The following is a 57,671-nucleotide window of genomic DNA, read 5'->3' as shown; positions in this document are numbered from 1 at the left end:
CTCATGGTAAGGACGTCGCCGCCAAGCTCGACGAGCTGAAAGTGACCAAGAAATAGCAGCCAGGCGATAGTCGGTAGTACAGGGGCAAGCCTGCAGGGGGGAATAGCGATGGCGAAGCGTGTTACCAAACATTCGCGCCAGGCGGGGGCGATGGACCGTCGCCGCTTTCTGGGCACGGCCGCCATGGCCGGCGCCGCGACCTTTGCCGCGCCGGCCTTCCTGCGGGGCAGGAACCTGAACGACAAGCTCAACATCGCGGTGATCGGCTGCGGCGGGCGCGGCGCCAGCAATATGCAGTCGGTGGCGACGGAGAACATCGTCGCCTTGTGCGATGTGAATGCCGACAATCTGGGGCAGGGCGCCGCAGCGCATCCCCAGGCACGCCGGTATGCCGACTTTCGCGAGTTGTACGAACATGCCGGCAATTTTGACGCCGTGGTGGTTAGCACCTGCGAGCACACGCACGCGTTTGCCACTTTGCCTGCGTTGCAATTGGGCAAGCATGTTTATTGCGAGAAGCCGCTGACGCACAACGTGGCCGAGGCGCGCGTTATTCGCCAAGCGGCCGCGCGAACGAGCGTCGCTACGCAGATGGGGACGCAGATTCACGCGGGGGACAACTATCGCCGCGTGGTCGAGCTGGTTCAAACCGGCGCGATCGGTCCGGTACGTGAAGTTCATGTTTGGGTGGGCCGCGCCTGGGGGTGGCAGCCCCATGAAGCCGACGCCAAGCAGGCCGGCGACATTGTCTACAGCAACAGCCGTCCGACCGCGACGGATCCGATCCCGGCAGGACTGAGTTGGGACCTATGGCTCGGGCCAGCGCCCGAGCGGGCTTTCAACAACGTCTACTTTCCCGGGCCGAAGTGGTATCGCTGGTGGGCCTTTGGCAATGGCACCATGAGCGATCTAGGCAGCCATTGGATCGACCTGCCGTTCTGGGCGCTCGACTTGCAGGCTCCGCTATCGATCGAAGCGCAGGGGCCGGCACCGCATGCGGAAATCGCGCCGGCCTCGATGCAGGTCACGTACCAATATGGCCCGCGTGACAAGGCGCCGGCGCTCGAACTGACCTGGTATCAGGGAAGTCATAAACCGAAGATGTGGCACGACGGCGCCATTCCGCAATGGGACAGCGGCGTGTTGTTCGTCGGCGATCAAGGGATGCTGCTGTCTAATTACGACAAGCATCAACTCTTGCCGGAAGAGAAATTCGTGGGCTTCACGCCCCCCGTGCCGTTCATTCCCAAGTCGCTTGGGCATCACGCCGAATGGTTGCACGCCTGCAAGACCGGCGATGCGACGACGTGCAACTTCGAATACGCCGGCCGTCTGACCGAAGCCAATCATTTGGGCAACGTGGCCTATCGCGCGGGACAGCGGATCGAATGGGACGCGGCCAACCTGCGGATCCCGAACTGTGCGAATGCCGAGCAGTTCCTGCACCGCGACTATCGCCCCGGCTGGAAACTGGCCTAAGCGTGCTGTGGCACTCGTTTGCCTTACAGCAACGCCGCCTTGATTAGGGCTTCTGCGGATTCAAGTCGCGCAGTTGTTTCCACGACACGATCTCGACGCCCGATTTCTTGACCGCGTCGATCACTTCCGGATCGGTAAAGACGCGGCGATCATTGTCGCGCAGCTGCGAGCTGGAGGTAATCGCCTGCAGTTCTTCATTGTTGTAGCCGCAGTGGATGATCAGGTAGCGGACGCCGGGCTCGGTGCTGCGGATAGCGTCGAGGTACATTTTTTTCTTCGTTTCGTAGTCCTCGCCGGTGTAGTACTGCGTCATGGTGTCGAGCACCGGCAGGCGATTGTCGTCGAGCATTTTGACCAGTTCCATGCCGCGGGCCCGGACGGCGGGATTCGTGGCGGCGATGCCGACGTTCAGGGCGCGAATGAAGAACACCGGCACCTTGAATTCGATGCCCAGCTTGACGTAAACCTCGATCAGATCGGGGCGGCTGACGACGGCCCCCATGTGCGTGTCGAGATGCGTGACCGGCACGCCGAAATCGAGGGCCCGTTGGACCTGGGCCCGCAGCTCGGTCTCGACCTCGGCGGCTTTTGCCGTGCGCGCCACGTCTTCGACACCGCCCCACAGGTATCCTTCGCTGTCGATCAGGCTCGGCACGCTCTCGCGCGGGGCGACCGGTCCCCAGCGATAGTTCTTCCATTCGCTATTCAGCGTCAGGTGAATGCCGAAGTCACGTTCGGGGTGCGCCTTGGCATAGGTCGCGATTTCTTTGAACCAGGGGCAGGGGACCATGATGCTGGCCGAGGAGACGATGCCTTTTTCCATGCCGTCGATCGTGGCCACATTGACCGAGTGCGACATGCCGGCGTCGTCAGCATGGATGATCACGTAGCGCTTGCCGGCCGGCTCAGCGCCTTGAGCGCGCGCAGTCAGCGAGAGCAAAGCCAGACAGAGGACCAGGGGCGTAAGAACTTTCGCAATCATGGTGTGAGATCTCTGCAGATGAAGTGAGGTTGGCTTATCGCCCGATCAGCTTGTTGAATTCCGCCTCGGTCAGGACTTTGACGCCCAGCTTTTCGGCTTTTTCGAGTTTACTTCCCGCCTTGGTGCCGGCTACGACGTAGTCAGTCTTTTTCGAGACGCTGCCCGAGGCGCGGCCGCCGAGTTGCACGATCAGCTCCTCGATTTCTTCGCGATGGTAGTTTTCGAGCGTCCCGGTAACGACCAAGGTCTTGCCGGCCAGCGGACCTGTGGCGGCTGCCGCGGCGACCTTGGACTTGGGCGAGGTCATCTTCAGGCCCAGCTTGTCCAGCTCTTTGATCACGCTTTGGCCGGCCGCGCTGTGCAGGAATTCATGCACGCTGTGGGCGATGACCGGGCCGATCTCGTTGACCTCGGACAGTTCTTCCTCCTCGGCCGCCAGGATCTCGGTCATCGAGCCGTAATGATCGGCCAGCACGGCCGCCACGCGTGCGCCAACGTGGCGAATCGCCAGCGCATTCAGCAGCCGCGCCAGGCCGCGCGATTTGCTGGCCTCGATGCCGGCCAGCAAGTTTTCGGATGATTTCTTGCCCATCCGTTCCAGATCGTTCAGCTGGTCGAGAGAGAGCCGGTACAGATCTCCGTAGCCTTTGACCAGGCCATCGTTGACCAATTGGTCCACCAGCTTGTCCCCTAGACCTTCGATATCCATCGCGTTGCGGCTGGCGAAATAACGCAGGCGCTCTTTGACCTGGGCGGGGCAACTGGGATTCGGGCAGCGAATGTAAACACCCCCTTCGTCCTTGACGACGGGCGTGTCACACTCGGGGCATTTCTCGGGGAAGTGAAATTTCCGTAGCTGCTTTTCGCGCAGATGCTTTTCGACGCGCACGATGTGCGGAATGATCTTGCCCGCCTTTTCGACGACCACGACATCGCCGACGCGGACGTCCTTGCGTTCGACTTCTTCGGCGTTGTGCAGGCTGGCGCGGCTGACCGTGGTGCCAGCCAGCTCGATTGGTTCCAGATCGGCGACAGGGGTAATTGCGCCGGTTTTGCCCACCTGGACGCGGATATGGTTGACCTTGGTCGTGCCCTCGTATTTTTCGAACTTGTAGGCGATCAGCCAGCGTGGACTTTTGGACGTGCTGCCGAGCTTTTCGCGCTGGTCGAAGCGATTCACCTTCAAGACCAGGCCATCGATTTCGAATTCCAGCTCGTGCAGTCGTTCAATCAGCGTCTCGCAATGCGCGATGGCTCCGTCGAACGTGTCGAAGCATTCCACCAAGGGCGTGGCGGGCAGCCCATAGCCGCGGATTTCGCGAAGAAACTCCATGTGCGTCTTGGCACGCAATCCTTCGACCTCGCCGACGCCGTGGCAGAAGAGACGCAGCCGGCGCTGGGCACAGATCCTGGGGTCGAGCATGCGCACGGTGCCGGCGGCGACGTTGCGGCTGTTGGCGAACAGCTTGTCCCCTTTTTCGGCCTGTTGCTGGTTCAACCGGACCAGGTCGGCGTTGGTCATATAAACCTCGCCGCGCACTTCCAAAACAGGTGGGACGTGGGAGCCATGCAGCTTGAGGGGTACGCCCAGCACGGTGCGGATGTTGTGCGTGATATCGTCGCCGACAACGCCGTTACCGCGCGTGGCGCCGTATTTCAGGTGGCCCTTTTCATACATCAGCGAGACGGCCACGCCGTCGATCTTCAGTTCGACGACCCACTCGACCGTTTCATCCGGCAGGAGCTTGGCGACGCGGGCGCCGTATTCGCGCAGCTCGTCGACACTGTAGGTGTTATCGATCGAGAGCATAGGCCGGGGATGCTCGATCGAATTCAGCGAATCGACCGGCTGCTCGCCAACGCGTTGCGTGGGGCTATCGGACGTGATCAGTGCCGGGTGGTCGGATTCGAGCTTCTTCAGCCGGTCGATCAGCCGGTCATATTCCGTGTCCGAGATTTCAGGCTCGGCCTCGACGTAATACTTCCGATCGTGGTAGCGAATCTGCTCGCGCAGACGTTCGATCTCGGGCTTAACGTCTTTCGACATGTCGCGGGCGCTCGCGCGGGTGCAGGGAGACTTTCGGGAAACGCGTTGGCTGGCGAGGGACAGTCTGTGGTGCGTTGCCCCCCCTCACCCTACCCTCTTCCTCACGGGCGAGAGGAGTTTATTGGTATCTAGTTGGACAATGCGCCTGTCGCGTCGACGAGAATCGCGTTGTTCTCCGGGGCTTCCGTTAGGCGCCCCTCGCCCATTGGCTGCCTAGGACTCAATAGTAAGACATTCGGCCGCTAACAGATTACGCAGAGGGGATGCCTGCAGACGCAACGCATTTTCGAATCTGCGAAAATCTGCGCCATCTGCGGCTCAAACTCTTTGCTGTCTCTTTGAACAACCAAAATTTACCGCTCGCCGCATTCGGGGGCTTGGTGGATGGGGGCGTTTTTCGACGAGTTCGGCACCAGGCATAAGAATTTCAGCGGCGTTGCGCCGGTGTTGCGGAACTGGTGAATGTCGTCCGGCGCGACGAAGATCACGTCCCCTGCGCGAAAGCGATGTTCGATGTCCCCTTCCAGGATCGTGCCGGACCCTTCGAGGATGAATACCTCGTGCTCGTAGGGGTGGCTGTGCTTCGGCGTGTGCCCGCCGGGCTCGACCTCGAATTGCCGCATCGCGAAATTCGGGGCGCCTTCGCGCTCGCCGATCAACCAGCGAACGCTGCAACCATTCGAGCCGGCCATGTCGACCGGGGCGCTCGCGACGTCATTCAGGTGATGAACCTTCATGGGAATTATCCTTTCGCAGTGCGAAATTTGACGAATTATGCCGAGCGATCGTCGGTCGACGATTCGGGACGCGGAGTGGCCGTCCACCAGTGATCGGTGCCGATCGCGCCCCAGGTAGCCAGGGCTAATAGCCCCAGTTCCCCGGCCATCAATTTTACGCCGTATTGATCGAGGAAGACGAGCAAACCCTGCGGCGGCTCGGCCTGCGCATAACCGACCCCGGCGGTACGACTCTCATTGCCGCGCAGCGCCATCACGAAATAGGCGACAGCCGTGATCGAGAAGGCGATGCCCACCACGATCAGCATGGCGTAAAACGGGTTGGTGCGCTTGCGAACGCGTGCCACGGAAAAAGTCCTGCGGGGATCGGCGGGCTGAAGTCCCGGCCAATGTCCAAGGCATTATATCCAAGCCGCGAGAAGCAGGCAGGTGCCTTCGGCGCAGGCCCCGCGGGGCGAGAAACTCTCGCGCGAACGAGCATTGCCACGGCAAGGAAGCGACGATGACCGAGGAAATGAAGGTGGCCGATCAGCAGAGCCGAGGCCGGCCAAAGAACCACAGCCGGCGATGAGGCGAGGGCGGCCAATCATTACAGCCGGCGCAAAAAAAACCCCGAGGTAACGACTCCCAGCGCCGTTTGATCTTCCCACAAGGAAGCTCTCACAGCCGTCGGACCTCGAGGCGATGCCGTGACTAGAGCAGCGCTCTGGGCACGACATAACCGCACTGTAGCCAATTGATTTCGCTGACGCAAGAGTTTATTAGCGCCACAGTGATGTTAGGCGCTCTTTCAACGAGCGCGATTCATGTCGAGGCGTGGGTGCGCTGGTGCGCGAGCGCGACGACTAGCGCCCTTCGAAGTTGTGTGTCGCGCCGGCGCGCGGCGCCTGTGAAGCATCGAGCGCGCGAACCAGCGAGCGAAAGTGTTCGCCACGCGCGCGATAGTCCGCAAACTGATCGTAACTGGCGCAACCAGGCGACAGGATGATGGCGTGGTCCGGCTGTGAGCGCTGCCAACACCACGCGAACGCGTCGGCCATCGTTTGCCCGAGATAAAGGCGATCCGACGGCAATTTCGCGCCGCAGAGCGCGTGCAATCGATGGCCAATCGCCCCATACAGCGCTACGCCGCAGGCATGTTCGGCGGCCGCCGTGACCAGTGGTGCCATGTCGATCTGCTTGTCATAGCCGCCGGCCATTAGCAATGCGCGGCCCGCGAATGTTACAAGGGCCGCGGCGGTCGATTCAGGCGTGGTAGCCATCGAATCGTTATAGAAATCTCGCCCCGCGAGCGAACCGACGGGCTCCAGTCGATGCTCGAGACCCGCAAATTCGCGCAGCCCCCGGTCGATGGCCGCGCGCGAGCAACCGATTGCTTCGGCCACGGCCGCCGCGCACCCGGCGTTCTGTCGGTTGTGCTTGCCCAACACGCGCAGCGGTGGGATCCGTTGGTCGGCAACCGGTTTTATGACCTGGGCGGTGAAATCGGCCGCGGCGCCAGTGCTGGTGATCGCCGCTTGTGACTCTTCGCTGCAAACGACGGTCTTCGCGGCACGCGGGCCGCTAAAAAGTCGTTGCTTCGCTGCGGCATAGTCGGCCAGCGTGCCATGCCAATCGAGATGGTTGGGGGTGAAGCTGGTCAGTACTGCCATTTCTGGCAGCGGGCATTCCGCGCTGAGCCAAGCGAGTTGAAAGCTGCTGATTTCGAGCACGGACCAGCTTTCGGCGGACATCTTGCTTAGATCGGCGAGCAGGCTGCGGCCGATATTGCCCCCCAGGAAAACCTGCCGGCCATCGGCCTGCAAGATCGCAGCGGTCATGGCCGCGGTGGTTGATTTGCCGTTGGCGCCCGTGATACCGATCATCGGTCCTGGGCAGCGCTCGAGAAATAATTCCAGCTCGCTGGTGATCGCGACACTGTGGTCTCGAGCGCGCTCGACCAGCGGATGCCCCGGCCTGACTGCCGGATTGACGACCAGCATATCGGCGCTTTCGACGTTGATACTGTGATGCCCACCCACGTGCCAGGCGGCAATCTCGACATCGGCCAGCGCCGCGATCGAATCGGCCAGCTTTTCGGGGGACGCCGTATCGGTCACGGTGACGATCGCGCCTTGATCGGCCAACGAGCGGGCGACCGCCACGCCGCCACCGTGCCGGCCCAGGCCCATCACTGTTGCTCGCCGGCCGCGCACTTCCATGTCGGGCACTCCGTGGCCGATCGAGCGGCACGAATTTCAAAGGCACGCGATTGCGAGGCGCAAAGTCTTATATCTTCCAGCCGAGCTCTTTCGTAACCGTGGCGAAGCTGTCGACCAGCCGGTGAAAGTCGGCGGGGAAGACATGCCCGATCGTGCCGACGCGGAACGTATCGGCATTGCTGACCTTGCCCGGATAAATGACAAAGCCGCGCCGCTTGAGAGCCTCGTACATCGCGTCGAACGAGAACTTCGCGTCGCGGGGGTAGAGAAACGACGTAATGATCGGCGAACGGTGCTCGGGGGGCAAAAGCGGGCGAAATCCGAGTTGCGACAGCCCTTCGACCAGGACGCGATGGTTTTCTGAATAGCGGGCAAACCGAGCGGGCACGCCCCCTTCGGCGTCGAGTTCATCGAGCGCCTGGTGCAGGGCCAGCAGCACGTGCGTCGGCGAGGTGTATCGCCACTTGCCCCCTTTGCTCTCCATTTCGCGCCATTGGCCGAACAGGTCCAGGCTGAGCGAGCGGGCCCGTCCTTCGCAACGTTCAAGATCCGCGCGGCGAGCGATTGCGAAGCCGAAGCCAGGCACCCCCTGCACGCATTTATTGGCCGAGGAAATCAGGTAGTCGGCGCCGACTTCGGCCATGTCGAGCGGCATGCCGGCGAACGAGCTCATGGCGTCGAGAATGAAGACCCGGCCATGGCGCTTCACAATCTGGCCGATCGCGGCGGCCGGATTGACCATGCCGGTCGTGGTTTCGCAATGCACGAGCGCCACGTGCGTGATGCGCGGATCGGCTGCCAGATGGCGTTCGATCTGCGACGGGTCGGCCGGTTCGATCTCGGGCTGGGTGATTGTGACCAGATCGATGCCCAATCGCGAGGCGATCTCGGCGATCCGCTGCCCGTAGGCGCCGTTGTTGACGACCAGCAGACGGCCATCACGCGGAATGATCGAGCCGATCGTGGCCTCGACGGCGAACGTGCCGCTCCCTTGCATCAGGACGGACGTGTAGTCGGTCGCAGCGGCATTGGCAGACGGTGTCGCCAGCCGGACCAGGCGAGCGCGGACGTCCTGGACGATGTCGTTGTAATCGCGGTCCCAGGTCGAGACGTCGCGCAACATCGCCTGCTTGACCGTGCGCGTGGTAGTGAGCGGGCCGGGCGTCAGCAGCAGGTAGGGGACGTCGTCATCCATGATTTCAGATTTGCGCTGTATTTACTGTGGCCGACCTCTGCGAGGCCGGGATCGAAGTGTGGTGGTTGTTGCCTTTCGCAAGGCAAACCGGGGTCGCAGACCCCGGCTACAGAATGCGTGTTTAGTTTAAGTATTTCGTTTAGGGGCGTTCGCCTCCGGCTATCCATCCCTCGATCGTGGCGATCAACGTGGGGACTTCCTTGATCGATGGGATCACGAGATGCGCGCCGGCTTGAACTAATCGCGTTTGTGCCCGATCGATGCGCGTCTCGCGTTCGGCCGGCGCGAGTGCGGCTAATTGCTTGGCCGTCAGCCCAACGTCGCTGCCGGTGTGCGTGACGCCGACGCTCCAGCAGCCGGCGGCCAGTCCCTCTTCGATGTCAGGCACGGTGTCGCCGATCTTCAGCACAGCCGAGGGGGGATAGACGCCGAGCGCTTCCATGTTGCGATAAATCATCCACGGCGCGGGGCGGCCGGCCGCGACGTCGCCGGGGGTGACATTATGGTCGGGCGTGTAGCCTTGCTCGGCGGCCGCGGCGTAGGTCAGCCGCGCGGCCTCGGCAAAGTAACCGGTCGATGTGCCGATCTTGATCCCACGATCGCGCAGCCAGGCCACGACATCGAGCAAGCCGGGAATCAATTCGCAGTGATCGCGCACCGAGGCGAGCTGCCGCGGGATGAATTGCTCGTTGTAGATCTGGTCGAGGTCTTTTTCGGTCCAGGCCCGACCGTGCTTCGACTGCCATAACTGGCCGATCCGTGGCGTATTGAGCAGCGACTTGATATGGTCGCGCTTGCCGAGGCCCATCGGCTCGCGGGCTTCATCGAGCGTGATCGTGACGCCAAAGTGGGCCAGCGAGTCGACGAACGGGATGACCGGCGCGAAGCAGCCATGATCGACCGTCGTGCCGGCCCAATCGAAAACAACGAGACGGATCGAAGTATTACGGCCGAACCTGGTCATAGATGTTAGTCGTTGCCTGGCAGCGAGGTTTATGGATCAACTGTCGCCGCCGCATTTTGGCCTGTGCGGGGCATTTAATCAAACCGTCGGCCGCCCGCGGCGCACGTCGTGCAGATACCAATAGAGCACCGCGGCCGCGAGCGTGACGGCCGCCACGGTGCCCAGCGTGTGAAACGCCCCGGACCAGCCGTGCTGCTCGGCGATCGCGCCAACGCCGTAGCCCGAGATGATCGCGCCCAGGTACCCGGCGGTATCCGCCAGCCCGGCGGCTGTCGAACTGCCGCGCTTGCCGCCGAAGTCGAGCGACAGGACGCCGGTCAAAAACGAATATGGCCCCAACAGTGCGAACGACACGACGCTCGTTAACAACAACGGCACCACGGCGCCGCTATCGGGTTTGAGCGTGGCCAGTGCGTAGAGCGTAGCCACGAGCAGCGCCAGAAACGGCAGCATCACAGCGCCGCGCCGCCCGCGCGCGATGCGATCGGTCAACCAGCCGGCCGCCAAGGTCGAAAGTCCGCCGACCAGTGGAAACAGGGCGCTCGCGGTCGCGGCGCCGGCGTCGCTGAGGCCGACCGCCTCTTTGAGATAGATTGGGTTCCAGACGTTGAACGTCTCGCGAACCAGTGTCAGGCCGAAGCTGATGATGCACACCAGCCAGAACGAAAAGTTGCTCGCGAGCGGCCAGAGTAGATCGAACAGATCGGCCGGCCGCGGGGCGTTCCCTTTTTGTCCGTAAACGTTATCGGGATTAGCGTCCGGCTCGGCGGCTCCGACGTCGGCCGGACTGGAACGGAGCGCGAAAGTGCTGGCCACGGCGATTACGGTCAATACGCCGGCCGCGGCGAAGAACAGCCCACGCCAACCCAGCCCGAAGTGCAGAAGCGCCCCCAGCCCGAGCCGCGCGATGGCGTCGCCGAAGAGGTAACTGAGTGTGAGCATGCCGAAGATCGTGCCGTGCCGGGCGGCGGGGAACCAGCGCGACGCGACTTTCACCAGCGCGCTCCAGCCCATCGATTGGACGAGGCGGTTGGCGCTCCATAACGCGAGCAGGGCGGCAAACCCGGTGGCCAGACCGAATAACACCGTGCAGGCGACCGAAGCGAACATGCCGAACAAGAACATCCGCCGGCCGCCGACGAAATCACAGACCATGCCGCTGGTGAACTTGCCCAGCGCGTAGAAAAGAATGCTGACGCTGGCGATCAGGCCGAAGCGGCGCTTGCCGGTCGATTCTTCGCGTGGTGGCTTGGCGGGCGCGGCCGGGTCTTCGTCCGATTCTTCACTGGCCAGACCAACCAGCGATGCCGCGCGCGACAGCCCTCGTTCGATGGTGCCGGTGAACGCCTCGCGGGCGCTGCGCAGCCAATCCTCGGCGGCGCTGGTGGGCTGGTCGGCCAATTCGGCCTGCAGCAGCGGTCCGGCCACCGACAGATTCGACCGGCAGACGTAATAGCCCGCGTATCCCACCCACAGGGTGACGAAGGTGATGACCTGCCAGCGAAATAGGTGCGAGTCGCGATTCATGCCGGCGAATCATAGCGGCGCAGGCGGAGCGACGCCAACCGCCGCTGGCGGCTTGACAGTTGCTAACATGGCAAACGACGATTGAGGCCATTGGAAAGCGAATGTGAGGGAGGCGGTTAGGAGCATACTTATTCGCTTGCAGCGAAAAAGCATGGCATCGCACAGGGCACTCGTGGATATCGGGCCATTTGAATCATTCTTTGAGGGATCATGACTTTGAACCGCCGCACGAGTGACGATCTTTCGGCTGAGAAATCGGAAGGGGACAGCAATCTCTCCCGGTTGCGCGACCAGTGGCAGGCCCAGGCGTTGGACGAGCCGACGCGGGCCCTGCTGGCCGAGGATGCCGAGTATTTTCTGCGTCAGTCGCTGTCGACCCCGTGCCTGAACGCGCTGCAATCGTGCGACGGCGTATGGATTGAAGATACGGCTGGCCGGCGCTACATGGATTTTCATGGCAACAACGTCCACCAAGTGGGCTTTGCCAATCCCGCGGTGATCGAGGCCATCAAAGCGCAGCTCGACGACTTGGCGTTTTGCACGCGCCGCTACACGAATCGCGTGGCGGTTGATCTGGCGAAAAAGCTGGCCGAGATCGCGCCGGGGGACCTGTCGAAAGTGCTGTTCTGCCCGGGTGGCACCGGGGCGATCGGCATGGCGCTGAAGCTGGCGCGCGTGGCGACGGGCCGGCACAAGGTGATCTCGATGTGGGACGCCTTTCACGGCGCTTCGCTCGATTGCGTCAGCGTCGGCGGCGAGGCCGTGTTTCGCGCCGGAGTCGGTCCGCTGCTGCCTGGCTGCGAGCATGTGCCGCCTGCGGATGCTTACCGGTGTTTGTGGGATTGCTCGGCGCGTGGCGGCTGCGATCTGAAGTGCGAGGCGTACCTGGAATACGTGCTGGAGCACGAGCGGGATGTGGCCGCTGTGATTGCCGAGCCGGTGCGCAGCACGCCGTACATTCCGCCCCCCGCGTATTGGCAGGCGGTGCGCCGGGCATGCGATCGGCATGGCACGCTGTTGATCTTCGACGAGATCTGTCACGGTCTGGGGCGCACGGGCCGGATGTTCACCTGCGAGCATTTCGACGTGGTGCCAGACATTCTGGTCATCGGAAAGGGGCTGGGCGGCGGCGTGATGCCATTGGCGGCGATGATCGCGCGGCCGGGGCTGGATGTGGCGGCCGATCGGGCGCTAGGGCATTACACGCACGAAAAAAGCCCCGTGGCGTGCGCCGCGGCGCTGGCCACGATTCGCTACATCGAAGAGCACAAGCTGGTCGAGCACGCCCGAGCCCTGGGCGAGCGCACGCTGGCGGCGCTGCGCGGATTGATACCGCGACACAAACTGATCGGCGATGTGCGCGGACTGGGGCTGTTGATGGGGGTAGAGCTGGTGAAAGATCGCCAGACGCGCGAGCGCGCGAGCGACGAAGCCGAAGCCGTGATGTATCGAGCGCTGTCGAAGGGGCTCAGCTTCAAGCTGACGATGGGTAATATTCTGACGCTGACGCCACCGCTGACGATTACGAACGAGGAAATGGATCAGGCGGTCGCGATTCTGGATGAGTGCCTGAGCGAGGTCGAGCGGGCAGGGGAGTGAATTTGAGCGACGCATCCACGGATCAAGCGGTGTGGTGCGTTTACCCCCTAACCATGCCCTTTCCCCCCGCGGGGGAGAGGGGTTTAGTTTGCCACCCTCTACTTCGGTAGGCCTTGCAGGCCCTTGAGGGCGTCGAAGTCGATGGGGTTGTTGCCTTCGCCGGCGGGCTTGGCGGGGTCGGTCTTTTTCTTGACCAATTGTTCGCGGCTGATGTGGATCTTCTTGTACGTTCCGTCCGAGATGACGTAGTACCAGTCGGCGAACCGCTCGTTGAGTTCCTTGACGCGTTTTTCGCCGTCGGCGATTTTCTTGTTGTACTCGTCTTCCTTGCGCTTGTTGTCTTCCTTGATGCGCTTGATCTCGGCCCGCTTGGCGGCCTGCGCCTTTTCCTCGGCTTCGGCGGCGGCGTCGGGATCGACCGGCGCTGCCGGCTTCTTCTCAGCGGCGTCGGCTTCGGCCGGTTGTTCGGCCGGGGCGGCATTCGCGTTGGCCGGTTCGTCCTGCTTGGGCGGCTCTTCCGTGACTTGCGCCAACTGAGTTAATGCGGCATCATCGGCCAGAGCTAACAAGTTCTCATCGCCAGGCGCGAAGCGCGACGATTCGTTCTTCGGCGCCTCGGCCGGTGCTTCTTTCGCGGGCTCGGCGGCCGGAGTTTCGGCCTTGGGCTGTTCGTCGGCCGGCTTGGCCTCGGTTCCTTCAGTCGGCTTCGCCTCGGCGGCGGAATCGGCCGGCTTTTCTGCTGCCGGTTTCTCGGCCGCAGGCTCGTCTTCGGCTCCTTCGGGCAGTGGCTGGAGTTCGGGCTTGGGGATCAGGTCTGGGCGGAATTGCGCCGTGACCATGATGTAGCGATCGACTCCCTTTTCTTTTTCCTTTTCGTCCTTGGGCTTGTCCCCTTCCTTCTCGGCGTCGGCTTCGCCCTCTTTTTTCTCGGCGGGCTTGTCGGCTTCGTCCTCGTCTTCCGAGCCTTGTCCGGCGATCTCGCCGAAGCGCAGGATGTATTCCACGCCGTCATTTAAGCCGCAACGGACTTCCCCTTCGTTCGAAAACAGGGCGAAGCCTCCCTGCACCGGCGCCAGGTAAAACCCGCGCTGCTGCAGAGCCTGCCGCGTGGCGCGGTCGGCCACCAGCTCTTCTCCCACCTTCAGATCTTTGCTTAAACCGGCCGGCTTGTGCCGCACGTCGACGATCTTCAGGTCATCGAGCGCCGTTTTCAACTCGTTTAGCTTCTGCGCGTCCAGTTCCTCGTCATCCTTGAGCGTGAATTCTTCCCATTTGCCGCTGGCGGGGTCCATGCCCTCCATCTTTTCCAGCGTCCACTTCGAATCCTTGTTGTCAAAGTCGACGATCGTCAGTCCGCGCTGTACCAGCGGCTGCTCGCGATTCAACTCGTCGACGCTGTGGTCATCCATCACGACCTGCTTGACGTCGAAGGCGTTCAACTTCAGCAGGTCTTCCTCGATCCAGTTCTGGAACTTCGTCGATAGCTTGTCGGTCTTTACCTTGGCGCGATAGATGCGGTCCTGCCCTGGCACACGCACATAGTGCAGGTCGGGCTGGTCGGGATCTTTCTTGCCAATGATGATCTGCGCGAGCTTGTTGCCCCCTTTGTCCTCCAGCGTGACACGCTTGCCGACGCCCGAGTCACCGGGCTGTAGCTTGGCCGCGTCAGGATCGACGACGCCATAGGTGGATTGATCGCCCGGCGCTTCGGAGACCATCGACAGCTTCTTGAGACCAATCACGGACACGGCCGCTTGTTCGAGCTGGTTCTTGGCGTCGGCCGGATAGCCTTCGTGCGAAGGAATCGACCACACGCCGTTGATCTGCGCCACCTTGAAAGGGCGCAAGCCGCCGGTCGGTTCGTCGTATTCCACGACTTCCATGCTCGTCGCGGTGAGCGGATCCTTGAACTCCGGGAAGAATTCCTGGCCGATATCCCCTTGCCGCTCGCTCGTGCCGGTCGAAGGACGCAGCATAAAGGCCGTCAACAGCAACACGGCCGCGGCCCCGACGAACGACAATGTTTTATTGGTCTCGCTCATGATTCTTATCAGTGGTCAGTTGCTGGTAGTTGGTAGTCGGTATTTGGTATTTAGTAGGCAGAGTGACTGTCGTGTTGGGGCAACCGCCCGAGTTATGTCCGCAGGCGGCTGCGGGCGACGCCTTCGCGTTCTTTCGCGCGGCGGTTGAAGAACACCGCCAGTCCGACCAACAGCGGCGGAATCGGCGGCAGCACCACGGCCCAGAACTTGTACCAGTTCTGCACCGAGCTTACTTGCCGGGCCAATTGCTTGTCGATCGAGGCGATCTCCTTATCCCGCGTCTTTTTCAACTCGGTGGTGTCGCGCTCCAGCTTCGCTTGACCGGCGGCTTGCGCCATGGCCACTTGCTGCAGCATCGACTTGGTGTCGCCGCCGGCCTTCTTCAACTCTTCGACCTTGTCGTTCAGGGCCGACTGCGCCTTGGCGATCGCCTGGTCGTAATCGTCGTTGAACTTCTTCCGCTCTTGAATGCTGGCGTCGCGGGCCGTGTCCATCCGATCTTCGATCCGGGTCAGGACGCGATGTTGCGGACGACGCTTGCGAATGTCGATGAATCGGTCGTCGCCCGCCAGATTGTCGAGCGTATTCAACACGAACGTCACGTCATCGGCGTTCAGATTCAATCCATCGCGATCGGGATCGTTGCCCTGTGCTCGCAGCTCGAAAAAGTCGCGGAACAAGGGATCGATATCGGCGACTAGCACGACGTTGATCGCGGGCGCCTTGGCGGCTGCCGGATCGGCGCTATCGGCCTGCGGCGCCACGTTTGGCTTCCCATGAATCCAGGCAGCGATTGTGTATTCCTGTCCGGTGTTCACCGGACGACGATTCGGATTCAAGCCTCCGCCCGACCCGAAGAATGCCGGCATCATGATCTGGTCGTAAGCCATCGTGCCGGTATGGGTGCCGGTCTTCACCAGCTCTTCGAATTCCAGCGGCGAGGCGTTCAGCTTCTGCACGTAGCCGGGGAAGGCGAACAGCACCATCTGCAAACCTGAGGTGATCGAATTCTTCTGATCGAAGACCCGGTCAGCGCCCAAACCGGTGTCGACGAAGACGAATTCCTTGGGGAACTCGAGAAACTTCTTGAAGGGGTTGTAGTCCTGCCAGACGACTTGCGCCGCCGAGAAATCGACCCCCAGCAAATCCCATAGCGGTTGGATATTTCCCTTGGGCTGCGGACGTTGCTGCCCCATGCCCATCATGCCGCCAGGGGGCTGCTTCTCGGCACTGGTGGCCGGCACGCCGTGGGCCAACAGCGGAAACGGATCTTCAAAAATCGCGGTCGCCTGGCCGCGCCGCACCACGTCGATGAAATTGTTCATCTGATCGGGCCCGAGCGACGACGGTTGCACGGCCAACAGGGCGTCGTAAGTCTCGTTGATCGGGGCGTCGGCGCTGACCTGGACCACTTCGTATTGCTTCTTTAGTTCCTCAATGAGCGGTTCTTCGGGCGTGGGGCGGAACGACTGCTGGTCGAAGCCGCCAAAGAACTTCGCGTCGGTCGTCAGCACGCCGATCCGTTTGCGCTTCTGCTGGCTAACGGTGCAGATCGAGCGGGCCAACTCGTACTCGGCCGGGATACCGCGGTTCATGAACGGGATCACGACCTTGTTCAAGCCCGACGTGCAGGCCAGGCCGAGATAAATCTCTTCCTCGGTGATCGCGCCGCGAGCCTTGGACAGCACGCGTCGACCGCCGATGCCGAATTCCTGCTCGGCCCGATCCGCGTTCTCGCTCAACGGCTCGGTGTCGTGGATGTTGACGATGACCTTGCTGCGATCCATTGCCTCGAACTCACGCAAGGCTGACAGCAAGTTCAAACGCGTTTCAACATACGACTCGGGGACCGTCGGGCTGATGTATGCGTCGATCTGCACCGGGTGCTTGGGATCGAGGTCTTTGATCAATTCGCGGGTCTTCGGCGACAGGCTGCTCAATTGCTCGCTGCTGATATCTACGCGGCGATCAAAACGCTGGCCAATCAATACCAGACCGGCGGCGGCGAGGATCAACGACACGGCCCGCACGAAGTAATGCCCACCGAGGGACGAACCGTCTTTTCCTCCCTGCCAATGCCGGCGGCCGATCAGCAGGATGCTGAGGTACAGCATCGCCACGACGATCAGCAGGAAAAAGGCGATGCTCGACAGGCTGATGACACCCCGGCCGAAGTCGCGGAACTGGCTCGACAGGCTCCAGCTCTTTACCGCCAATGCCGCATCAGGCGGGAAGATCACTTCGGCCGACGAGGCGAATGCCAGGGGAGCGTTGAACAACGCGCCCAGCACGAACCCCACCGTCAGGTTGCCGGTCAAGAAGCTGGCCACCATGCCGATCGACAGCATCGCCAGGCCGACGAACCAGTAGCCGACGTAAGTCGCCACGAATAGGCCCAAGTCCGGCGAACCGAGCCGGGCCAGAACGACGAAATTGCAGAACAGCGAAAACACAAGCGCCACGGTAAAGATGGCGACCGCGGCCAGATACTTGCCCAACACCACGTCCAGATCGTTCGCCGGAATGGTCAGCAGCAGCTCGTCGGTCCCTTGCCGCCGCTCTTCGGCCCAGATGCTCATCGTGATGGCGGGGATAAACACCAGCAGGATGAACGGCAAGTACTTGTTCAACTGGTCCAGATTCGCGAGGTTCGAGTTGAAGAACTCGTTCGGCCAGAAGGCCGCGAACGAGCTCAACAGCACGTACACGCAAATAAAGACGTAACCCGTCGGGTTGGCGAAGTAGCTGAAGAAGTTTCGCCGGAAGATGGCGCTAATGACGTTGGCGTTCATGGGCACTGCGAACCGCGATAAAAGTTTTGCGAACGCTCCGATTCATGCGGAGCAAGAAAATATCGACATACCGGGCGAAACCACTCAGCAACCGCGGGACGAGTCCGCCGATTGACTCGGCCGGAACACCGTATTCGCGGACGCGCTTGGCTCAGGTCTCGCTGGTCGTTAGCTCGTGAAAATGTTCGTCGAGCGGCTTACCGTCGCTGGTCAGGGCGGCGGGCGTGCCGTCGTAACGCAGCCGTCCCTCGTCGATGAACAGCACGCGGCTGGCCATCGCTTCGACCTCTTGCAGAATGTGCGTCGAGAGCAGGATCGTCTTTTTCTCGCCCAAGCGGCGGACTGTGTCTCGCACTTCGCGAATCTGGTTCGGATCGAGCCCCGCCGTCGGCTCGTCCAGGATCAAAACGTCAGGCTCGTGCAGCAGCACCTGGGCCATGCCCACGCGCTGGCGGTATCCTTTGGACAACTTGCCGATGGCCTTGCCGATCACCGAGCCGAGGGCACAGAGATCGACCACGGCCTCGATCCGCTCGCGCTTGTGAGCGCCAGAGAGACCGCGTGCGTCGGCGAAAAATTCCAACAGCGTTCGCGGTGTCATGTCGGGGTACAGCGGACCGTTCTCGGGCAGGTAACCCAGCCGGGTGGCGCCGGCCAACCGGTCGGTTCCCATGTCATGCCCAGCGATGCGGGCCGAGCCGGCCGAAGGGGCCAGGTAGCCGGTGAGCAGCTTCATGGTCGTGCTCTTTCCGGCGCCGTTAGGTCCGAGAAATGCGACGACTTCCCCTTGGTGAATCTTAAAGCTGACGTCCCGAACAGCGGCGAAATCGCCGTAGTACTTGGACAGCCCTAGGGCCTCGATCATTGCCGGGCCCGGCTGCCCGTTCGCGGGCGATTGACTCATTATCAAGTTTCTCCCTGCCAACTAAATTGCAAAACACGCCCGACGGCCGCCCCCACGGCCCGCCGGAAACCAGCCTGGCAATTGGCTGGCAAACCCCCTCCGCGAGGGTCGTTTAGAAGTTACTGCCCCCCTACCCCTGTGTCCATACCTACGAGTCGGACGGCAGCAGGGTTCGCCACGCCCGGGAGGGGAGGTAATGGAACAGTAGCTCGAAATGCCGCTTCGCGCCGGGGGGCGTGGGTGGTGTGGCGAACTGCTTTGGGCCGTCCGAACGGCAAAGATTTTGATCCGCAGATTGCGCCGATTTTCGCAGATTTAAGAGGACGCCGCCGCAAGGCCGGGGTGCCACGGCCTTGCTTGTCGTGGCCATGCTGAAGCGGTGAACGGTCAGAAACTCCTTGCGTTAACATGCTCACGCAAGCGTGAGCATGGCACCCGGCCGTGGCATGAATCGCGGCACCAAAGTCGTATCCGGCGCTGACGGCGAGGGCCGGATGTAACGCTATTTGCGGGTGAAGGAGATGTGACGCTGCCAATGCTTGTTGTCGGTCTTGGGGAAGTCGGTCCGCAGGTGTACGCCCCGGCTTTCCTCGCGCTCGAGTGCTGCCTGGACCATGAGCCGCGATACGCACAGCATGTTCTGCAACTGCCAGCCCGATGGTTCGGCGAACTGCCGATTCAACACGTAGCCGCACAAGCGGTCGATCATTTCCGCGGCTTCGGCCAGGCCGGCTCGCTCGCGCCGTACTCCGACGTCGCGCCACATCAGGCTCTTCAGCGAGTTGCGAATGTCGATCAGGTCCAAGGGCTCGCCTGGGTCGGGCACGGCAGGGTTAGCGAGCGGCAGGGCCCGAAAATCGTCGTCGATGGCCGCCGCGGCGCGCGACGCCTCCGCGCCCGCGTGCGCGCCATAAACTAGCCCTTCGAGCAGACTGTTCGAGGCCAGCCGATTCGCGCCGTGCAGGCCGGTCGAAGTTACCTCGCCCGCCGCCCACAGCCCGGGCAGCGTCGTCCGGCCGTCGTGATCGACGGTCACGCCGCCGATCATGTAGTGCGCCCCTGGCCGGACAGGAATTGGATCGCGCGTGATGTCGATGCCGAACTCGGCGCATACCGCGGCAATGCCGGGAAAGCGCGTCCGCACCCGCTTGGGATCCAAATGCGACAAGTCGAGATAGACGTTTGGATGCCTGGTCTTTTCCATCTGCGTTACGATCGCGCGGCTGACAATGTCGCGCGGCGCCAGTTCGGCGCGATCGTCGTACTCGGGCATGAAGCGCACGCCGTTGCGATCCACGAGCAGAGCCCCTTCGCCCCGCATCGCTTCAGTGATCAGGTTGCGGCTGCTGCCGGCGATGTAGAGCACCGTCGGGTGGAACTGCATAAATTCCATGTCGCGCAGCTCGGCCCCCGCACGATAGGCCAGTGCGTGACCGTCGCCGGTGGCCACCTCGGGGTTTGTGGTTTCGCGATAGACCTGCCCCGCGCCCCCGGTGGCCAGGATGGTCTGCTTGGCCCACACCATCGTCTTGCCGTGCGATTCGTTCCAGATCAGTGCGCCGCGGCAAGAACCTTCGCTGGTCAGCAGATCGAGCGTGTGGGTATTCTGCCAGGTCTCGAGATTTGGCAGGCTGTTCACGCGTTCGATCACGGCGCGCATCACTTCGCGTCCCGTCGCGTCTCCGAGCGCGTGAACGATGCGATCGTGGCTGTGCCCTCCTTCGCGTCCTAGGGCGAGTGCGCCTGACTCTTCGTCGAAACGCGCGCCCCAGGCGATCAACTCGCGTATCCGGTCCGGCGCCTCGCGGACCACCATTTCGACCACGCCTGCGTCACACAAGTCACCGCCGGCACCCAACGTGTCGGCCACGTGATTTTCGAAGCGATCCTCGGGATCGAGGACGCCGGCGATGCCGCCTTGCGCGTAATTGCTGTTCGACTGGCGAATGCTGTCCTTGGTGATTACGAGCACGCTCAGGCGGGGATCGGCCGCGAGTGCCGCGCGTAAGCCGGCCAGCCCACCGCCGATGATCAGCAAGTCGGTGAAATGGTGTGGCACCCGCTTGGGATGGAAGGGGACCAGGTAACGAGCGGTAGGGTCAGGCATGGGAACGATTCGAATACAAGGTCGTGGCACCTTTAAGGCTTGTTGGATGGCACTTTATTTTTATGGACTTTCGCGATCATCCTTTGCGGCATCGCTGACTTTCCCGTTGCCGCCTTCGTGCCGTCGGGGGACATAGGGATGCGCACGCTTTCGCAGGACTGTCGCCGTAACGATTTTGTCGAGAACTACGTTCTTCGGCATCGGATACGCCGAGTCGATACGTTGGAGCTTCGCAAGCACGTCGAATCCCTCGGTCACTCGTCCGAACACCGTGTTCTTGTCGTCGAGCTTGCGGTTCGCCAGGAACGCAATACGAAACTCGGACGACGCGTCGGAATCATCGGGGGTTACCATGCTGACGCTGCCGCGGAAATGAACGCGGTGGTCGGGGTTTTCGGTCTCTGCGGGGATTGTGAAGTCGGGCGATATGCCGCTGGCGGATTGCCGTCCCGCCTGAGCGCCAAGCCCCGAGATGACGTCCTGAAACTCGCAACCGTCGTAGAATTTGTTTTCCACCAGTTTGATAAAGTTCGCCGTGGTGTTTGGAGCGTCAATTTCAAACAATTGCAGAGTGATGTCTCCCTTGCTCGTCGATAGCCGAACGATCGGCAGATCGTCCGCCATGTCCTCGACTTTGCGGCGTTTCTGCTCGTTGGCCCACAACGCTCTGTACCTGCCAGCCCACTCGAGCTCCTCTCGGGGCTTTACCGCTAACGCGTCCATCGTAATGACGCCCTTGGGCGCGGCCATTTGCAACCGCAAGTCATCCATGCCTAGCGTGCCGCTCTCCTGGGCTCGCTCGAGATAGAGGCGGGCGTTCTCAAAGTCGTTGGCGCCGAAGAATGCCATTCCCGCGCGGGGCGTCAGCGCCGTGTCATGCTTGCCGTCCGGCAACGTGACACCACCGACGACCTGGATCCTTAAATCAAATTCATTTTTGACAAGCAGGGTGGCAATTTCCGCTGCGGTTTCATAGTCGTCGCGATTGATCAAATCTTTCAAATACACCACCATCCACTCGACGAGGTCCCGATCCTGATTGGGGTGGCGCCGGTACTCCGCGAGCCCGGCTTTTTCGAGCGCTGCCGCGAGAGTCCGAATCTTGTCGACCTGCTCGCGATAGGGCAGCATCTTGGCGCGGCGCTCGTCCGGCTTTGCCTTCTGCAGGGCGTCGAGCCGCTTTTGAAATTCGATTTTCGCATCCTCAAACTCGGCGCGCAGCTCAGCGAGCGTCTTGTCCGCAGGCTCGGCGCAGCGAGCGTTGGTCGCGATCGCGAGCGTTGCCAATAGTACGACGGCGTTTCGGAAAGCAGGCACTGCCGTACTCCGAATGCGAGCGAACAGGTTAGGCATTTGCGGAAGGCTTAGATCAGGCGAGTTTATCCATGAGTCTCGTGTGCCATGCCTTTTCCGTGGTTAGCGGGATAGGCATGCGATCGTGGGACCGATATTCACATGCTTATGCGCCTGCGGCGCAAAAGCATGGCACCAGCGAGGTCGAAGCGAGTTCGCGCGAAATCACTTGCCGTCTGGACGGGCACCCTTGGCTGCACCGGTAGTATACGCCCGGTACTGGTCGGCGTATTCGGGCGGGGGCTCGCTACGGCGCGACTCGCGGACGCTGGGGGATTGCCCTTCGTGCGTCTGGCCCCCTTTGAGGGTCGTGCCGCGCGGACGCAAGCCGAGGCTCTTCATCTTTTCTTCGGCCTTCTTCTTGGCCGTGGGATCGGCGCTGTCGGCCTGCTTCTTGAAGCGATCCCATTGATCGACGAAGCGGCGCATGTCTTCGCGCGTCCACTTCAGCTCGTCGAGTAACTTCTGATCGGGCTTGTCCTTGGCCAACTGATCTTTCAAGTACTCGATCGCCAGGTCCGTGGCCTTCTTCGTGTACTCGAGATTGGGATCATCCTCGGGCGTCTCGGGGCGCGCGGCCGGGGGACCGGTGGGCTCTTCGGGCTCGCCGCCGGCCAGACCACCGCCGCCCATCGGACGGCCGACGCCCGGCGTGGTGTTGTTGCGTTGACCGGTGCCGCTGTCGCGCGGCGCTACGCCGCCGGATTGCTGCTGGTTGCCACCGTTGCTTTGCGATTGATTGTTCGACGACTGCTGACCGTTCTGTTTCTGCGACTCGCCTTGCTGGCCCGAGGCGCCTCCCTGTTTATCACCGCCGGGCTGCTGGCGCGAGCCTTCTCCCTTTTGCCCGCTCGATGAGCCCCCCTTTGCGCCGCCGTCGCCTTGCTTTTGATCGCCGCCTTGGTTCGACGTCTCGCCGTTGCCTTGCTGATCGGCCTTACCGCCCCCTTCGTCGGAGGCCGTGTTCTGACCCGCCGAACCGGTCCCTGGACTGTTGCTGCGCTGCCCTCCGCCTTGACCGCCCCCGCCGGACTGATCTCCCTTTTGTCCCTTGCTGCTGTCGGACTGGCGCTGGCTTTGCGATGGGGAATCGGGATCTTGTTCGGACGATTTGTCCTGCTGTTCTCCCTTGCCGGGCGTTTTGTCGCGCGGTTGGTTCGCCTTGTCTTCCATCGGCGAACCTGGCCCCTTCTTATCGTCGCTGCCATGTCCGCCGCCGGCGTCGCCTTGCGTATTGTTGTCGCCGCTGCCGCCTTGCTGGTCCTGTTGTTTTTCGTTGTTGTTCTGCTGCTTCTGCTGTTTGTCCTCTTGCCCACGCGCGCTATTGCCTTGCCCCTGCTTGGAGCGCGTCTGGCCTTCGCCCGGCTGTTGCGGCTCGGACTGCTGATCTTCGCGCGCGCGATTCTGCTTATCCTGACCCCCCGGCGATTGCGACTTGTCCGCCTGACCGCCTTCGTCTGGCTGACCTGTTTGATTCTGTTTGTTCGTCGAAGAGGGCTTACCTTTTTGATTCTGGTTGCCCGACGAGTTTTGCTTTCCGGCGGGATTCTGTTGCTGTTCGTCGCCCGCGCCTTGCTGATCGTCTTGCGCCCCCTTTTCGCCGGCGCCTTTCTCTTTGCCCCCTTGTTGCGGCGCCTTCCCCTTGGTGTCGCCGGCGCCTGAGCCGGACTTGTCGGCCTGGTTTTGATCCTGGTCTTGCTGACCACCGCCCGTGCCAGGCTGCTGGTTGGGCTGCTTTTGACCCTGGGCACCGTCGGGGTTTTTGCCTGCGCCCTTTTGGTTCGGCTTTCCTTTTCCCTTTTCTCCCTCATCTCCGGCGCCCTGCTGGTCTTGTCCGTTCATGTCGCTATCGGACTGCCCCTTCGCGCCACCGGATTTGTTCTTGGACTTTTGTCCTTGCTGATTCTTATCGCCTTGCGCGCCGTTTTGCTGCGCATCGGCAGCATCATCTCCGGGCTTCTCGTCGCCGGGTTGGGACTGCGAGCCCTGTTGCTGGGCGCCGGACTGCTTCTTCCCACCCGACGGCTGATCGCCTTGCTGCTGGTTGCCGCCTTGTTGGTTAGGTTGATCAGCGCTTTCTTGTTGGCGCTGCTGATTGTCGCCCTGTTTCGGCTGGTTTTTGCTCCCTTGGCCCTGCTGATTCTGGTTCTTGCCCTGTCCTTGGTTATTCTGCCCCTGATTGCCTTGCTGATCCTGATTGGGCTGTTGCTGGTTTCCTGACGAGCCGCCTTGTTGATTTCCCTGGCCGCTCTTGCCGCGCTGATTCTTGTCAGGCTTGCCTTGCTGCTGATCTCCCTGGCCTTGCTGACCCTGGCCCTGTTCGCCTTGGCCTTGGCCCGCCTCGCCTTGCTCGCCTTGCCCCTGCTGACCACCTTGCTGATCGCGATTCTTTTGGCTGCCCTTTTGGTTGCCACCTTGCCCCTGGCCGCTCTGCCCCTTACCGCTTTGCCCTTGCTGCTCTTGGTTGCCCTGATTTCCCTGACCTTGGTTGCCTTGGCCCTCGTTCGATTGGCCCTGGCTTCCCTGGTTCTGGTTCCCTTGACCGCTCTGGTTTCCCTGTTGCGGCTGGCTTCCTTGCTGACCTTCGTTGCCCTGCTGACCGCCGCCTTGTGATTGATTTTCCTGCTTGTCCTGCTCTTGGCCCTGTCCCTTTTGTCCTTGATTCAGTTGATCCTGATTTCCTTGCGGCGGATTTTTCTGATCCTCGGGCTGCTGGTTGGCCTGATCTTTCTGCTGCTTATCTTGTTGTTTCGGATCCTGCTTCTTCGGCGGCTGCTTCTCGGCTCGCTCGTTTTGCGGATTGTTCTGCTGATTGGCTTGATCGGCGCGCGGGACGTCCTGGTCCGGCTTGTTCGGCTGCCGGGCTTTGTCGTCTTCGTGCATCCGCTTCAGGATTTCGTCGAACGCCTTTCCCTTATCGGCGTCGGGATCGACTCGCTTTTCCTCGCGCGGGTCCTGAACTCGCTTTTGTTGCTTCTGATTCTGCTCGCCTTGGGCCTTCTCGTTTGGTGTCGATGGCGGATTTTCTTGGTCGCCTTGACCGTTGCGCTGTGGGTCGACGTCGTCCTGTTTCCGCTGGGCATCGTCGCGTTGGTCGCGGTTGGGTTGCTTCTCCGCAGCTGCGTTATTGCCGACGCGCTGGTTCTTCGGATCGCGCGGCGTTTGATCGTCCTGCGGTCCGTTGCGCTTCGTGCTTTGGCGATCAGCGTCCTTCTCGGCCGGGTTATCTTGCCGGTCGTGCTTCGCGTCGTCTTCGCCTTCGAGTGGCCGGCGCTGATCCGCGTTTTGCTGCGAAGGTTGCGCGGTCCCACCTTTTTGCCCATCGCGCGCCTGCGGCGGCTGTTGCGCCTTGGGCGCGGCGATCCGCAACACGTAGTGCGGTGTCTCGACACGATTCGGCTCGGGCTGCTTGTTGTCGACCGCTTCGGCCCAATAGGTCACGGTGTCGCCGGCCGACAGCTTCAGCGCCTTGGCATCGAACAAGAACTGACCGCTAAAGTTTCCGGATTGCGGCGCCGCCAACAGCGGACGATCGAGCAACTTCTGCCCCAGCCGTTCGGCGAAGAGCGTGACGCCCGAAAGTTTGTAGTCCGGGTCGTTTGCCGAGACGGTCATCTTCACGACTTCGCTGGGCGCGATCGTGATCTCGGTCGATTCCGAAACCTCGGGCTTCGTAAAGTTCACCTCGGGCGCCAGGTCGGGCGTGACGTCGATCTTGTAGCGAATCGGCTTGGGATTCTCCTCGCCGTCAGAGTTCACGAATCGCAGTTGGTAGCTGTTGTACTCGGGCTCGGTGGTACCTTTGCGCAATTGCAGAGGAATCGTGATCGACGCTTTTCGATCCTGCACCTGCATCGGCAGGTCGCGGGTGCCGTCGCATTCGTAATCGATAAATGCCGACTGGATCGCGTCGTTGGCCGTGGCCTCGATCGTGACGCGCGTTCCTTCGAGGGCCGACAGGTCTCCCTGCCGTTCGACGCTGCGGTCTGATTGCTCGGTGTAGGCCGGATAGTCGTACGTGACGCGATCCACCACGATCGACGGGGTCTCCAGCATGCGCACGTAATAACGGTCGCTCTTGGCGTCACCGGCGGTGACCCAATATTCGATATCTTGCTGCAAACCTTCGGCCGTCGGCGGCAGCTTACCGGCGAAGGTAAAGCCGTCGCCACTCATCGGCACCGTCTTGTCCACCACCTGACCGTCGACGGTCGAGTAGAACAGCGTCACCTCTTCACTGCTGCGTAGACCGCTGACCGTGGCCGTGACAGGGACATATTGTTCGCGAAAGGCCTTGGTGGCGCCCGGCGCAATGGAAGTGATGGCGACGCGCGTCGGCGGTGGAATGTCGGCCCACGGCGCGATCATGCGCTCGAACGAGCGGAGCGGATCCTTCGGCGAGGCGACCTTGTAGATCGCGCATATCGCCACGACACCCAATAACACCCAGGCCAGGATCACGAGCTTCGAGCGGTCGACGGCATGTTCGATCGTGACTTGCGAAAGGCTGGTTGCAGCCTGTTGCTCGATAGCGGCCATCACCTGCGGAGAAACCTTTTCGCCGCGCTCGCGCAGCAGCAATAGATTTACCAGGCTGTTCTTCAGCGTCGGTCGGCTTTCCTCGATGGCGTGCGCGGCATAGACCGGGTTGATCCGCCGAAACACTAGCGGCAACAGGACATAGCCGATCCAGGTGACGGCGCCTGTCAGGCAGACGGCCCAGATAATAGTGCGTCCGGCATAACCCAACCCACCGCTGATCAGCCAATGGTCGATCAAGGTCGCCGCGAGCAAATAGCCCAGCACGCCGGCAACCAGGATGAGAATGGCGCTGGTAAGGTCGACAACCCGCACCTGGCGCCGTGTCTTGCGCAGTTGCCCTTCGATGTACTTGTCGTACTCGACAAGCCGGACGTTGGTGCGCGTCGTCAACGGTTCGCGCGCTTCGGGTGTTCCTGATGCGGTCGCCATCAACTCATCCCGGACGGCTTTTGACGCCGGGGCTCTCTGGTTCCTGGGGCGCGCGCTCGCGGGGCTCCAACGGCCGATCGGCCACCGTCATTCTAACATTATAGACGTCGGTGGCAGCGAAATGATTCCCGGCATTTTGGCCCGCGGGTGTCATTCTGGGCTGTCGGCCGGGTGTTTCACGGCATTCCCGCGCGAAACAGTTCTCCCGCCCGGCATACCCCACAGATTGCGGCTTCGTAATCCCACCGATAAGCTGAGATTGCCCGTCCCTCCTTCCCGCCCCCCTAACGTTCGAGGATGCCCGCCCCTATGGCCACCGCTTCTGTCACCGTCGACGTCATCCTGGTTCATCGCGACGACAATGTTTGTATCGCCACCCGAGATTTGGATCAGGGGACCGAAGTCACGGCCGGCGGCACGACGGTTTCGTTAACCGGCAAGGTGCGCATGGGGCACAAGATTGCGCTCGTGCCGATTGCGAAGGGGGAACGTGCAATTCGGTACGGCCAGACGATCGGTTTTGCCACGATTGATATCGATCCTGGCGATTGGGTCCACGTCCAGAATCTGACCGCCGGCGAGTTCACCCGCGATTACGCGTATGCCAGCGAGATTCCGCCCGAGCCGACACCGATCGAGGGGCGCACTTTCCAGGGCTATCGCCGCGCGGATGGCCGGGTTGGCACGCGCAATTATCTGGCCGTGATTTCGACCGTGAACTGCTCGGCCTCGGTCAGCAAATACATCGCCCAGCGCTTCGATCGTGAACTGCTGGCCCGTTTTCCGAACGTCGATGGCATTCTGCCGCTGACGCATAAAGGGGGCTGCGGGCTGCAATATGGTGGTGAAGATCACGACCAGTTGAACCGTGTCCTGGCGGGCTTCGCCAAGCACCCGAACATCGGCGGCTACCTGTTAATCGGGCTGGGGTGCGAAACGGGGGCCATGAGCTACCTGGTCGAAAATGGTGGACTCGTGCAACTGGGGGTGCAGCCGCGCAAGCTGCCGCCGATTTTCAATCTGCAGGATTGTGGTGGCACGACCAAAACGCTTGAAGCCGCGCAAAAGCAAATCGCGGCCATGTTGCCGAAGGTGAACGACGTCCGCCGGGAATCGATTCCGGCCAGCGAAATCATCCTGGGCATGAACTGCGGCGGCTCGGACGGCAACTCAGGCATTACGGCCAATCCGGCCCTGGGCGTGGCCAGCGATATGATTGCCGGGGCTGGCGGCACGTCGATTCTGACCGAAACGCCCGAGGTGTACGGCGCCGAACATTTGCTGACACGCCGGGCTCGGACCCGCGCGATTGGCGAAAAGCTGGTCGAGCGCATTCACTGGTGGGAGCGCTACACCGGTGCATTTGGCGCGAAGCTCGACAATAACCCTTCACCCGGCAACAAGGACGGCGGCCTGACGACGATCTACGAAAAGTCGCTCGGCGCCACGGCCAAAGGGGGCGTCGCTCCGCTGTCGGGCGTGTTTCTATACGGCGAGCCGATCACGTCGCGTGGTTTTGTGTTCATGGATTCGCCGGGCTACGACCCAGCCAGCGTTACCGGCCTGGTGGCCAGCGGCGCGAATGTCGTTTGCTTTACCACCGGACGCGGCAGTTGCTACGGCTGCAAGCCGACCCCGTCGATCAAGATCGCCACGAACACGCCGATGTACGAACGGATGATCGACGACATGGACATCGACGCCGGAAGGATCCTCACCGGCACGCCGGTCGAGGAAGTAGGGCGCGAAATCTTCGACTTCATCCTGGAAGTTGCCAGTGGCCGTAAAACCAAGAGCGAACAACACGGCATCGGTGAAGAAGAATTCGTCCCCTGGAGCATCGGGCCGACGCTGTGACGGAAGCGGCACGCCGAGTGTGCTAGGAAAAGGGCGCTATGCAATTCAATTTGCGATCAGTTCTGGCCGGCATAGCGTTTTGTGCGGTGGAGCTTAGCCTGATCTCCGCTGGAAGAACTGATGCACAGCTGTTGCCGTTGGTGACTGCCATCGCAACGGTTCTGCTACTGATGGTTGTTTTGACTTTCTGCGCTCGTCTTGCCAGTCGCGGCCCCGATGCGGTAGCAGTCGCCTTTATGTCGCTCAGTGTCGTATTATTGTTGACTAGCGTAGTAGGGACCGCGCTGTTCGCATCCTGGTGAGGCACTTGCATGCGACATTCGGCTATCCGCGGTCTCGGCGAAATTGCCTTGCGCGTCGCGAATCTCGACGCGATGCAGCAGTTTTATGAACAGGTCATCGGCCTGTCGCTCCTGAAGAGCTTCGACCACGCGGCGTTTTTCAAAGTCGCGGAAGGTTACGGCGGCCACGTGCAGGTGGTGGTGCTGTTCGATCGAACGACCGAGCCGGGCTATGCCGGATTGAATCCCGTGACCACGACCATCGACCATTTGGCCTTCGAGATTAACCTTGCGGATTACGAGAGTGAACTCGCGCGACTCAGGGGACTTGGCCTATCGGTCGAAACGGCCGAGCATGCCTGGGTCCAATGGCGCAGCATCTATGTCCGCGATCCCGAAGGAAACCAGGTGGAACTGGTGTGCCACGATCCGACAGTGCGACGAGGCATTCAGGCCTTATGCTGACGAAAAAAATCGGCGATTTCTGTTTTCGTCACAGTCCCCTGCACAGTCTGCAACACAAGATCGACAAGTGATTCATCTGTCGCATCAATCGACTGGCCGTTGATCTCGAGAAACACAATCGCTGTTTCCAGGCCTACCCGCTTGTTCCCATCAATGAACGGATGGTTCTTGACCAGATGAAAGAGGTAAGCAGCCGCCATTTCGAAGATGTCGGCATGCAAGAATTGACCCTCAAACGTACTCTGAGGCTGTGCAATCGCCGATTCAAGTAACGCAAGATCACGGACGCCCTGGCCGCCACCGTATGTGGCGATTTGTTCGGCGTGCGACTCCAACACATCTTCCACGGTCAGAAAAAGCGGCACCTCGTTCACTCCGCCAGCTTCTTGAACGCTTGGGAGTGCTTGGCGTTGACCTTGTGGCGCGCCGCTCGAATGCGGCCCTTTTCCTCTGCTCTGCTTGCCGGCGCGATCGTCATTGTTCGACCGTCGGTCGTTATTTCGAGCGGACACTCAGGGTCGATCTTCAGCAGGTCGAGAATGGGGCGATCGATCACCAGCGCCCAACTATTGCCGTGCTTTACGAGACTTTTGATCATCACAGATTTGTCCCCGATCGCGGTTTACCAATGGTATATCATTGTAGCACCACGAACGCCGCTAAAACAGCCGCGGCTGGCTGTCTTCGGGCGGGGGTGGGCTGAGCTTCAGATGGTTGTACGCGTCGGGCGTGGCTTTACGGCCGCGCGGTGTGCGGACGACCAGTCCAGCGCGCAACAGGAACGGCTCGACTTCGTCTTCCAGGGTGTCGGTCGCCGTGTTCATGGTGTGGGCCACGGCTTCGACGCCGACCGGGCCGCCGTGGAAAATGCGGATGATCGTTTCCAGGTATTTGCGGTCCTGCCCATCGAGCCCGCGGTAGTCGATCCCCTGCATCTCGAGCGCGGCCTGGGCCACCTCGTGCGTGATGCGCCCGTCGGCCTTGCTGGTGGCGTAATCGCGCACCCAGCGCAGGCGATTGTTTGCGAGACGCGGCGTGCCGCGACTGCGCACGGCAATCTCGTTCGCCGACTTGTCATCGATTTCGACCCGCAGCTTCGCGGCGCTGCGGCGGACGATCTCGGACAGTTCGTCCAGCGAATAGAAATCCAAGTGCTCGCGCATCTGGAAACGATCGCGCAAGGGGGCCGACAGCATGCCCGTGCGCGTCGTTGCACCGATCAAGGTGAACGGCTTGAGCGGCATGTTGATCGTGCGCGCGTTCACGCCTTCGCCCAGTATGATGTCGATGCGAAAATCCTCCATCGCCGGATAGAGGAATTCTTCGACCGCCTTGGGAAGACGATGAATTTCGTCGATGAACAGGACCGAGCCTTGTTCGGCATTGGTCAGGTAGGGAACGAGGTCCTTGGGAGCCATGAGCGCCGCGCCGCTGGCGATCTGGACCGAGACGCCCAAATCGCGCGGGATGACCATGGCGAAAGTCGTCTTGCCCAGCCCCGGCGGCCCGTCGAACAGGATATGCCCTAGCGTCTCAGAACGCTTCTGCGATGCATCGACGGCGATGGCCAGCCGGGCGCAGACCTCGCGCTGGCCGACCATGTCGCGCATGCGGTGCGGGCGCAGGGCGCGATCCTCGGGATCTTCGTCGAAGCGCTCGCGCACGACTGGCGCGGCAGCGGCGGCTTGCAGGATGGGCTCGCGCACGCGGAAATGTCCTCCGTGTTGACCACGGGAGTATAGCAGACGAAGCAGCGAGCCGAAAACCGCTGAGAAAGGAGGGCGGACGAAGGAGATTCCGCTCAGCACTCAGCGTTCGTCACCCATCGCTCACTTCGCGTGCCGCTGCTGGTAGATGACTTGCAAGAGGGCTTGCACGTCGGCGTATTTTTTCTTGCCGGCCAGGGCCGTGTCGACCAGACGCCGCGCCTCGGCTTCGGAATGGCCGAGCTGCCTGAGAACTTGGAAGGTCTCTTGCACCAAGTCGTGTTCCTCGATCGTGTCGAACGCCTCTTCACGGGCGACGAGCAGGGCGAACTTCGGCACTTTGCGCCGTAGTTTGGCGATGATCCGTTCGGCCGTGGCTGGGCCGACGCCGGGCAAGCCGGCCAGGCCCTTGGCATCCTGCTCTTCGATGGCCGTGGCTACTTCGCGTACCGGGCGGACCATGGCCCGCAATGCTTTTTTCACGCCGACGCCGTCGACCGAGCAAAAGAGTTCGAAGAATTCGCGCTCGACCTCGCTCATAAACCCGATCAGCCGCGGCGTCATCCGCCCCTGCATCGGGTTCCCCTCGAGATAGGCGATCGTGAACAGGCTGATCTCTTCGCCCACGCGGTGCTGAAGCTGGCGACGCGCGAACTCGGGGATGAAGACCTCGAAGTCAAAAGCGCCGAAGCGCAGCGTGGCGACGTCTTCGACGGCTGACAGCAGCTTGCCGGTAATTTTCGTGATCACGGTCGAGAGGCGCTCCGTCGTGGTGGCCGGGCAAGGAAACTTAAGCGCGCCGTCGCGCGACCGCGGCCCAGTCGGGCTGCATGTAGAAATGGCACAGCGCCGCGGCCAAGGCATCCGCCACGTCGTGCGGTTCGGGGGCCGCGGCCAGGCCTAGCTCGCGAGCCACGGCGCGTTGCATCTGTGGTTTCGCCGCGGCACCGTTGCCGGTGAGCGTTTTCTTGATGCGCGTGGCGCTATAGCTGGTCACCGGGATGCCGGCCCGGGCTGCCGCCAGGCAAATCACGCCGCGCGCGTGCCCCATCAGGATCGACGTACGCGGGCGTTTGTAATGCGAAAACAATTCTTCCAGCGACATGCAGGAAGGCGTCAGCGAGGCGATGACGTCGGCGACGCCGTCGAAGATTTCGTTGACGCGCGCGGCCAGCGAATCGCGCGAGCGGCCGCGGATGACTCCGGCTTCGCACAGCTTGGGCCCCTGCGCTGACACCTCGAGCACCGCGTAACCGGTCACCTTCAGCCCGGGATCGATTCCCAAAACGCGCGGTAGTGTGGTCATGGGGAAGTAGGCAGTTGGCAGAGGGCAAGTAGCAGTAAACAGGACAGAGGCGATGCTGGGCGGGTTTGAGAATGCATTCAACTGTCCTCTACCTGCTGCGCTCTGCCGACTATTTTTGAATCGTCCAGCCGGTGCCGTCGGGGCGGTCTTCTAACGTGACTCCCAGGGCCGCCAGGCGATCGCGGATTTGGTCCGATAGGGCGAAGTTCTTAGTCTTTCGTGCCTCGGCCCGCAGGGCGACCATCAACTCGAGCAATTTGCTGGTCAGCCCATCGTCCGAGCTTGAGAGAGGTTTCGGTGCTGCGCGGAACAGGCCGAGCGTTGACGCCAGTTCGCGTAGCGTACGTGTGCCGGCCTTCAAGCCCGCGACGGCCGGAGCATTGCTTTTGCCGGCCCCTTCCAGGCTGCCGGTTTCGACTAAACGATTCAGAGCCGTGACCAACTCGTGCAGGACGCCGATCGCGCCGCCGGTATTGAAATCGTCATCCATCGAGGCCAGGAAGCGCTCGCGGAACGTTCGCAATTCCGCGGGAAGCGCCGCGTCGGCGGCGGCCTGGTCGCCTGCGGTGCGAATCTTCGAAGCTGTGATGCTGTAAAAATTCTCGCCGGTGACGCGCTCGTAGCGCCCGAAGAAGCGATAGAAGGCGCTGAGGCCTTTTTCGACTTCGGTGATCCGCTCTTCGCTGAAGTCGATCGGCCGGCGGTAGTGGGTCGAGAGGACGAAGTAACGAATCGTTTCGCCAGTGAATTTCTTGAGAAGATCGCGGAAGGCGCTAGCGCCCTTGGATTTGCCGAGCTTGCCTGACTCTTGCGCGGCCTGATCGCCGGCATCGATTTCGCGCGTGTTGCGACCGCCCAGCTTGCCGACTTCGCTCGAAGCCTGCATCAGGCCGTTGTGCATCCAGTATTTAGCCTGCGGCTTGCCGTGGGCGCATTCGCTTTGCGCGATTTCGTTTTCGTGATGGGGAAAGACGAGGTCCAAGCCGCCGCCGTGAATGTCGAACGTCTCGCCCAGCAGCTTGCTGCTCATGGCCGAGCACTCGATGTGCCAGCCGGGGCGGCCTTTGCCCCACGGGCTGTCCCATGACGGCTCGCCGGGCTTGGCGCTTTTCCACAGGGCGAAGTCGGCCGCTGCGCGCTTGCGGCCTGCCATTTCGCCGCCGTCGCCATGCATTGATTCGATCGAGCGGTTGCTCAGCTTGCCGTATTCCGAGTCGCGCGTGACATCGAAATAAACGTCCCCGTCGGCCGCATAGGCATAGCCTTTGTCGATCAGCTTCTGAGTGATCGCGATGATATCGTCCATCGTGGCCGTGGCGCGGGGGAAGTGGTCGATGGTGTCGACCCCCATCGCGGCCAGGTTGTCCATGTAGTCGGCCGTCATCTCGTCGGCCAAGGCGGCCATGGTCATGCCGCGGGCGTTCGATTCGGCGATGAGCTTATCGTCGACGTCGGTGATATTGACGACCCACGTCACGTCGTAGCCGCAATAGACCAGGTAGCGCTTCACGGCGTCGAAGATCACCGGCCCAACCATGTGTCCAATATGGCTTGGCTTGTAAACCGTGGGACCGCAAAGATAAATGCCCACCTTGCCAGGCGTGACCGGCTCGAAGGGCTCTTTGGTCTTCGACAGCGTGTTATAAACGCGGATCGACATAGTCGGTGTGGGGGCGTGGGTTCGGGCGGACGAGTGGATGGGGTCCTTGGTCAGCATTGCTCGAGTAGTACGACGCACTCGGCCATGATGGCTTCCTGTCGGCCGACAGGCCCAACGGCCTCGCCGGTTTTGGCCTTCAATCCCACGCAGTCCGCGGGAATCGAAAGCAGGGTCGCCAGGCGCTGGCGTATCGTCTCCTTATAAGGTGAGAGCTTAGGCCGCTGGGCGAACACGATGCAATCCAGATTCACGATCCGATAGCCGGCTGCCTGCACCCGCTGGTAGGCAACCGTGAGCATATCGGCCGAGTCGCGGCCGCGATTCGCCGGATCGGTATCCGGAAACAACTCGCCAATGTCCCCCAGGGAGCTGGCGCCAAGCAGCGCGTCCGTCACTGCGTGCAGTAGCACGTCGGCATCGCTATGGCCGAACGCTCCCAGCTCGTGCGGAACGTCGATTCCCCCCAACCGCAACGGCCCTCCGGGCACCAGCCGATGGGTGTCGTGGCCAATACCGACTCGCATACCGCTCGTGGCTCGTTCTCCCAGCCTTCCCAAGGGAAATGGCGCAACCGTCGCAGGTGGGGGATTATAGCCAAATGCCCGAAACCGGACAACGCGAGGCGCGCAGGGCGGAGCAAAGTGTCTAACACGGGCAGAACCGTTCGCGCGGCGAAGGCTATTATGGACTTACGGCACTAGGCGAGACACGCATGGCCCATTCCGTTAATCGACGTCACTTACAGTTCAGCCTTGCCGGTGCGCTCCTCGTCGTTACTGCATTGGCGGTATGGCTCGTCAGTGAAGCGAATACGGTTCATCGACGTGCGGCGACACTGCGTCAATTCCAGGAAAACGGGGCGACCGTCATTGATCAGCCGTTCGGCGGCAACTGGGGTCATGCTCGTTTTGGGGATCCCGACAAGGAGCCCTCGTACCTGCGGGAACTAATGGGAGATCGGAGTGTCTTCTCGATCGTGTTTCAAGAAGCGCCGACACCGGCCGAGATTCTCGCTACAGAGCTGTTTCCCGAAGCTGACGTTGTCTACCGCACGACTCCAGTGGGCAGATAGGCTCATTAATCGATTTCCCAGCGATCGGGCACCTTGGCCGTTCCCGCGCCACCGTCGGGGCTCGAGCAGAGGGTCGTTCATTTTCCAGACAATCAAACCTATAATCCCCACGCATGGCGATCATCGAAATAGAAGGGCTGTCGAAGGCCTATCGGGTGTATCAGAAGCGCGAGGGGCTGATGGCCTCGATGCGCGGACTGTTCCGTCGTAAGTACCGGACGGTCGAAGCGGTGCGCGGCATCGACCTAACGGTCGAGCAGGGGGAGTTCGTGGCCTTCCTCGGCCCGAACGGTGCCGGCAAGACCACGACGCTCAAGCTCCTGTCGGGTGTGATCACGCCTTCCGGCGGCACGGCCCGCGTCATGGGGCACGTCCCCTGGAAGCGCGAGAACGCCTATCGTCGGCGCTTCGCCCTGGTGATGGGCCAGAAGAATCAACTGTGGTGGGACCTGCCGGCGCAAGAGTCGTTTCGACTGCATCAGCAGATCTACATGATCGAGCCCGAGCGGTTTGCCCGGACCCGCGACGAATTGGTCGATCTGCTAGGGGTTGGCAGATTGCTGAGCCAGCCGGTGCGCGAGCTGTCGCTGGGCGAGCGTATGAAGATGGAACTGATCGCGGCCCTGCTACACTCGCCCGAGGTGCTGTTCCTCGACGAGCCAACCATCGGATTGGACGTCATCGCGCAGCACAACATCCAGTTGTTCTTGCGGCATTATCAGCAGTTGCGGCGGATTACGATCCTGCTGACGAGCCACTACATGAAGGACGTAGCCGCGTTGTGCAAGCGGGTCGTGATCATCGCGCACGGGGGAATTATTTACGACGGATCACTGTCGGGCATCATCGACCGCTTCAGCAATCACAAGATCGTGACGCTATTGTTCGCCGACGGCGAGGAGCGGATGCCGAACGATCTGACTCGCTACGGCGAGGTGATCGAGCAGCAGGCGCCGAAAGTAAAAATCAAGGTCGAGCGACGAGCCGTGGCCGACGTTTTGAGCGGCGTTCTCGCCCGGTACGCGATCGAAGACGTCACGGTCGAAGATCCGCCGCTGGAAGAAGTGATCGCCGAAATGTTCTCGACGGCCGGCGAAGCGCCGACCGACGAAGCGGCGATCGATCACGCGGCCGAACGAGTGGTTTAGGTATTCAACGCCTCTCCCTCTGGGAGAGGGCAGGGTGAGGGGAAAGTTCTTTTGTACGCCCGCGTACACACCTGGTGGACGATCCTGCGGATCTGTCTGGAAGAGCGGCTCGTTTATCGGGCCGACTTTGCGCTGGGCACGCTGATGCGCTTCCTGCCATTCGTGACGCAGGTCTTTCTGTGGAGCGCCGTGTTCGAGGCGCGCAATCGCTCGACCTTGGCCGGCTACACCTACGACGAGATGATCGCGTATCTGCTCCTGACGAACGTCAGCCGGGCTTTTTCCAGCATGCCGGGGTTGGCGTCGACCATTGCCCTGCAGATTCGCAATGGCGAGATCAAAAAGTTCATGATCCAGCCGATCGACATGATGGGCTTTTTGCTGCTGTCGCGCGTGGCCCACAAGCTGGTCTATTACATGGTGGCGATTGGACCGTACGCGCTGATCTTCTACTTGTGCCGAGGGTTTTTCTCGGGCTGGCCTGACGCGACGACGATGGTGGCGTTTCTACTGTCGCTGGTGCTGTCGTTCCTGCTGGGATTTTTTCTGGAAGCGACGTTGGGCATGGTTGGCTTCTGGATTCTCGAAGTCAGTTCGCTGCTGTTCGTCTACCAATTGTTCAGCTTCTTTTTCTCGGGGCAGATGTTTCCAATCGATATTCTGCCGGGGATGGCGCGGCAGATCGTGGACCTGTTGCCCATTCCGTACATGGCGTACTTTCCCGTGGCGGTGTTTCTAGGAAAGATCGCGGGCCGCGACCTGGTCGTGGGGCTGGTGGTGCAGGTCGGCTGGGTCGTGTTCTTTATGATCGCCAGCCGGATGATTCTGAAGTTGGGCTTTAAGCGGTACAGCGGATATGGAGGGTGATCGAGAGTGATCAGCGAGCGTCCTTCCTACTGGCGCGTTTTTCTCACATTCGCCCGCAACAGTCTGGTGCGGGACATGACGTTCCGCGCGAATTTCATCATCGACTGCGTGGCATCGCTGTCGTGGGTGGCGATCCAACTGGCGTTCTACCTGCTGATTTTCGAGTTTGCTCCGTCGATCGGGATGGAAGGAGGATGGGGCAAGTACCAGTTTCTGATCTTCCTGGCGACCACGCTGTTCGCCAACAGCCTGGTCGGGGCGTTCTTCATGCCCAACCTGAGCGAGTTCAGCGAATTGATTCGCACGGGCAATCTCGACTTCGCGTTGTTGAAGCCGATCGATACGCAGTTTCTGATCTCGTTCTCGCGCATCGAGTGGTCGACACTGTCGAACTTTCTGTTTGCCTGCGTGGTGCTGGTCTACTCGCTGTTGAAGCTCGACACGGTGCCGCATCCCGTGCAGTGGCTGCTGTATCCGGTGTATATGCTGTGCGGCGTCGCGATGCTATATGCCCTGATGATCGCGCTATCCAGCTTGACCGTGTGGATGGGTAGAAACCAAAACCTGTACGACTTCTGGTTCTACATCACGAATTTCTCGCGCTATCCGATGGAAATCTACGAAGGGCCAATCGGTACGCCGCTGCGGCAGATTTTCACCTTCGCGATTCCGATCCTGGTCGTGGTGAACGTGCCGGCGCGGATTCTGGCGCAGCCGCTCGAGACGCAGAACTGGCCGCTGGCCGGGTTCGCACTGCTGGTGACGGTGGTCAGCCTCGTCGGCTCGCGCTGGCTGTTCACCAATGCGCTAAAGAGTTATCGCAGCGCCAGCAGTTGAAGTTCTTCTCGGGTGCCGCGATAAGCAAGCCCAGCGCGGTCAATAGGCGAACAGGGCGCCGAGAACCAGCAGGATCAACAGCCCGAGCGCGGTCAGCCAGACCCAAGTTCCGCCCAGTGCCGAGACGCCCGCACGCTGGGGAGTAATGTAATCACCGCACGCGGGGCAGCGCTCGCAATCCTCGTAGACGTTCGCTTTGCAGTTGGGGCAGACGTATTCGTCGTCCGAGGTATCGTCCTCGTCGTCCGGTTCGGGTTCTTCCCAATCTTCGAGCGGGCGATCAGTCATGGAGATCTCGGCGTGCGGGGCAGGCGTGGTGAGCGAGTGTCGCGTAATGAGTCCGGTACTGCGGGTTCTGGCGGTCGATCTGCCGCCGCGGTGCGGGGCTCTAACGCCTGTGGCTATCATAGAATAGAATAGGCAGCCTGCGATTTTTGCCTGCCTGGCCGGGGAATGTCCCAGGTCATTTCACCTCGCCCACCCGAAAAGATCAATTGCGCGATGCAACTCGCTTTTAGCTCGAACGCCTATACGCAGTTTCCCATCGAAGAGGCGATTGCGCGGATCGCGGCCGCCGGATATACGGGCATCGAATTGTTGGCAGATGTTCCGCACGCGTGGCCCGTGGGTTTGCTGCCCGAGCGGCGACAGGCGATTCGTGATTGTTTGGCCGCGCACAATTTGACGGTGTCGAACGTCAATGGCTTCATGATGAACGCCGTGGCTGACCCTCGTCAGCCGTACTGGCATCCTTCGTGGATCGAGCCGGATCCGAACTATCGCGCGATCCGCCGCGAGCACACGAAGCGGGCCCTGGTCCTGGCAAAGGAAGTCGGGGCGAAGAATCTGCAGACAGAACCGGGGGGCCCGCTGGCGCCGGGGCAATCGTGGCGCGAGGCGGCCGACATCTTTTACGAAGAGTTGATGCCCTGCGTGGAAGTTGCCGAGCGATTGGAAGTGGGCCTGCTGATCGAGCCCGAGCCGGATCTGATGATCGAGCGCTTCGGTCAGTTCCTGGAGTTCGTCGAGCGCATCGATTCGCCGTGGGTGGGATTGAACTTCGATATCGGCCACGCGTTTTGCGTCGGCGAAGATCCACAAGAGTGGGTCGCGCAGATGGCCCCCTACGCGCGGCATTACCATTTCGAGGATATCGCCTCAACCCGGGTGCATCGCCACCTGATTCCCGGACATGGGGCGATCGATTTTCTGGCCGTGCTGAAAGCGATTCAGTCGACGAATTACGACGGTTGGATCACGGTCGAACTGTATCCCTACATCGATCAACCCGACGAAGCGGCCCGCGAGGCGTATGCTTTTGTGACCGGGGAAATGCAAAAGGCGGGAATCGCATTGAAGCGTTAAGTCGGCGCAGGCTGCGGCGTGCGGGGCCTGATGCGCAATAAACCAATGCGCAATAATCCGGTGCCACAGGGCACCCAACAGCATCGCTTGCGGGGCGACGTTTATGGCGACCAATTCTGAAGCCGTGGTGCCCGAGCTGGACGAGGAATCGCCGCGCATGACGGCGCGGGCCTGGCTGCAACTGTTTCGCCTGCCGAACGTTTTTACGGCGATGGCCGATATTTTTCTCGGCTATCTGTTGGTTCACGACGCGCTCGAGCCGTGGTGGACGTTCGCGCTGCTGTTAGTTGCGTCGTGCCTGCTCTACACGTCGGGCATGGTGCTGAACGACGTTTTCGATTTCGCGGTCGATCGCCAGCAGCGGCCGGCAAGGCCGTTACCCTCGGGCCGAATTCCCCTCGGCCTGGCATTGCACACCGGCGGTGTGATGCTGGGGGCGGGCGTGGCCTTGGGGTGGTCCGTCAGCGCCTTGGAAGGTAACGCTCGCTCGGGCATCGTGGCCACGACGTTGGCCGTGGCCGTGCTGGCGTATGATCGAGTACTGAAGCGCACGCCGATTGCTCCGCTCGTCATGGGGAGCTGTCGAACGCTGAATATTCTTCTCGGCGCGAGCACCGCGGCCGGCCCTTGGCATACGATCCACTATGTGGTTGCCGCGGGACTGGGCGTCTATATCACGGGCGTTACCTGGTTCGCCCGCACCGAGGCGCGCGTCAGCAACCGCATGAGTTTGGGGCTGGCCAGCGTGGTCATGGCTGCCGGTTTGGCGCTGGTCGCCTATTTTCCTTCCATGATCGACGATGCGCTGCCCGTGGGCTGGGCGCCGCGCTACGCCTTAGAGATTGGCGAGCGGTGGTATGTGCTGTGGGGGCTGTTGGCGTTATTGATTCTGCGCCGACCAGTGGCGGCGATTGCCGAGCCGATTCCCAAGCGCGTGCAACTCGCGGTGAAGGAATGCATCCTGTCTCTGGTCGTGATCGATGCCGTGGCGTGCTACGCGGTGCGAGGTGTGCCGTGGGCGATCGTGATCTTGCTATTGCTGCTGCCGACGCTTTTTCTCGGCCGGTGGATTTACTCGACGTGAGGTCCGCATCTGGCGAAGCATTCGACGCCCGATTTACTTGCCCATCGAGTACGTGCCGTGCCCGGCGCGGTGCAGTTTTCCTTGGTTGGCCAACTCTTCCCACACGGCCTTGGGATATTGATCCGGGGGCGTGATGCCCGCGATCGAGGAATGGCCGCCGGCGCTCATGGGGCTGCGGCCGATGCGCGAGGCGTCGTCGAGCTGGGTTAGCTTTAAGCGTTTTTTGAAGGCTTTCATCGCCGCCTTCAGGACTTCGGGCGAGGGCGGGGCCGGTTGCGCTGCGGCACTGGCCGGTTGCGCCGCAGCAGGGGCGGGCGTGGCGGCGGATGGTTCGGGCGGGCTGTTTGGATCGTCGGTCATGCTCGGAATTCGCCTGGAATTGTCACGGTGTGCCGCCCGCGCGCGGGCGGCTGTCAGGAACGCTTCGCAATCCTACAGCGCTAACTTCGTAACGTCAGCAGGCGCGGATCGACGGTTTGATAATTCGCGTGCGGCCGATGCCCAGCAATTGGGCACGATCGGCCACGGCGCGAAGAAAGCAAAGCGGGGGTCGGATCGAAACCCTTGAATGCTTGTGACTTGCAGCATCCGCTCGATCCGCCGAAGAATGCCGGCGCAGAATTTGCGTATGTACCCGGCAGGCGTCTTTCCTGCTCTTTCCCACGTTCCTTCTGGCCGCGCTCCGAATGAACAGTTCGATGCGGCGTATCGTTGTTGGCGCCACGATCTTTGGCCTCACCTGCGTGGGGGCGGTGGCCGGCTACATGTTGGCCGGCTGGCAACTGCTCGACGCCATCTACATGGTCGTGATTACGGTCTTCGGCGTCGGCTACGGGGAAACCAAGCCGCTGGACAATCCGGCCCTGAAGATCTTCACGATGGGCGTCATTATCGCCGGCTGTTCGTCGGGAATTTACGTCGTGGGGGGATTCGTACAAATGCTCGCCGAGGGCGAGATCAACCGCGTATTGGGAACTCGACGCATGTCAAAAGGAATCGAGCAACTCACGAACCACACGCTGATCTGCGGTTACGGTCGGGTGGGCCAGATGCTGGCCAGTGATTTGAAGGCTGCGAAGCAGGATTTCGTCATTATCGACAACTCTGAGAGCCGCATTGCCGAAGCTCAAGCGGCCGGATACCTGACTTTGCTCGGCAGCGCATCGGACGAGCGCACGCTCGAGGTAGCGGGCATCGGAAGGGCCCGCATGATGGCGGCGGTCCTCTCGGACGATACGGCCAACGTATTCGTGACGCTCACGGCTCGCGATTTGAATCCTACGATCCAGATCATCGCCCGGGCCGAGGATCCTTCGACCGAGAAGAAGCTGATGCGCTCAGGCGCGAATCGAGTCGTATTGCCGACGTTGATTGGCGCGACCAAGATCGCGCACATGATCATCCGGCCCTCGGCCGAGGATTTGCTGCAAGAAGCCATTGGCAAGACAAATCTGAACGAGGAACTCAAGCTGATTGGCCTGGAGCTGACCGATATCGAGCTAAAGCCCGGGTCGCCGCTCATCGGTCAAAAAGTGGGGAACGTCGAGGTCAGCGGGCAGGGCGGGTTCGTCGTGGTGGCCGTGAAGAAGGCCGACGGAACCGTGATTCGTGCGCCGCAGCCGGAAACCCCGTTGGCCCTTGGGGACGTGTTCATGATCCTCGGGCATGAAGAATCGCTGCCCGAGATCGCCCGTCGCGCAAAACCGCGCGCGGCAATGACTTATCGAGGTCAACGGGCTTAGCGTGATCAACGAGGCGCGGCGGGCGCTGCCGATTCGTTGGGGGCATCGGTCGTCGGCGCGGGGGAATTGGCTTTCTTGAGCGACGCTTGATATTCGCTGGCCCAAGTTGCGAGGCGGTTGGCGTCGGCCATTTGTCCTTGCGAGCGGGCCATCGCCGCGCCGGTTTGGGCCATGGCGAGCGCCTCTTGCGCGCGACCGAGGCGCGAATAGGCGATCGCCAGGTTTCCGCAGGCGTCTGCCGAGGGAGGCATGCGGCGAAATTGCTCGATCGCCTCGTCCACCTTTCCGGCGCGCATCAAAAGCAGCCCTAACGCACGCCGGGCCGCGGGGAAATTTGGCTGGCCGTGAATGGCTTGCTCGTAATGCTTTTGGGCCGATGCCGACGCGCCACTTTCCTCGGCCATCGAGGCCAAGGCAAAATGCGCGCGGGCAAAGCCGGGGTACAGCCGCACGGCCAATTCGAGTTGTTCCTTGGCTTCGGTCGTCTCGCCGCGACTGCGCAAGACCTGACCCAGGCCGTAATGCGCGGACGCCATTTCAGGGTTGTAGCGAATCGCCTCGCGATAGTGCGGTTCCGCTTCGTCGTACTTTCCGACGGCGCCTAGTGCATCGGCTAGCCGGAAGTGCGGCATGTACATATTCGGATTCAACTCGAGCGCCCGGCGGTAATGCACGATGGCCTCGTCGCGCTGGCCTTCGCTTTCGCACACGCCCCCCAGGTTGAGTTGGACGAGGTGACTATCGGGCTGACGCATCGCCGCATCGTTCCAAAAAAGAAACTTATCGGTGTAAACCGTCAGCCGATTAACGTCGACCTGGCTGTACACGGCGGCGAGCGCGACGGCCGCGGTCATCGTGAATACGAGCGGGCGATTGACGCCGACCGGCGCGTGATGCTTCGTCGCTGCTGGCAGCGCATAGCGCAACAGCGCATAACAGCCGACCACGAAGCATGGCACCAGCGCCATCAGCGGCACATACACACGGCGCTCGGCGGCGATCTCGATAATCAACGGGATCAACAGCGTCGGAGAGAGCACGGCAAAGAACCAGGTTCCGGCGAAGCCGATCGTAGTCCGTCGCAGGGTGAGGATGGCGACCGCGATCGCCAAGAGCGCCGACGGAATTACCCATGGCCAGGCGTCACGAAACGTCTCGAGATAGGGCATCTCGTAATGAATCACCAGCGGCCACGGCCAGATGACCAGCTTCAAATACAAAAACAGGACCTTGGCTTGCGTGAACCACCACTCATGCGCCGATACGCCCAGGCCAAAGCCCGCGGCCGGCGTGCGAGGGCCACTTAGATTCAGCGCGACCAACGTCACAAGTGGTATCGCCAGGCCCAGGTACAGCGGCCAGGACCGGCGGATCGCGCCCCAGAACGATCCGGCGATGAATGTTCGCTCGTAGAGCAGGACCATCGCCGGTGCCGAGGCCATCATCTCTTTGCTGAACATGCCTAGCTGGCAAGCCACGACGGCCAGCAGCAAGGACAAGGCACGCGATCGATTCGTCGCGCTCGACCAGTAAAGCTGAGCCGCGTACATAGTCAGCAAATAGAACAAGCCTGCCATCACGTCGCTGCGCTGCGTGACATAGGCCACGCATTCGGTGTCGAGCGGGTGCAGCGCCCAAAGAAGTGCCGTGGCGAACGAGAGCGGGTCAGCGACGTCGGCGAACTTGCCTTGAAAGAAGTCGAGACGCAACATGCGCCGCACGACGGCCGCCAGCAGGATCGCCACGATCGCGTGAAGTGCGACATTGGTGATGCGATAGCCGCGCGGCGTGAGCTGACTGAAATAAAAGTTCAAGGCCAGCGACAGATTGACAACCGGCCGGGCGTGTACCGAGGTCTGCGGCGGCGCCTGCAAGGGACTCATTTCGCCTGAGAAGCTCACGAGCGGCCACAGTTTTCGGATCGACAGATTGCCGGCAATCGTTGGCACGTCGTCGAAGATGAAGGGGCCGTCGAGCGATCCGCGATAGGTGAACCAGATCGCCAGGGCCAGAATCGCGGATCCGCCCCAGCGCCATGCTCGGCCGGCATCAATGAAGGGGCGCGAATGATTAGCGCCGCCCGAGGCGACCGATTCGTGCGACGCCGCGTGTGTCCGACGTTTCATTCGTGCGTGCCGCGAACGAGCGGGCCAAGATCTCGCGCGCGGCCGAAAGGCCACGTTCGCGACGCGGGGCAAACGCCCCGCGTGCGAACTAGCCTAAATCGATCGAGCACCGCTTACCAGTAGCGGTACACCGTGCGGGCACCCCAAGGACGAACAATCGTCCGGGCACGCACAGGAGCGTAATAAAGAGGGGCCGGAGCATAGTAGGTGGTCACGGGGGCCACGATCGGGGCCGGAGCCATGTATGGGGCGGGGGCAACCATCGGCGCCGGCGCGATCATCGGGGCCGGGGCCATCACCGGCTGCTGCACGACGACCGGCACCTGCGCCATGTAGGGAACGGCCGGTGCGTAGACCGGGTAGTTCACCGGCAGAACGGACTGCACGGTGTCGAGGCGGTACGTTCCGGCGCTGGCCGTCACGACGCTCAACAAGACGATCGCTGCCGCTGTCAAAGCCGTCTTCATGTTTCTCACTCCTGTCTTGTAAACCACTCTGCGAAAAGAGTGGTGCATTTTGGCGTCGCGAAACAATTATCTGTACGCGACGATGCGAAAGTTGTGCGTTTGCGTTTCGCTGAGGAAACGTAGTTTATCGCTACGTGTCACGACGGACAAGGAAAGCCGCGCTCTCTAGCGTTGCTGTCATAGTGCGCTAGCGCAGACGGAATTACCGGCAAAGTCGCGCCCGACTCCCGTTTTCAGAGTGCAAATCGTCGGGCCCAATGACTCGATTCGTGGGTCGACAGGACATTTACTCGAGGAACGTGAGTGGGCAATCGCGCGTTGGGACGCTATTGCTAGCATCTCCTCCACAAGTGATGCGGTAGTACGAAAGACATGCTCGGCGCCGTTCATCGATTCGCAATGGCGTTGCTTGCGTTCGGCATCGTGCTCTTTGAGTGACCGTACCCTTCGCAGTACGATTCTTGATTGACCAACACGAAATTAATTTGTCGGCTGCGCGGTCAAACGTTTCCAGCAAGGATCAAATGCAATGGATGCTCGTCACTACATCACGAAATCCTGGTTCGAGGTGCTGCTGCTTCTTCTGATCGCACCGGCAATCACTTCGGCCCAGAATGCGCAAACGGAAAAGGGTCAGCAGACGCCTCCACCCGGGGAAGGACGTATCTACAACCTCACCAACCGCCCGTTTGCGTTTCAGTTACATCGCCGGGATGGTGTCAGTTGGACGGATAACTATGTGGTCGAACCCGGCAAGTACTTTTCCATTCAGGTCCCCAAACCGGAGGAACGAAGTTCTGATTTCATCGGCATCACGGGAAACGGCAAAGGGCATGTGATCGTGCGCTATCCTTCACCCAAATTGGGCGGGAATCTTGCTCTGCGGCTACCGGCGACAAATCCGCAGAACGGACAATTACAGCCGACGTGGTTTGCGGTCGAAGACTCGAATGGTGTTGTTCGCCTGGTGCAACAACCTAATGTCGAACAGGCAATGGCGCGACAGGAAGAGCTAAAAAGCCAGCCGCCGCTTAGCGCTGCCGAACTGGAAGCGATCAAAAAGACATTGCGCAGCAACTGGGTGTTGACGAACTGACACATCCGCGCCTGTCCGCCTCCATCCTAACAATGGATTGCGCTGCAGCCCTCTTATGCAACTCCCGTTACGCCTGGTCGGCGCGCGAGTCGACGTAGATCGCTTCCTTGGCCGTTGGGCGGTGGCTGGTTTCGACTTCTTTGCCCGTCGGGCTGATCTCGACCAACTTGTAGCCGCCGATGGCGCGGAAGTAGATGAGCAGCAGCAGATATCCGACGGCCATCGTCGCCGGTATGCCGGCCGTGATCTTTAGCGCCATCTGACCGCCGTAGTCGGTCGCTTCCTTGACTTCCTTGGCCGCGGTGCCGTCGACGGGCAATTCGGCGACCTTCGTGCCGTCGAACCCGGCGACCGGTGGGAAGAACAAGAAGTGATTCTCTTCGTTCGACTTCACTTGCTCGAAGACCGCGGGGCTCAACTCGCGCAACTTGGCCGTGGCGTTGACATCTTGCGTGTAACCAATGCCAGGACCGCCGAGCAGACCGGCGGACAACATGCCGATGCCTCCCATGGCGCCCATCGTCAAGGCGCCCCCCTTGGGGAATCGCTCGCCGACGACTCCTAGCATCGTGGGCCAGAGGAACGTCTTGCCGACGCCATAGATCGTTGCCGCGACGAGGATGCCGGCGAGTCCTGTTTTCGCGGCCAGCATGCTTCCCATCAGGAACAAGCCGGTGCAGCCCAGGCAAGCGCTGAAGAAGAGCAAGCCGAGCGGGTTGATGCGTTCGACAATCGGACCGGCGAAGAATCGCAGCACAAACATCAGGCCGGCGGTATAGACCAACAACAGCACGCTATTTGCGATATAGCCCCGCATGATGTTCGTGATCCAACTATCGGTGCCCAGTTCGACGTAGCCGACCAGGGCGTGCAGGAAGAGCAAAAACAACAAGACCGGCGCGGCGAATTCGGCGAGCATCTCTCGGAAGTTGATGCCCGCGGCCCGCGCTTCGGAAATGGGGAACTTTTCCTTGATCGTGATGAAGCCGTACCACAGCGTGGGCACGAGGAAAAACATCATGGGAATTTCCCAACGCAGCGGCGTTATGAAGCACTTCTGTTCGTCACCCACGAAGCAGAACGCCAGCAAGCCTCCCAGGATCAACCCGCCCGGCCAACCGGCGTGCAAGATGTTCAGATAGTGCGTCTTTTGTTTCGGATAGAGCGTGGCGACGAGCGGATTGATGGCCGCCTCGCACATGCCGTTGGCCAGCGAGAACATGAACATGCCGATGTATAAACACCAGTAGGTGGCGTCCTTGCCCGAGGACTCGAACACGAACGTGGCGGCCAAAGTGACGACGGCCGACGAGACGTGCAACAGGAACGCGCCGATGAGCAGCATCTTGTAACCGACGCGATCGGCAAAGAGGCTGAACCCGATGATCGTGAAGGCCATGCCCGTCAGGCCACCGCCGGTGATCGTGCCGAGCTCGGTCTTGGTAAAGCCGAAGATGCGGCTCCATTCTTCCAACACGTCACCACGAACGGCAAAGCCCATTCCCGCCGCGATCAGGGTCAGAAAGCTGGCCCAGAAGATTTTGCCGTTCGACTGCATTACCGAAATCTCCCAAATCTAATCCGACAACGGGACAAACAGCGCGAGTCGAAAGACGACTCAAGCCTGCCATGGTCGTGGGTGAAGCGATGCCCGGCCGCGCGCCCGCGCGCACGGCATACCTTTCGTTCTGACAGCCTGCGAGCGGATAACAACCAGTCGTCCGGGCCTAGGTCACGCACGGTTCGCGCTACGCCGAAATGCCTTGCCATGACCGTCTTGTAATCAGGCAAAGTCGGAGTTGCGTGCCGGAGTGAGTCGAAAAAAGAGGGCGGGACGAATGCGTCGTCACAGCTAGCAGATCCTGGCGGACTGTGGAGTATAACCCCGGGATGGCCCAGGTAAATCATTTCCCGTGGAAAATGCAGCTTTCGCAACCCACCAAGATTCCGGGCGCGCTTGAAATCTCGGCGACCTTGCGGATTGCGTAAGGCTTTTGGACCTGTCTGGCATGGTGGGAACGAAGGGTCAAAGGAGCCAGCATCGAGATCAGCTTCGTCGAGTCGGAAGCGACATTGCTATCACGTTGCAAGCTACCTTGACCACGTGTCGCAAATCGCCGTAACATGTGCGGCCTTTCTGATTTGAGTGTGGTTCCCCTCTCTCGCGCGAGCCGCCCTAGCATGAGCTTCTGGAAAGTCGCCCGCAGCCCACTTGTGTGGGTCCTGATCGCTGCGCTCGCGCTGCGCATCGCGGCAGGCGCGTGGTGGCAATCGCGACTACCGCCGGGCGTGCAGTTCGCTTTCGGCGACAGTGAAGGGTATTGGATGCTGGCCGGCGCGCTCGCGCGCGGTGCGCCGTACGAATATGGTTCGCCGCCGGCGCAAGTCTTTCGCACGCCGGGTTACCCACTGATTCTCAGCACGCTGTTTCTCGCGTTTCATGGCGAGCCGCCGCTGTGGGCTGCGCTAGTGCTCAATGCCGCGCTCGGAATGTTAACGGTGTGGGGAGTTTATGCGCTGGCGCTACGGCTGTTCGAGCGGCGCGCCGCGCTGTTGGCGGCGGTGATCGTCGCTTTTTATCCCGGCGCGATCGGGACCAGCGTGTTTGTGCTGAGCGAGGCGGCCTTCTGTCCGCTACTGGTCGCGCAGTTGATCGCGAGCACGATCGCTTGGCAAAGTGCGAGCACCAAGGCCACGTTGGCGTTTGCGCTCGCGGCCGGTTGCTTGGCGGGGGCCGCCACGCTCGTCCGGCCAAGCTGGTTGTTGTACACCCCGTTCGCGACCTGCCTGGGCTTGCTGACGATGCGCAACATGCAGCGGCACTTGCTTGTTGGCGCGTGCATGCTGGTGGGATTATCCGTCGTGATGAGCCCTTGGTGGCTGCGCAATTATCAAGTGACGGGGCATTTCATCCCCACGACCTTGCAGGTCGGTGCCAGCCTTTACGACGGTATGAATCCCACCGCCACAGGGGCGAGCGACATGGCGTTTGTGCCGGAGTTCGTCGCGCAAGTCGAGCAAGAGCCGGCCGATGGCGAAACATTCGAATATCGCCTCGATCGCCGGCTGCGCGAGGCTTCGCTCGAATGGAGCGAAACCCATCCTGGCCGAGCGTTGCAACTGGCAGTCGTGAAGTTCGCGCGGCTGTGGAACGTGTGGCCCAACGAATCCGAATTTCGCAGTTGGCCGATGCGGCTGGTTGTCGCGGCGACTTATGTGCCGCTGTTGCTGCTGGCGATTGCCGGCGCCGAGCGATTTACACCCAGCGGATGGCCGTACGCGCAATGCTGGCTGCCGGCAGTTTATTTCACGCTGATTCACATGATTTTCGTCAGTTCGTTGCGCTATCGCGAGCCCGCGATGCTGCCGCTGGCCGTTCTGGCCGCGGCGGTCCTCGTGTGGTCCGCGATGGACGCAAAATGGGACGACGACGATGACCCGGAGTTACGCGAAGCGTGACCGGGTCGATCGCAAGGGGGTGGATGACAACGAGTGTTCAAGCGTCGTAAGCAAGGAAGCGTACGATTCTCAAGCCGACGATCAATTTCTGCTGGTTCTTCTTCAAATGGGGAGCGGTAGCCACCGTTATCGGTGCGCTGGCCGCGGCTCCCTATTTGTATCGCCGGCTGGACGAGACCGTGCGGAAAATCGTCGAAACCAAGATCTCCGAGCACTATACCGGTCTGCAGGTCAGCGTTCATTCGGCGGGTCTGACCGATGGTGGCATCCAGATTCGCGGTGTTTCGATCGTTGATCCGCATGCCGATGGGCCGCACGCCGAGATCGCGTACCTCGACGAACTGTTCATGGTCTGCAAGACCGACATCAAAACGCTCTTGCAGGGAATGCCGTCGATCTCGGAAGTGATCGCCCGGCGCCCCACGATTCGGGCGACGCATCGCCCCGACGGCACGTGGAGCACGAGCCGGCTGTTTCCGCTGCCGAAGTTCGGCGACAAGCCGCCGCTGATTACGATCGAGGCGGCCATTCTCGAAATCTTCGACCCTTTGAAAAGCACGCCGAAATCGCTGACCGTGCGTGACGCGTTTTTCAAGGTGAACAGTTATCGTGGGTCGCAACCCACAACGCCCGGCCATTCGCTGCTCGCCCTGACCGGCTATTGCAGCGCGGATAGCATTCGCCGCGTCGAGCTCTCGGGCACGTTCGACCCCGCCAGCGGTGGCATCGCGCTGGCCGGCATCGTCGACGGTCTGGATGTCACGCCCGAGTTGGTGCGCGACATCCCGTACGAATGCCCACAAGGGTTGAACTTACTGGAAACCTTGCGGGGGCAGGTAAACGGCAAATTCGACGTCCGTTTCGATCCGAAGGGGGCCACACCCTGGACGTACGATATCACGGGCGAATTGAATCGCGGCCGTCTCGACGATTCGCGGTTGCCGCATCCGTTGACCGAGTTGAAGGCCGGCTTCCACGTCACGACCGGCGGTTTCGCGATCGACAATCTGACGGCCAATAGTGGCCCTGCCACGTTGGCGCTGGCGGTTCGCCGCGATGGCTTTCACGAGAAGGCGCCGATGGTGATCGTGGCTAAGGCCACGCAACTCAGGCTTGACCGGCAGTTGTCCGCCATCCTGCCCGAGAAATATCAAGAAGCCTGGCAGCAATCGCAACCAGACGGCGAAGTGGACCTGGACGCGACGCTCCGTTTCGATGGCACCCAGTGGACGCCCGACGTCGCCGTTTCGTGCCACAAGGTGGCCTTCACTTATCCGAAGTTTCCCTACCGGCTGGAACATGGGGCCGGACAGATCACGCTGCGCAATAATGCGTTGCTGGTCGACATGAACGCCTATAGCGACATCGAAGAGGTACACCTGCGCGGTGACATTCGCCAACCGGGACCGGATTGGACCGGTTCGTTCACGGTCGACACGCGCAACTTGCGCGTTGATCAGAAGCTGACACTGGCGCTGCCTCCTAAGCCGCGCGAAATCGTCGAATCGCTCAATCCGCGGGGCTCGATCGGCCTGTTCGTTCATTATCGCCGCGAGCCAGGGCAGCCGATTCACAGCCGCATCTCGATCAGCCTGAATGGTTGCGATGTCCGCTACGACAAGTTTCCTTATCCGTTGCACAACGTGCGCGGCATCGTCGAGGCCAACGACAAAATCTGGACGTTCCAGGATCTGCAAGGCACAAACGATACGGGCCTGGTGCGCTGCCAGGGAGATATGAAGCCGGGGCCCGAAGGGGACGTGCTGGTTCTGCACTTCGCGGCCATGAATGTGCCGCTGGAGGAGGAGCTGCGTGATGCATTGCGCCCCTCGGCGCGGCAGTTGTGGAACGAACTGAATCCCTCGGGCGCTGTCGACCTGCAAGTCGATGTGGTGCATCAGACGGGTTGGCGCGATCCGCAGATCCGCGTGGCGGGAACGCCGGCGCGCGATTCGGTCAGCGTCGAGCCGCGCTACTTTCCCTATCGACTGGATAAGGTCCGTGGCGAGTTCGGTTACGAGAACGGCCGCGTGATTCTGAATCGATTGGCGGCCGAACATGGTCCGAACACCCGCGTAACGGGGCGCGGTTTTTGCGAAGTCGACGCCTCCGGAGGCTGGCGGCTGCATTTGGATCATCTCGATTGTGGCCGGTTGACCACGGACCGCGATCTGATGCAGGCCTTGCCGGCGCGGCTGAAGAAGGCGATTACCGAGATGCACGTCTCGGGACCGATGTCGATGAGCGGACGATTCGACCTTTCCAGCTCGGGCCGCCCGCAGGAACCGCTACGCGCTGCCTGGGACCTGACGGCCGACCTGCACCAGGTGCGGATGGCCTACAGCCTGCCTTTGGAGAACATCAACGGCAAGCTGTGGCTCGGCGGGGAATTCGACGGCCATGAGTTTCGCTCGCGCGGCGAGTTGATTCTCGATTCGATGACGTACAAGGACTTCCAATTCACCGAGGTGCGCGGCCCGCTGTGGATCGACGATCAAAAGCTGCTGCTCGGCGGCGCCGTGCCCGCGGCCAACGGCGATCGGCAGCGTTCGATCACGGGGCATTGCTGCGGCGGCGCGGTGCGCACCGACGGCTGGGTGTCGTTTGGCCCGCAATCGCGCTACAACTTCGACGCGGTCGTCGTCCAGGCGCAGTTGGCGCGCCTGGCGCAAGAAGTTCTTGCCGGCCGGCAGAAACTGACGGGCGACCTTTCCGGCCAGATCAATATTCGTGGACAAGGATCGAGCTTTAATCTGGCCGAAGGGAATGGGCATATCGAGCTGCACAACGCCGACGTGTACGAGTTGCCGGCGATGGTGTCGCTGTTGAAAATTCTCAGTCTGCGCGTGCCGGACACGCACGCATTTTCGACCAGCAACATCGATTTCCGTCTGGCTGGCGAGCATATCTATTTCGAGCGCATCAACTTCAGCGGTGACGCGATCAGCTTGCGCGGTACTGGCGAAATGGGACTCGACAAGCACCTGCAGCTGGTTTTCTACACCGTCGTGGGACGCGATCAGTGGCGTGTACCGATCGTGAGCGACGTGCTCGGCGGCGCCAGTCAACAATTGATGGCGATTTACGTCGACGGCCCGCTCGAACATCCCGAGGTCAAAAAGCAGGCGTTACCCGCTGTGAACGAAGCGCTGCAGGAATTGCAGGCGGAACTGCAAAACATGAGCAGCACGACGGCCACGACGGCAACCGCTCCCCCCGGCACGCGGCCACCACCCAGTCAGACGCCGCTGCCACAGCGACGATAACGTCGAAGTGATCGCAGTTTCTTTGGAGCAAAAGGCATTCGATGAGCATTGGTCCCCTGTCACCGCTGTATAGCGTATCGGCGACACCGATCGCGCAGGCCGGCGGCGCGCAAGCTGAGCGCGCGGCGCAGGCGGCCGAGGCGCATGTCCGGCTGGTCGCGGGGCAACAACGTTCGGCAGCGGCGGCGCAAGTTGACCAGTCGTCGGCCGAAAACAATGTCACCGACGATCGGGAGTCGGAGCGCATGGCGTGGCAGGCGCCGGCATCGAGTGAAGGTGAAAAGGACGCCGACCCGTCGATAAAATCGCCAGACTCGCTCTCGGCGACCGATGGCCCGCTCGGCCACCGGCTTGATTTGAGCGCCTAGCCCAGAATTTAGTGCGAAACCCGAAGGCTCGAACTACTACTGACGAGCCGTGCGGCTTGATTTCCCCGGTCGGTCGGTCAAAACTTCAGATATACGGCCTTTGATGGGACGGGCGACGGCAATTGTCGCAGATCCGCATCAGAGCGTTCCCTGAGTTTTATGGCCACCACCGGATTCTTCGCCATGACCACCGCCGCTAGCGCACCGTCGGTCCTCGATCGCGAGTTCTTGGAATTGCGTGCGCGCATTCTCGAACTGGGCGCTGCCCTTGACCGATTGGATCGCGAGGGCGGGCGGGTTCAGGATGACTCGCGGCTGGCGGCGATTGCCCGCGCGCTCCAAGTCTTGGCCTCGCCGAACGGTGATCGGGCCGAACAGGTGCAGTTGATTTTCTCCCTTCCTTACGATGAAGCTTGGCGCACGACGCTGGGCGTCCGCTCTCGCTAGGACTTGCCGCACATGTATTACATTGATCCGCATATTCACATGGTGTCGCGCGTCACCGACGATTACGAGACGTTGGCCAAGATGGGCTGCGTTGCGGTAAGCGAGCCCGCGTTTTGGGCAGGCTTCGATCGTGGCAGCGTCGACGGCTTTCGCGACTATTTCCGGCAGCTTACCGAGTTCGAGACCAAGCGTGCCGGCTGGTATCGGATTCAGCATTTCACCTGGCTGTGCATCAACGCCAAAGAGGCCGAGAACGTCAGCCTGTCGCGGGAAGTGATCGCGATGATCCCCGAGTTTCTCGATCGGCCCGGAGTGCTGGGCATCGGCGAGATCGGGCTGAACAAGAACACCCGCAACGAATCGATTATCTTTCTCGAACATCTGGACCTGGCCGCGAAGACGAACGAGCAGATTCTGATTCACACGCCCCACTTGGAAGACAAGTTCAAAGGGACGCGGATGATTCTGGATATGCTGTGCGACGACCGACGGCTGGATCACGGCCGGGTGTTGGTCGACCATGTCGAAGAGCACACGATTCGTCACGTGCTGGATGCGGGATTCTGGGCCGGCATGACGCTGTACCCGGTAAGCAAGTGCAATCCGCAGCGCGCCGTCGACATGGTCGAGATGTATGGTCCGGAACGGCTGCTGGTGAACTCGGCCGGCGACTGGGGCCCGTCAAAGCCGACGGCTGTCCCCGATTTCATCATGGCGATGCGGTTGCGGGGGCATTCTGAAGCGTCGATTCGGCGGATCGTGTACGACAATCCGTTGGAGTTCTTCAGCCAGAGCCGCGGTTTTCAGTTCACGCCGCCGGAGTTGCCGGAAGCGGCCGAGCTGTAAGTGTCTACTGCGCGCCGTTGCCGATCTCTACAAGGTTAGTCAGTGTTGAGTACCCCGGGGTCGCAGACCCTGGCTACAGTTAATCGGGTTACAATCCGAATTGACGTAATACCAGGTCGCAGACATCGGTGTCGGCCAAAGCATTGCCGACCAACACGCCGCGCTCGGATGAGATAATGACACCGCGCTGCGAGGGCTCGCGGGCTGGTGCTCCGTGCGACCCACGCACCAAGGTCGCGTCGATCGGGATGCCGGGCGCCGGGCGCATTCCTTTTCCGACAGGTCCTCCGGCGGGCGGGCCGCCGCCCGCTTGTGCCGCCATGGCGGCCATCGCTTTTAAGACGGCCGGGTCGAGGAACAACTCCACCGGGTCGTAGCCTGGCTTTTGATGAATATCGACGGTGCGGGCGAACTTCGGGGCTCGCGCATCGTCGAGCCAATAGTAATAGGCCTGCCAACTGTTGGCGGTCGAGACCAGCACGACCTCGCCCGAGCGCTCGTGGTCGAGCCCGTAGCGGGCCTTTTCTTCGTCCAGCAGCACTTCGGCGATTCCCTCGTGTCCGCGGAATAATTCGGCCACGCGGCGGATCACCTGCGGATCGCGGTCGCGCACGAAGACGTGCGAGAACTGATGATCGACCAATGCCCAGGCGGCACTCTTGGCCAGGTCCAAATGTTCGCCATCCTCGCGCTGCTCGACGGCCAATAAACCGGCCTCGCGCAGTACGCGATTCGGATAGGTCACATGATCGACCGGCACAATGCCGTATTCGCTGGCCACGAGATACAGCGGCGCTTCGGCAAACGCCTTGTCGAATTCGGACAGCAACCGGCCGAGCGCTTCGTCCAATGCCACGAGTGCCGCGTGGGCCTCAGGACTGTCGGGGCCGTTCTTTTGCGCCGCATAGTCGAGATGTGGTAGATAGATGTAGAAGAAGTCGGGTTGCCATTTGCGTGCCGCGTGAATGGCCGAGTCGATGATCCAGGCGCTCGACTTGATGTTCGCGATCGGGCCCCAAAAGTGCTGCAGCGGAAAATGGCCCAACGAGTCGCGCAGTTCGCCGTACAGCTCAGTCGGCTTGGTGTAGCACCACAGAGATTCGGTGCCGTCGGGATTGTGGATCGGCGCCGGCGTGCAGATGTAGTCCGCGCCGCAGCCTTTGCTGTGCAGCGGAAACCAGACGGCCGAGGTCAGGCCCGGGTCGCGCTCGTGCAGCAGGTCCCAGATCTGCGGCCGCTGGATGCAATCGTTCCAGGCGGTCCACATCTCGATTTCGTGCTTGTCACGCCAGTAGAAGCCGTTGGCGATTACGCCGTGCTCGTTAGCCAACACGCCTGTGGTCATCGCGGCCTGCACGGGACAGGTCACGCAAGGAAAGCTGGGCACAAGCGCCGTCTGCTCGCCGGCGGTAGCCATCCGAGCCAGGTGCGGCATCGCGGCGATATCTTGGGCACGCAGGCCAGGAATCGACAACAAAACAACTCGATCGGACATTCTGAGAATTCCCGTTTCCGTTCATGCGGCGTGGTGGGGGCGACAGCGAGCATCTTATGTCGAAACCGATCGGCCTGCGAGAGTCACGTGCGAGGCACCTAGCGGCCACACCGTGGGCTTATTAACCACGTCAGGGAATCATCACGAGGCGGAATCAGCCCAGACCGAAGCTCACCTGTCCGAACAAGCAGGACGGGTCGCCCGGCGGAGCATCGCCGCCGCGTCGCATGTGGCGCAGACGACGAAGTCGCGGCACACCGCGTCGTTCGAGAAGTTCGACGGCGTGTTCATTCGAACGCGGTACTAGCACGTGAATGGCCGACGAATTGTTAATCCGTAGCACAGCGTCAAACAGTTGTTCGGCCGTGGCCGGGTCACGGGCCACCCAAGGGCCGAGCACGATCCGAGCGAATGCGTAACCGGCAATTGATCCTTGTTCATCGCGGCAGACCAGCGCGCGATCGGGGGTCTCGGCAAGCAGGATGCGCAAGACGGCATTGCGATCAGCGCCGAAGCGCGTCGCGTCAAAGGCCGCGACTTCCGCCATCATTGCGGCGGTCATCAGTTCGATGGGGCCCGACGGCGGCGCTGTCGGCATTGTCGCTTCGCCCTGATATTCGTAGGCGAAAGAATCGTCGACGAAGCCGATCTGTTCGTAGAGGCCGGCCCCCGATTCTGTGGCATCGAGCAGGACGATCGGGCAGCCTTGCGCGTCGAGCCGCGCCAGCACGTGATCCATCATCTGCCGGGCGATGCCGCGCCGATGAAAGGCCGGGTCGACCCCCATCAGCGCCACGTACGCGAATCGCCCAAAGTCCACCGCGCCGACGAGCGCCACGACCTGACCGTCGATGACTGCCACGCATTGATTGCCTGGCTGCGCGGCGCCGTTGAGGCGCAACATCGGCGTGAAGCTGTGCGTCCGCTCGAACGCGGCTTGCAAAATGCGATCAGCCACCGGGAGGTCAGCTGCGACGAGCGGGCGAATCGTGGGCGGCATCGAGATCGCTTGCAATCCAGGATCGAACGGGGTGTTGAATTTGTGCATCATCCTGGGCAAGACATCGTCTTCGTGCAAGTGGTTCGCAGCGTCGTGATTTGCGGTAGCTGCATGACTATGCGAATAACTCACTTGGCGCGAACTACCCCCTTTGGCGGGCTGCCAGAGGGCAGACTACAATTGGGCAGGAGCCTCGAGATTTCCCCTGCGCTGACGGTCCGCGGAACAACTATGTCCATGATGGTTGCAGGACGCACTCGCCGACCGTTGCTGGCCTTTCTGGGGCTGGTCACATTGCTGGTTCTGCCGTCGACTGCGTTGGCCGGTGACAGGGCGTTGGCCGATGGCAATCGGCTCACCTATCTCGACGCGACCGATCCCTACTACGCGTCGCGTGATTTGCCGGCGCTCGTGACCCCGCAGTGGATCGGCGAGCCCGATGTCGAGGCCGCCATAATTCTGGCCATCGACGACATGCGCGGCTTCGAGAAATGGGAGGCTTACCTGCGCCCGATTCTCGAGCGGTTAAAAAAGATTGACGGCCGCGCGCCGGTCAGCATCATGACCAACGATGTTCGCCCGGACGAACCTCACCTGCAGCGCTGGCTAGCCGAAGGTGTCAGCCTGGAGACGCACACCGCGACGCACCCTTGTCCCTTGCTGGCCAAGGGGGATCTGGCGGCGGCCAAGAAAACGTACGACGACTGCATTGATCAACTGGCCACGATTCCGCGCAGTAGTCCTGTCGCGTTTCGCATGCCGTGCTGCGATTCGTTGAACACGGTCAGCCCACGGTTTTTCGCGGAAATCT

Annotated in this window: 48 protein-coding genes (2 of these 48 cut by a window edge); 20 read left to right on the top strand and 28 right to left on the bottom strand. The window is 61.5% G+C overall.

Translation table 11 applies throughout. The annotated features are described in order from the left end of the window. Together VGN12_21510 and VGN12_21505 are read left to right on the top strand one after the other, a co-directional pair. On the top strand, positions 1 to 56 hold the final stretch of the coding sequence (locus tag VGN12_21510; GenBank protein HEY4312040.1) for a peroxiredoxin. The gene continues 469 nt to the left of window position 1, outside the view; 56 of the gene's 525 nt are visible here — the last part of the coding sequence; the start codon falls outside the window, past its left edge; the stop codon is at positions 54 to 56. Between the two features lie 52 nt (positions 57 to 108). Continuing rightward, positions 109 to 1,479, top strand: coding sequence for a Gfo/Idh/MocA family oxidoreductase (locus VGN12_21505; protein ID HEY4312039.1), 1,371 nt, complete (start codon positions 109 to 111; stop codon positions 1,477 to 1,479). A gap of 43 nt (positions 1,480 to 1,522) precedes the next feature. Here the strand turns inward: VGN12_21505 and VGN12_21500 are convergent, their stop codons facing one another. From VGN12_21500 to VGN12_21465, 8 genes are all read right to left on the bottom strand, one after another. Next, positions 1,523 to 2,461: a polysaccharide deacetylase family protein gene (locus VGN12_21500; protein ID HEY4312038.1), complete on the bottom strand. Its 939-nt coding sequence runs from the start codon at positions 2,459 to 2,461 to the stop codon at positions 1,523 to 1,525. Positions 2,462 to 2,495: 34 nt separating this feature from the next. Then, a complete protein-coding gene (ligA, locus tag VGN12_21495) occupies positions 2,496 to 4,508 on the bottom strand; it encodes an NAD-dependent DNA ligase LigA (protein HEY4312037.1) in 2,013 nt (670 codons plus the stop codon). 353 nt (positions 4,509 to 4,861) lie between these two features. Further along, the gene (locus VGN12_21490; protein ID HEY4312036.1) at positions 4,862 to 5,245 is read right to left on the bottom strand and encodes a cupin domain-containing protein; all 384 of its coding nucleotides are present in this window, start codon (positions 5,243 to 5,245) and stop codon (positions 4,862 to 4,864) included. A 35-nt stretch (positions 5,246 to 5,280) separates the two neighbouring features. Next, positions 5,281 to 5,592, bottom strand: a complete 312-nt coding sequence (locus tag VGN12_21485; GenBank protein ID HEY4312035.1) for a hypothetical protein — start codon at positions 5,590 to 5,592, stop codon at positions 5,281 to 5,283. Positions 5,593 to 6,090: 498 nt separating this feature from the next. Continuing rightward, complete coding sequence (gene murD, locus VGN12_21480) at positions 6,091 to 7,446, bottom strand: UDP-N-acetylmuramoyl-L-alanine--D-glutamate ligase (GenBank protein ID HEY4312034.1); 1,356 nt, start codon at positions 7,444 to 7,446, stop codon at positions 6,091 to 6,093. A 67-nt stretch (positions 7,447 to 7,513) separates the two neighbouring features. Beyond that, entirely contained in the window at positions 7,514 to 8,641 is a 1,128-nt protein-coding gene (gene phnW, locus VGN12_21475) for a 2-aminoethylphosphonate--pyruvate transaminase (GenBank protein HEY4312033.1), read from the bottom strand. 139 nt (positions 8,642 to 8,780) lie between these two features. Further along, positions 8,781 to 9,605 carry a phosphonoacetaldehyde hydrolase gene (gene phnX, locus VGN12_21470; protein ID HEY4312032.1) on the bottom strand — a complete coding sequence of 275 codons (825 nt, stop codon included), beginning with the start codon at positions 9,603 to 9,605 and terminating at the stop codon, positions 8,781 to 8,783. Between the two features lie 78 nt (positions 9,606 to 9,683). Then, positions 9,684 to 11,132, bottom strand: coding sequence for an MFS transporter (locus VGN12_21465; GenBank protein HEY4312031.1), 1,449 nt, complete (start codon positions 11,130 to 11,132; stop codon positions 9,684 to 9,686). Between the two features lie 210 nt (positions 11,133 to 11,342). Between VGN12_21465 and VGN12_21460 the strand changes: the two genes are divergently transcribed. Further along, a complete protein-coding gene (locus tag VGN12_21460) occupies positions 11,343 to 12,731 on the top strand; it encodes an aspartate aminotransferase family protein (protein ID HEY4312030.1) in 1,389 nt (462 codons plus the stop codon). A gap of 98 nt (positions 12,732 to 12,829) precedes the next feature. Here the strand turns inward: VGN12_21460 and VGN12_21455 are convergent, their stop codons facing one another. The 6 genes from VGN12_21455 to VGN12_21430 all read right to left on the bottom strand — a co-directional run bounded on the left by VGN12_21455 (position 12,830) and on the right by VGN12_21430 (position 26,900). Then, positions 12,830 to 14,773: a DUF4340 domain-containing protein gene (locus VGN12_21455; GenBank protein ID HEY4312029.1), complete on the bottom strand. Its 1,944-nt coding sequence runs from the start codon at positions 14,771 to 14,773 to the stop codon at positions 12,830 to 12,832. A gap of 92 nt (positions 14,774 to 14,865) precedes the next feature. Further along, the gene (locus VGN12_21450; protein HEY4312028.1) at positions 14,866 to 17,565 is read right to left on the bottom strand and encodes a Gldg family protein; all 2,700 of its coding nucleotides are present in this window, start codon (positions 17,563 to 17,565) and stop codon (positions 14,866 to 14,868) included. A gap of 151 nt (positions 17,566 to 17,716) precedes the next feature. Then, positions 17,717 to 18,469 (bottom strand): ATP-binding cassette domain-containing protein, encoded by a 753-nt coding sequence (locus VGN12_21445; protein ID HEY4312027.1) that lies wholly within the window; start codon positions 18,467 to 18,469, stop codon positions 17,717 to 17,719. A gap of 502 nt (positions 18,470 to 18,971) precedes the next feature. Beyond that, positions 18,972 to 20,576, bottom strand: a complete 1,605-nt coding sequence (gene nadB / locus VGN12_21440) for an L-aspartate oxidase (protein ID HEY4312026.1) — start codon at positions 20,574 to 20,576, stop codon at positions 18,972 to 18,974. Positions 20,577 to 20,636: 60 nt separating this feature from the next. Continuing rightward, a complete protein-coding gene (locus tag VGN12_21435; protein HEY4312025.1) occupies positions 20,637 to 21,893 on the bottom strand; it encodes a peptidylprolyl isomerase in 1,257 nt (418 codons plus the stop codon). Between the two features lie 201 nt (positions 21,894 to 22,094). Continuing rightward, the gene (locus tag VGN12_21430; GenBank protein HEY4312024.1) at positions 22,095 to 26,900 is read right to left on the bottom strand and encodes a hypothetical protein; all 4,806 of its coding nucleotides are present in this window, start codon (positions 26,898 to 26,900) and stop codon (positions 22,095 to 22,097) included. A 309-nt stretch (positions 26,901 to 27,209) separates the two neighbouring features. Between VGN12_21430 and VGN12_21425 the strand changes: the two genes are divergently transcribed. Genes VGN12_21425 through VGN12_21415 form a run of 3 tightly spaced genes read left to right on the top strand, consistent with a single transcriptional unit; the run spans position 27,210 to position 29,503 of the window. Beyond that, entirely contained in the window at positions 27,210 to 28,757 is a 1,548-nt protein-coding gene (locus tag VGN12_21425) for an altronate dehydratase family protein (protein HEY4312023.1), read from the top strand. 38 nt (positions 28,758 to 28,795) lie between these two features. Then, on the top strand, positions 28,796 to 29,059 hold the full coding sequence (locus VGN12_21420) for a hypothetical protein (GenBank protein HEY4312022.1): 264 nt from the start codon (positions 28,796 to 28,798) through the stop codon (positions 29,057 to 29,059). Positions 29,060 to 29,068: 9 nt separating this feature from the next. Next, complete coding sequence (locus VGN12_21415; protein ID HEY4312021.1) at positions 29,069 to 29,503, top strand: VOC family protein; 435 nt, start codon at positions 29,069 to 29,071, stop codon at positions 29,501 to 29,503. On the opposite strand, the gene VGN12_21410 is transcribed toward VGN12_21415, so the two are convergent. From VGN12_21410 to ispF, 7 genes are all read right to left on the bottom strand, one after another. Next, on the bottom strand, positions 29,488 to 29,877 hold the full coding sequence (locus tag VGN12_21410) for a type II toxin-antitoxin system death-on-curing family toxin (protein HEY4312020.1): 390 nt from the start codon (positions 29,875 to 29,877) through the stop codon (positions 29,488 to 29,490). The two genes, VGN12_21415 and VGN12_21410, sit on opposite strands and share 16 nt — an antisense overlap. After that, a complete protein-coding gene (locus tag VGN12_21405) occupies positions 29,874 to 30,101 on the bottom strand; it encodes a hypothetical protein (GenBank protein HEY4312019.1) in 228 nt (75 codons plus the stop codon). The genes VGN12_21410 and VGN12_21405 overlap by 4 nt, the downstream gene beginning before the upstream one ends. A gap of 61 nt (positions 30,102 to 30,162) precedes the next feature. Then, on the bottom strand, positions 30,163 to 31,167 hold the full coding sequence (gene ruvB, locus VGN12_21400) for a Holliday junction branch migration DNA helicase RuvB (protein ID HEY4312018.1): 1,005 nt from the start codon (positions 31,165 to 31,167) through the stop codon (positions 30,163 to 30,165). 165 nt (positions 31,168 to 31,332) lie between these two features. Continuing rightward, complete coding sequence (gene ruvA, locus VGN12_21395; protein ID HEY4312017.1) at positions 31,333 to 31,959, bottom strand: Holliday junction branch migration protein RuvA; 627 nt, start codon at positions 31,957 to 31,959, stop codon at positions 31,333 to 31,335. 40 nt (positions 31,960 to 31,999) lie between these two features. After that, on the bottom strand, positions 32,000 to 32,515 hold the full coding sequence (gene ruvC, locus VGN12_21390; GenBank protein ID HEY4312016.1) for a crossover junction endodeoxyribonuclease RuvC: 516 nt from the start codon (positions 32,513 to 32,515) through the stop codon (positions 32,000 to 32,002). A gap of 109 nt (positions 32,516 to 32,624) precedes the next feature. After that, on the bottom strand, positions 32,625 to 34,175 hold the full coding sequence (cysS, locus tag VGN12_21385) for a cysteine--tRNA ligase (GenBank protein ID HEY4312015.1): 1,551 nt from the start codon (positions 34,173 to 34,175) through the stop codon (positions 32,625 to 32,627). A 50-nt stretch (positions 34,176 to 34,225) separates the two neighbouring features. Then, a complete protein-coding gene (gene ispF, locus VGN12_21380; protein HEY4312014.1) occupies positions 34,226 to 34,699 on the bottom strand; it encodes a 2-C-methyl-D-erythritol 2,4-cyclodiphosphate synthase in 474 nt (157 codons plus the stop codon). A gap of 188 nt (positions 34,700 to 34,887) precedes the next feature. On the opposite strand from ispF, the gene VGN12_21375 reads away from it, so the two are divergent. The 4 genes from VGN12_21375 to VGN12_21360 all read left to right on the top strand — a co-directional run bounded on the left by VGN12_21375 (position 34,888) and on the right by VGN12_21360 (position 38,099). Then, entirely contained in the window at positions 34,888 to 35,247 is a 360-nt protein-coding gene (locus VGN12_21375) for a hypothetical protein (GenBank protein ID HEY4312013.1), read from the top strand. Between the two features lie 113 nt (positions 35,248 to 35,360). Next, complete coding sequence (locus VGN12_21370) at positions 35,361 to 36,395, top strand: ABC transporter ATP-binding protein (GenBank protein HEY4312012.1); 1,035 nt, start codon at positions 35,361 to 35,363, stop codon at positions 36,393 to 36,395. 51 nt (positions 36,396 to 36,446) lie between these two features. Further along, a complete protein-coding gene (locus VGN12_21365) occupies positions 36,447 to 37,262 on the top strand; it encodes an ABC transporter permease (GenBank protein HEY4312011.1) in 816 nt (271 codons plus the stop codon). Positions 37,263 to 37,268: 6 nt separating this feature from the next. Then, the gene (locus tag VGN12_21360; protein HEY4312010.1) at positions 37,269 to 38,099 is read left to right on the top strand and encodes an ABC-2 family transporter protein; all 831 of its coding nucleotides are present in this window, start codon (positions 37,269 to 37,271) and stop codon (positions 38,097 to 38,099) included. A gap of 39 nt (positions 38,100 to 38,138) precedes the next feature. Here the strand turns inward: VGN12_21360 and VGN12_21355 are convergent, their stop codons facing one another. Beyond that, positions 38,139 to 38,387, bottom strand: coding sequence for a hypothetical protein (locus tag VGN12_21355; GenBank protein HEY4312009.1), 249 nt, complete (start codon positions 38,385 to 38,387; stop codon positions 38,139 to 38,141). Between the two features lie 213 nt (positions 38,388 to 38,600). On the opposite strand from VGN12_21355, the gene VGN12_21350 reads away from it, so the two are divergent. Together VGN12_21350 and VGN12_21345 are read left to right on the top strand one after the other, a co-directional pair. Continuing rightward, positions 38,601 to 39,464, top strand: coding sequence for a sugar phosphate isomerase/epimerase family protein (locus tag VGN12_21350; protein HEY4312008.1), 864 nt, complete (start codon positions 38,601 to 38,603; stop codon positions 39,462 to 39,464). A 103-nt stretch (positions 39,465 to 39,567) separates the two neighbouring features. Further along, positions 39,568 to 40,548: a UbiA family prenyltransferase gene (locus VGN12_21345; GenBank protein HEY4312007.1), complete on the top strand. Its 981-nt coding sequence runs from the start codon at positions 39,568 to 39,570 to the stop codon at positions 40,546 to 40,548. Positions 40,549 to 40,581: 33 nt separating this feature from the next. Here VGN12_21345 and VGN12_21340 read toward each other — a convergent pair whose 3' ends face one another. Then, complete coding sequence (locus VGN12_21340; GenBank protein HEY4312006.1) at positions 40,582 to 40,908, bottom strand: hypothetical protein; 327 nt, start codon at positions 40,906 to 40,908, stop codon at positions 40,582 to 40,584. Positions 40,909 to 41,246: 338 nt separating this feature from the next. On the opposite strand from VGN12_21340, the gene VGN12_21335 reads away from it, so the two are divergent. Then, positions 41,247 to 42,290: a potassium channel protein gene (locus VGN12_21335; GenBank protein ID HEY4312005.1), complete on the top strand. Its 1,044-nt coding sequence runs from the start codon at positions 41,247 to 41,249 to the stop codon at positions 42,288 to 42,290. 5 nt (positions 42,291 to 42,295) lie between these two features. Here the strand turns inward: VGN12_21335 and VGN12_21330 are convergent, their stop codons facing one another. Then, the gene (locus VGN12_21330) at positions 42,296 to 44,416 is read right to left on the bottom strand and encodes a tetratricopeptide repeat protein (GenBank protein HEY4312004.1); all 2,121 of its coding nucleotides are present in this window, start codon (positions 44,414 to 44,416) and stop codon (positions 42,296 to 42,298) included. A 113-nt stretch (positions 44,417 to 44,529) separates the two neighbouring features. Further along, positions 44,530 to 44,883, bottom strand: a complete 354-nt coding sequence (locus VGN12_21325) for a hypothetical protein (protein HEY4312003.1) — start codon at positions 44,881 to 44,883, stop codon at positions 44,530 to 44,532. 529 nt (positions 44,884 to 45,412) lie between these two features. Between VGN12_21325 and VGN12_21320 the strand changes: the two genes are divergently transcribed. Further along, entirely contained in the window at positions 45,413 to 45,979 is a 567-nt protein-coding gene (locus VGN12_21320; GenBank protein HEY4312002.1) for a hypothetical protein, read from the top strand. A gap of 67 nt (positions 45,980 to 46,046) precedes the next feature. Here VGN12_21320 and VGN12_21315 read toward each other — a convergent pair whose 3' ends face one another. Continuing rightward, positions 46,047 to 47,537, bottom strand: a complete 1,491-nt coding sequence (locus tag VGN12_21315; GenBank protein HEY4312001.1) for an MFS transporter — start codon at positions 47,535 to 47,537, stop codon at positions 46,047 to 46,049. 623 nt (positions 47,538 to 48,160) lie between these two features. Between VGN12_21315 and VGN12_21310 the strand changes: the two genes are divergently transcribed. From VGN12_21310 to VGN12_21290, 5 genes are all read left to right on the top strand, one after another. Then, positions 48,161 to 49,438, top strand: a complete 1,278-nt coding sequence (locus VGN12_21310; GenBank protein HEY4312000.1) for a glycosyltransferase family 39 protein — start codon at positions 48,161 to 48,163, stop codon at positions 49,436 to 49,438. 179 nt (positions 49,439 to 49,617) lie between these two features. Next, positions 49,618 to 52,704: an AsmA-like C-terminal region-containing protein gene (locus VGN12_21305; protein ID HEY4311999.1), complete on the top strand. Its 3,087-nt coding sequence runs from the start codon at positions 49,618 to 49,620 to the stop codon at positions 52,702 to 52,704. A gap of 41 nt (positions 52,705 to 52,745) precedes the next feature. Then, positions 52,746 to 53,072 carry a hypothetical protein gene (locus VGN12_21300; protein HEY4311998.1) on the top strand — a complete coding sequence of 109 codons (327 nt, stop codon included), beginning with the start codon at positions 52,746 to 52,748 and terminating at the stop codon, positions 53,070 to 53,072. Positions 53,073 to 53,255: 183 nt separating this feature from the next. Then, entirely contained in the window at positions 53,256 to 53,519 is a 264-nt protein-coding gene (locus tag VGN12_21295) for a hypothetical protein (GenBank protein ID HEY4311997.1), read from the top strand. Positions 53,520 to 53,531: 12 nt separating this feature from the next. Further along, on the top strand, positions 53,532 to 54,365 hold the full coding sequence (locus VGN12_21290; GenBank protein ID HEY4311996.1) for a TatD family hydrolase: 834 nt from the start codon (positions 53,532 to 53,534) through the stop codon (positions 54,363 to 54,365). 88 nt (positions 54,366 to 54,453) lie between these two features. Here the strand turns inward: VGN12_21290 and VGN12_21285 are convergent, their stop codons facing one another. Then, positions 54,454 to 55,860 (bottom strand): nucleotide pyrophosphatase/phosphodiesterase family protein, encoded by a 1,407-nt coding sequence (locus VGN12_21285; GenBank protein HEY4311995.1) that lies wholly within the window; start codon positions 55,858 to 55,860, stop codon positions 54,454 to 54,456. Between the two features lie 154 nt (positions 55,861 to 56,014). Continuing rightward, entirely contained in the window at positions 56,015 to 56,911 is an 897-nt protein-coding gene (locus tag VGN12_21280; GenBank protein HEY4311994.1) for a GNAT family N-acetyltransferase, read from the bottom strand. 180 nt (positions 56,912 to 57,091) lie between these two features. Here VGN12_21280 and VGN12_21275 point away from each other — a divergent pair, with 180 nt between their 5' ends. Next, a protein-coding gene (locus VGN12_21275; protein HEY4311993.1) for a PVC-type heme-binding CxxCH protein crosses the window boundary here: on the top strand, positions 57,092 to 57,671 show its beginning. It continues 4,661 nt past the right edge of the window; only the first 580 of its 5,241 coding nucleotides appear in the window; it begins with the start codon at positions 57,092 to 57,094; its stop codon lies beyond the right edge, outside the window.

It is taken from the genome of Pirellulales bacterium (assembly GCA_036499395.1).
In the GTDB taxonomy this organism is placed as follows: Bacteria; Planctomycetota; Planctomycetia; order Pirellulales; family JACPPG01; genus JACPPG01.
The sequence above is the reverse complement of the archived record's forward strand: the minus strand, read 5'-3'. Positions and strand labels throughout refer to the sequence as shown.

Coding starts and splice junctions, on each gene's coding strand:
- VGN12_21505 (HEY4312039.1), top strand. CDS start 109: ATGGCGAAGCGTGTTACCAAACATTCGCGCCAGGCGGGGGCGATGGAC.
- VGN12_21500 (HEY4312038.1), bottom strand. CDS start 2,461: ATGATTGCGAAAGTTCTTACGCCCCTGGTCCTCTGTCTGGCTTTGCTC.
- ligA (HEY4312037.1), bottom strand. CDS start 4,508: ATGTCGAAAGACGTTAAGCCCGAGATCGAACGTCTGCGCGAGCAGATT.
- VGN12_21490 (HEY4312036.1), bottom strand. CDS start 5,245: ATGAAGGTTCATCACCTGAATGACGTCGCGAGCGCCCCGGTCGACATG.
- murD (HEY4312034.1), bottom strand. CDS start 7,446: ATGGAAGTGCGCGGCCGGCGAGCAACAGTGATGGGCCTGGGCCGGCAC.
- phnW (HEY4312033.1), bottom strand. CDS start 8,641: ATGGATGACGACGTCCCCTACCTGCTGCTGACGCCCGGCCCGCTCACT.
- phnX (HEY4312032.1), bottom strand. CDS start 9,605: ATGACCAGGTTCGGCCGTAATACTTCGATCCGTCTCGTTGTTTTCGAT.
- VGN12_21465 (HEY4312031.1), bottom strand. CDS start 11,132: ATGAATCGCGACTCGCACCTATTTCGCTGGCAGGTCATCACCTTCGTC.
- VGN12_21460 (HEY4312030.1), top strand. CDS start 11,343: ATGACTTTGAACCGCCGCACGAGTGACGATCTTTCGGCTGAGAAATCG.
- VGN12_21455 (HEY4312029.1), bottom strand. CDS start 14,773: ATGAGCGAGACCAATAAAACATTGTCGTTCGTCGGGGCCGCGGCCGTG.
- VGN12_21450 (HEY4312028.1), bottom strand. CDS start 17,565: ATGAACGCCAACGTCATTAGCGCCATCTTCCGGCGAAACTTCTTCAGC.
- VGN12_21445 (HEY4312027.1), bottom strand. CDS start 18,469: ATGAGTCAATCGCCCGCGAACGGGCAGCCGGGCCCGGCAATGATCGAG.
- nadB (HEY4312026.1), bottom strand. CDS start 20,576: ATGCCTGACCCTACCGCTCGTTACCTGGTCCCCTTCCATCCCAAGCGG.
- VGN12_21430 (HEY4312024.1), bottom strand. CDS start 26,900: ATGGCGACCGCATCAGGAACACCCGAAGCGCGCGAACCGTTGACGACG.
- VGN12_21425 (HEY4312023.1), top strand. CDS start 27,210: ATGGCCACCGCTTCTGTCACCGTCGACGTCATCCTGGTTCATCGCGAC.
- VGN12_21420 (HEY4312022.1), top strand. CDS start 28,796: ATGCAATTCAATTTGCGATCAGTTCTGGCCGGCATAGCGTTTTGTGCG.
- VGN12_21415 (HEY4312021.1), top strand. CDS start 29,069: ATGCGACATTCGGCTATCCGCGGTCTCGGCGAAATTGCCTTGCGCGTC.
- VGN12_21405 (HEY4312019.1), bottom strand. CDS start 30,101: ATGATCAAAAGTCTCGTAAAGCACGGCAATAGTTGGGCGCTGGTGATC.
- ruvC (HEY4312016.1), bottom strand. CDS start 32,515: ATGACCACACTACCGCGCGTTTTGGGAATCGATCCCGGGCTGAAGGTG.
- cysS (HEY4312015.1), bottom strand. CDS start 34,175: ATGTCGATCCGCGTTTATAACACGCTGTCGAAGACCAAAGAGCCCTTC.
- ispF (HEY4312014.1), bottom strand. CDS start 34,699: ATGCGAGTCGGTATTGGCCACGACACCCATCGGCTGGTGCCCGGAGGG.
- VGN12_21375 (HEY4312013.1), top strand. CDS start 34,888: ATGGCCCATTCCGTTAATCGACGTCACTTACAGTTCAGCCTTGCCGGT.
- VGN12_21370 (HEY4312012.1), top strand. CDS start 35,361: ATGGCGATCATCGAAATAGAAGGGCTGTCGAAGGCCTATCGGGTGTAT.
- VGN12_21355 (HEY4312009.1), bottom strand. CDS start 38,387: ATGACTGATCGCCCGCTCGAAGATTGGGAAGAACCCGAACCGGACGAC.
- VGN12_21350 (HEY4312008.1), top strand. CDS start 38,601: ATGCAACTCGCTTTTAGCTCGAACGCCTATACGCAGTTTCCCATCGAA.
- VGN12_21345 (HEY4312007.1), top strand. CDS start 39,568: ATGGCGACCAATTCTGAAGCCGTGGTGCCCGAGCTGGACGAGGAATCG.
- VGN12_21340 (HEY4312006.1), bottom strand. CDS start 40,908: ATGACCGACGATCCAAACAGCCCGCCCGAACCATCCGCCGCCACGCCC.
- VGN12_21335 (HEY4312005.1), top strand. CDS start 41,247: ATGCGGCGTATCGTTGTTGGCGCCACGATCTTTGGCCTCACCTGCGTG.
- VGN12_21330 (HEY4312004.1), bottom strand. CDS start 44,416: ATGAAACGTCGGACACACGCGGCGTCGCACGAATCGGTCGCCTCGGGC.
- VGN12_21325 (HEY4312003.1), bottom strand. CDS start 44,883: ATGAAGACGGCTTTGACAGCGGCAGCGATCGTCTTGTTGAGCGTCGTG.
- VGN12_21320 (HEY4312002.1), top strand. CDS start 45,413: ATGGATGCTCGTCACTACATCACGAAATCCTGGTTCGAGGTGCTGCTG.
- VGN12_21315 (HEY4312001.1), bottom strand. CDS start 47,537: ATGCAGTCGAACGGCAAAATCTTCTGGGCCAGCTTTCTGACCCTGATC.
- VGN12_21310 (HEY4312000.1), top strand. CDS start 48,161: ATGAGCTTCTGGAAAGTCGCCCGCAGCCCACTTGTGTGGGTCCTGATC.
- VGN12_21300 (HEY4311998.1), top strand. CDS start 52,746: ATGAGCATTGGTCCCCTGTCACCGCTGTATAGCGTATCGGCGACACCG.
- VGN12_21295 (HEY4311997.1), top strand. CDS start 53,256: ATGACCACCGCCGCTAGCGCACCGTCGGTCCTCGATCGCGAGTTCTTG.
- VGN12_21290 (HEY4311996.1), top strand. CDS start 53,532: ATGTATTACATTGATCCGCATATTCACATGGTGTCGCGCGTCACCGAC.
- VGN12_21285 (HEY4311995.1), bottom strand. CDS start 55,860: ATGTCCGATCGAGTTGTTTTGTTGTCGATTCCTGGCCTGCGTGCCCAA.
- VGN12_21280 (HEY4311994.1), bottom strand. CDS start 56,911: ATGATGCACAAATTCAACACCCCGTTCGATCCTGGATTGCAAGCGATC.